We start from the raw sequence: 57,671 nt of genomic DNA, 5'->3' as shown, positions 1-57,671 counted from the left end.
ACACCATCCATTTTGAGAAAAAAATCAAATTCCGGGATTACATCGCCAAGCTGAAGGAGCCGCTCACAAGGGAGATGGTTGATCAGATCATGGCCGGTCAATACGAATGCCTCTATCAACCAGACAAGCCATTGATGATGGAGCTGTATCACGAGATGAAGCATAAGCTGATGCGGCCCAAGGTCATTGTCGATTATGTCCGGGAGCCGTATGTCTGTCCTAACGGAAATGTCCGGATTACGTTTGATAAGGAGCTTCGAACCGGCCTGCACTCCACGGATCTGTTCAATCGGAATCTGCTGCCCATCCGGGCGATCGATGAGAATCTGATCATACTGGAAGTCAAATATGACGAGTATATCCCGGATTACATCAAAATCGCGCTGCAGCTGGAAGGACTGGGCCGTCAATCGGCCTCCAAGTACGTGATGTGCCGCAAATTTCTGAAATATAACACATGGGAGGATCAATAATTCATGAACACCACATCTACATCAAGCAGTACGAGCACCACCAATTTTTCGGATATCATCAAAAACTCCGTCATGGAAAACTTCGTATCCGATATCAGCATCGCCAAAATCCTGATTACGCTGTCCGTTGCTTTCGTTATCGGGCTATTTATTTATCTGCTCTATAAAAGAGTCTTCAGCGGCGTGCTGTATTCCAAAAGCTTTAACGTGTCTCTGATCGGGATGACCATGATCACGGCCGTTGTCATCATTGCCATTAACTCAAATCTCGTGCTCTCGCTCGGTATGGTCGGCGCACTCTCCATCGTCCGTTTCCGTACGCCCATCAAGGACCCTACCGATCTGATCTTCCTGTTCTGGGCCGCGGTTGCCGGGATCGTAACCGGAGCCGGGTTCTACACGCTGGCAGCCATCGGCTCCATCGCAGTCGGTCTTATCCTGTTCTTCTTCATTAAAAAAGCAACAGTGGATACGCCTTATCTGCTCGTGATTCATTGCGATAATGAGCAGAGCGAGCAAGCCGTAAAAGAACAAATCGGTCAAGCCGTGAAGCGTTATAATCTGAAGCAAAAAACCGTGACCCCGGGCAGCATTGAACTGACGCTGGAAGTAAGACTGCGTGACGCCGAAGGCCAGTTCGTAAACAAGCTGTCCCAGCTCCCGGGTGTTCATAACGCGATTCTGATCAGTTACAGTGGCGACTATGTATCCTAAGTCAGGCGGTGGGCAGAGATGAAAAAGAAAAGAATGACGGTCCTGCTGGCCCTTGTGCTGACCATATTCCTCCTGATCTCAGGCTGCCAATGGACACCCACAGCTGACGAAACGGTGAGCAGCACGGAGAGTGATGCCCAGCAGGAGCAAATCGATTCAACGGTTTTTCCGAAGGATAAAGTCATAGATGTTAAAATCACGATGGACGAAGCGGATTTTCAGAATATGCTGGACAACGCCAGCGCCGAAGAATATAAAGAAGCAGCCGTCAATTACAACGGCATACAATTTGATCATGTCGGCATTCGTACCAAAGGCAATTTAAGCCTGCGCAGCGTGGTCAATTCGGACTCCGACCGTTACAGCTTCAAAATATCCTTTGACGAATACCTCAATCAAACCTTGAATGGAATAAGTAAAATCAATCTGAACAACAACTACAGCGACGCCTCGTATATGCGGGAATTTCTCACCTACGAGCTGGCGGATTCCATCGGGCTGCCAACACCCGGCTTCTCTTACGTCAATGTATACGTTAACGATGAATTATGGGGGTTCTACCTCGCGATTGAACAGATTGGCGACTCCTATCTGGAGCGTCATTTCGATCATTCGTACGGCGCTTTGTACAAGGCTGAGATGACCGGCGCTGGCAGCGATCTGACTTGGCTTGGCAATGACCCTGATTCCTATACCGGACTTGTCATGAAATCCAAATCATCCAACGATGATGTATTGATCGATATGCTAGATGAGCTCAATAACGGCTCCGATTATGAGAAGGTGCTGGATGTGGATAATGTACTTAAGTACGTTGCCTTAAATGTCGTTGCATCCAATATGGACAGTTATCTGGGGATGAACAAACAGAACTACTACCTGTATGAGAACAATGGCATCTTCTCTGTCCTGCCTTGGGATTATAATATGGCATTCGGAGGATTCGGCGGATCGGGCATCCTTATTGACGAGCCTACTCAGGGAGCCTTGGCGGAACGGCCCCTGATTGCCAAACTGCTCGAGGTTGACGAATATAAGGAGCGCTATCACGCTATCCTCTCGGAGATGCTGGAAGGCTACATGCAGCAGGAAACATTCAATGAACGGGTGGCGCAATTACAAGACTTAATTTCCGAACACGTAAAGAAAGACCCAAGACCCTTCTATTCCTATGAGGATTACGAGCAATCCATCCCGACATTGACCTCATTCGTGGAAGAGTCAACGGATAATATCCAGCAGCAGCTGGATGGAACGATCCCTTCCGCAGGCGATGGAAACGGCAGCGGCGGCATGGGCCCCGGGGGTGGTGGCGGCATGCGACCTGGTGGTGGCGGACTGGTACCTGGCGGGAATAACAATACGCCGCAGCCTAATTCGAATGGAGGCACCCAGGGAAACACTACTGATACTGATATTGGCACGAGCACGACACCGGGTGGAGATGGCGGCAGCGGGACGAATGGAAATGGGATGCTTCCCCCTAACGACACCCCGGCCGGAGGCACCTCTGTCGGGAAAACGCCCGCCAACAGCGATGGTGCTACGCCTGATCCTTCTGGCGACGCGTCGGGAAGTAGCGCAGACGTTAACGTTACCTCAGGCAAAGCTGGAGGGCCTGATCCTGACACCGTACCTACAGGGGATGAACCTTCCTTGTCAGTCGTATCAGCTGTCGGATCGAGCGCAAGCCCCCCTTCCGATGGAAATCAACCAATCATGCCTCAGGACCCCGGCCAGAATGGTCAAGGCCAGATGCCGGATTTCCCTCAGGGGCAGATGGGGAACGGATTCGGCGGCGAGTTTGGCGGTCAAATGCAGGGAGGTAGGGGGATGGGCCGGCCGGTCGATTGGTCAAACGGGGCTGCCGAGGAACAAGGCAGTGCCAAGGAGGCCTTGTACGCCGGAGTATCCATCGTGCTGCTTCTTCTCTCTTGTCTCTTGGTAACGCTGTATAAACGTAAAAGACTGTAATCATCAAACAAGGGGCAGTTCCAAAGGTCGATACCTTTGGAACTGCCCCTTTAAATCCCATCGTTCGAGCTTATGACCGATGAATTACACGAATTATACTATGAACCACGTGATCATGATGGGCGCTCCGATAAGGATCATGCCCAGTGCCATGACGATCCTCGTCGTATTTCTAGACAGCTTGTGCTGGGTCGCGGTTGAACGATACCAACCGCTGAACTGCAGGCGATTCCGGTAAAGCACAAGAAACAACAGTACATTCCCCACGAACAGGAACAGGAAATATAGTCCGTTCCAAGGTATCCAGGCCTTCAGTATTTCATGTTCAATGTTGCCCAGAACCGTTACAAAGATCATCATTATGATCATCATACGTATCATTTCGAGAATGGATGAGGCCAATTTGGTCATAACACTTACTCCCTTTTCAATCATGCTAGTTTGGACATTACTATTTTTCCATTATACAGCAAAAGGCGAGATCGAGATATACCAAAAGACGATATGGTCATAAAGAACCATACCGTCCGTTTTTTTCCTCAGCCATGATGCTATTCAATGGGACTCGAGCTCTGCTTGTTGATCGTGTACCGATTGTTTTCTTATAAAGTATGAATCCAGCTTCCGACTGACCCACAAGGACAGCACGATAAAGGCAAGGACACCGAACAATTTAAAAGGTTCCGCAATAAAATCGGACAGGTTGGCACCGATGTAAGAGACACAGAACACCATAATGCCCTTGCCCAAGGTTACAGCCATCAGATAGGACATCAGGTTCATTCTAGCTAGCCCGGCGGCTACGTTGACCGCTACAAACGGCCCTACGGGGAGTATGCCAAGCAGGAAAACGTAACTGAAACCGTTGCGCTGAATCCAGCGCATACCACGCTGAACTTTAGGTTTATTCGCCCAGCGTTCGATCAGTGCTGTACCGGATATTTTGCGTACGATGAGAAAGGTCGTTAAGCATCCTGCCACCATGCCGATCCAAGAGTAAAGAAACCCGGCCCACAGCCCATACACCGCCGCATTCACACCTACAATCACGATCGTGGGCATCGGTGGTATGAAGGATTTCAGAAAAGTCAGAAGGATGCCCGGCAGAGGGCCTAATGCTCTAAATTGTTCTAATAACCATTCCAGATTGCTCTCTGTAAAGTAAGACATGATGTCCAAGTAGCCAATCAATGACTTCACCCATTTCTGCTAAGTATTGCCGACTTGCTGACTTGAAGCACCTGATTCAGCTGAGCCAGATGGTGGTTGTCGTGCCAGATGAAATCCCGCATAAATTGCGCTACCTCAAAGGGATGCCCGTCCCCGTCCGTGTACCGCAGCTCATATGACGTTTCAGGCAGGGCTTCGATCGCCCGAATCAGCTTCTCCCTTGCGGTTATCGTCTGATCCACCAGCGCTTCTGTTGATAACGTTTTGGCATATTGCCTCGACTGTTCATTGAAAGTATCATAATCCATATGCCGGACGGTCAATGCATCCCCTGTAGAAATTTTGGCAATGGCTTCATTGTAAAAATACTCATCCCAGCGCATGATATGGCACACCACATCACATACGGCCCATTTCCCCTCTGCAATCGGTGTGCTCCAGAATCCCTCTTCCTGTTCCGCGAATTCTTTCACTTTGCCGATCCATGCGGAATACTCATTCAGCAGTTGCTGTTTGTCACTCATATCCATTCTCCTTGTCCTTATAAGATTTAATATAGGCGTCCAGTCGATCCTCCGGCCAGTGATACATCTTGAGCAGCTCCTCATAAGGATCGCCTGTGATATGTAACAGCTTCGCAAAGGCAGGCTCCGTCTTGTAGCCCGACCTCTTCAGCTCGATGATGCCTTGTCTTGCAGTTTCACCGAGTCGCTTCAAAAGCTTGTATTCCACAATCATATGACGGTAACCATTCTGCTTCGGCGAAGGTATTGGCTGTGCAAAAATCTCGAATTCCCACCCCTTATACTGAAAACGCGCTACCGTTCGATCCACGTTGTTGACCGTACGGGATGAGCATGTGAAATTCGAAACAAGTTGACTATAATTCTTCGTGAGCTCTCGCCCAAAACGGGCAAAATCCGTCACATGGCATATGATATCGAGATCGCTTGAAGCGATGTCAATCCCAATAGGGATCGTACCCACCAATATCGGGTTGCAGGGTTTCAAATGATCCCATAGTCTAAGCTCGTCTATAACCATGGCTGCTTGCTTCTGTTTAGCAGAGCCTAGTTGTAAGTACTCCAAATTAAGAAAATCCATATGTTCTTGCATGTCTGCCACCACCTGCATTACTGCTCTGAACTTTCAGGCTAGCGCTCGGTCCACGTCGTCCGAACATAACCCAGCTTCATGCCAATCGATTCCATATTACGATGGCTCTGCGATAAGAAGGCACATTGGGAGGCAATCAGATCGCATCCTGCAAGCTTCGCATCCTGTATTCTCCTGCGAAGCAGCTCCTGCTGCAAGCCCTGTCTACGATACTCCGGGAGTGTTGCCGCAAATGTTAGTGACGCTGTCGATTGATTTACATACATGACGCCAGCTGCAGCCGGTTCATCTTTGACATACGCGATATAGAAGCTCCATCCCGGGCGTGAATACAATACACGATTATTCGCGGCTACAGATGGAATTCCTTGATCAGGCAATCCTGTTCCACGACAATGAACTTTAGCATAATCCTCAAATTCATCTTTGTCTATTGTTCTGATCACAATTCCATTACCTTGCACCCCCTTCATCTCTTGCGGGTTCATATACATGGAATTATGAAAAGCAGATTGATAGAATCCGCGATCGGCAAGCGCAGTTAGGACTTCCTGATTCACCAGGCCGGGTACAACCTCAAACTGAAATTTTCGGTCTCTCGATCGATAAAAGTCGATGATATCGTCCAAGTTATTCAGATCCTCTGAACGCAGTCCTTTCACCGTGTTAAAAGAAAGCCAAGGCATCGTCTTGCTGTACAAGCACAGTACATGGCCGAAGCGCTTCATTTCGACCCCTTCGGGATTTCCGGACCGACCTTCGATTGCTTTCATTCGATCAAACATATAATCCGTTTCCGAATCCTGAATTCGATGGATAAGTTCCTCAGATGGAAGATGCCGCATATGGCCTCCTATGTATTATGATTAGTAATTGGAAAAATAGAGCCCGAAGATCGTTTACTGATGCTTCGGGCTCTTACTTGCTGTGTATGTTTTATTTCGCGCTGCCCGGCAAATCGCAAGATCCGTCGGCACACATGCCGTTGCTGCTGTCGGAGTCATTCACCATCACTAGCGGATTCGCTTCACGATAAGCCTTATCTAGGGCGTCCGTGAACACTTCCAGCGGCTGCGCACCGGACACGGCGTATTTGCCTCCCAGTACGAAGAATGGCACTCCCCGAATCCCCAAATTTGTTGCAGCGGATTCATCTGCCCTTACTTCCGATTGGAAATCGTCACTCTCGAGGGCAGCCACTGCCTGATCCCGCTCCAGGCCGACTTCAGCCGCCAGATCAGCCAATCGATTCTTATCACCAAGATTCTCGCCGTCTGTAAAGTGTGCACGGAACAACCGCTCCGTCATTTCTTTCATTTTACCATGCCCGGATGCAAAATGAACCAGGCGGTGAGCATCAAATGAATTGGCCGGGATGACGCGATCCATGTGATAAGTAAGCCCGACGCTTGCCGCTTGCTGGGTCACGTTGCCGTTCGCAGCCTTAGCCTGTTCGATACTCATGCCGTATTTGGATGCCAATATCTCATCCATGGAAACCCCGGTCTTATACGATGCACTGGGATCCAGCTCAAAGCTGCGGTATACCACCTCAACCTGATCTTTATTAGGGAATTGCTCCAAAGCCGATTCGAAACGGCGTTTACCAATATAACAGAACGGACACATAAAATCCGACCATATTTCAACTTTCATTCTTTACGCCTCCTAGCGAGTATGAATAGTGACTTACTTATTGTAACCCGCTTTCAGCATGACATCAACACCTCACATGAATACGGAGAGGTCTTACATGGATGTTCCAAGATACCGAGTACAAGCACGCCTGTTATCTAAGCGGGTTCCTGTTCTCCAGTAATCTGGTTAGAATCCAATCACTCACAACCTCAAAGCCTTGATTTCCCTTCAGGGAACTATTCATTACCAGATCCGCATGCCAGCGGGTAGGCTCAACATATTCATCGTGTCTGTATCTCACAAGCTGTAAATATTCCTGAAGCACACTTTCCTCGCTATGTCCCTTATCTATAAACCAGCGGTTTCTGCGAAGCATTCTTTCATCTGCAGGGCAATCTACGAACAGTTTCAAATCAAGGGTGTTCCGAAGATATTCGAATTGATACAAGAGAAATCCTTCCATGACGATTACATCGTATTTGCCGTTATGGACGGCGTGATCATAATCCTCGGTCAGACGCTCGATATCGACGGCATCCGGATGGTTAAAATCCTCGAATATTTGATTCGTGAAGGGCGCCTTGGCCAAGGGCCTAACGGACTTATAGTATTTATCCATATGGAAGATGGTCATCCTGTACTCGCTTAACCTCTCCTTGAGCTTAAGACTTAGCGTTGTCTTGCCGCTGCCCGAACCTCCGCCAATCCCGATCCTTAAAGTCTGCCTATGCTCCATATGCTTTCATCTTCCTCCGCATGTATGTCCAATGTATAGGTTCCATTATTATACAACCGATCCAAGGAAGTTGAAAGTTCCTGCGTTGCAAGAAACACATCAAACGGCGTACTCTCACACAAGGCAGACCGCGATAACGAAAAAAACAGACAGCAAACCGCCGCCTGTCACTTATATTTTTTCCAATCCATCTCGCTGTGTTCCAGTAAATACTCAAAATCATTATCGCGCCGCTTCTGTTCAGCCTTGCGCACAGCTTCCCGTTCCTGCCTTTCCTGCTCAAGCCGCTCGGCTTCATTGGCTTTCAAGGATTCGGTCGTTGCCTTCAACTTCGCCAGAACTTGAGGGTCCAGCATATCCTTTAACGTTGCGGGTTTATCGGCAGCTTCAGTTCGCGGCAATGGGGATGTTCTTTTCTTTTTTGCCATGATGTTCACCTCGATTTCCACATCATTATATCATCTTATGTACGGTCTGGCATCTATATATGTTGGGAATAACCACGAAAAAAAAGAGAGCCTATCGGCTCTCCTTCCCATTATGCATACTTTACTTTGAGGGCGATCGATGGGACTTGAACCCACGAATGCCGGAGCCACAATCCGGTGCGTTAACCCCTTCGCCACGACCGCCAAGATAATGAGTATTTCATATTCTCGAGAATACAGTTTAGCAGACATCAATCCATTTAGCAAATTGTAATTTTTTACAGTTCATTCTTGATTTCAACGGAAAGAACGTACTATACTTACTTGAACTCCAACATCTGAGAATAGAGCCCTTTTTCGATACAATATGATTTAAGCATAGGAGGTAGGACATCGATGATCTATCATATTGATTATGTCTCAGAGGGATTACATGTCAAGGGGTATCTGGGTCTGCCGCCGCAATTGCCCCGTTCAAGCACCCATGAGATGTCCGAAGCGGTCGATGCCATACCCGGCGTAACGGTAGTCGGCACGCTTGCATGCTCATTGAATAAGGACACTGTCCCGGAAGGATCCTTCGGGTCAACTGAACCTAAGCTGCCACTGGTCCTGTATTGCCGCGGCGGCATTGGACGGGTTGGGGCGGTAAAGTTAAAATGGGTCGAAGAATTCGCAGCGCAAGGATATGCGGTGTTTGCTCCAGCCTATCGTGGGAATGAAGGCAGCGAGGGCAGGGATGAATTCGGGGGTGCTGATACGATGGACGTGATCTCCGCAATCGAATGGCTATCGCGCATTTCATGGATAGATAACAAACGTATTCATCTGTTAGGCTTTTCCCGCGGGGCGATCAATGCTGCCGTGGCAGCCGCCCTGTCGTCACATGTATCCAAAATGATTCTCTGGAGCGGCGTCTCCGACCTGGCCCAAACCTACGAGGAACGAATCGATCTGCGCAGAATGATGAAACGCATCATTGGCGGTACGCCAACCAAGTTTCCGGAACGATACCTTCTCCGGTCTCCGATCCATTATGCGGACCGAATCCGATGTCCGGTCCTGATTGTCCATGGGACGCGGGACGAGCAGGTCCTGGTGGAACATAGTTACCGGATGCTGGACAAGCTTCAAGAGCAGGGACATCAGCCGGAAGCCCATCTGTACGAAGGTCTTGGGCATCATTTCCCCCCGCCGCAGCATGCAGCGGCGATCAACCGGATGTTCGACTGGTTGAAGAAATAAGTAGAAGTTGAGGAGCGCTCCTCACTTCTACTTATTCTCTCTCCAAGCGCGGGTTGATTGGCATTGCTTCCAACTAGTCGTGCCCAGCAGCCGTCTCAATCCAGTATTTACACGTTCCGTTCGCAATGGAACTTAATTCACCGTGATTCCATTCAATGATGCAACGGGAAGCCAGGTTGGATTCATCACAGGTCAGAAGGACCCGGCTTATGTTTTTGTCATAGGCTTTCTTGACCAACTCCGCCAGCAGCCGCTTGCCATATCCTTTTCCACGCTCCGACGGCCTGATGACATACCCGATATGTCCCCCTAGCTCTAGCAGATTCTCATTCAGTCGGTGTCTCAGCTTACCGTATCCTACAGGCTTGTCGTTATCGTATAACCAATATATCGTCTGAGGAACATACTCATCCGGAAGATCGATGCCTCTCGCCATTTCGTAATTGCGCTGCACCTTAGAGGCGAACTCTTCCATGCCTCCGCTATTTAGACCATTAACGAAGCCATTCCCGCCCTGGCCGATTTCCTGGACCATAAGCAGCAGGCTTTCATCCTCCTTCACCTGCAGCTCCCTTATCACTAATGCCATGCCTATTCCTCCACTTGAAAGATTGAATCTACAATGACAGGCAGCTGATCCCGTAAGGATACGGCTCCGAATACGGATCTGGCGTGAATCCCTTGATCCCCGAATACATCAAGCATCAAGTCCGAGAATCCATTCAATACCTTATGATGCTCCTCATAGTCGGTTGTCGCGTTAACGAAGCCTTGAACCTTGACCACGCGCTTCACTTTATCAAGTGATCCCAGGCCTTCTCGCAATACGGCCAGGACTTCAATTCCGGTCAGGCGAGCATATTCATAGCCCTGTTCTGTTGTGTAATGTTCGCCCAATTTGCCCCTTGGCTGTCCTGAGGGTCCTTTCCCCGAAACATACATCAATCCGTTAACAACGACATAGTTGGCATACTTCGCCGCTGGCGAGCCTGCTTTAGGTAGGTTGATGCCCAGCTCCTTCAGACGTTCCTCCGCACGAACGGTCATATGATCACTCCTACAGGAAAAATATTCAATATAAATTCCAACTATTGTATCACGGAATGACCTTTTTACAAGTAAAAAAAAGACCAACCTCACTCATCGAGGTTGGTCTTGATATGCGACATATCGGATGTTTAGAACCGGAACGAATAATAAGCATACCGTTCCGCATTATGAATGGCCTGCCATACGTCCGTCGTCTCGGCGCCCGGATACCAGTAGGCATAACCGGCAATCTGATATTTGGCGGCCATAAGATGTTTCATGGATAAAGAACGGGACTCCTCGGTCCATATGCGATGCTGAATGCCACTGCTGCTATAAGCTGCTTCATACTGTGCCACACTGGCATTCCATGTTAAAGAAGCCTTTTTCAGACGAATACGATGTCCCTGTTCAATCAAACTGATGTCCGACGAGGACACCGATGAAGCGGTTTTCCAATCCCTCGTGTACAGCGGATACGCGATGATGCTCTTCTTAGCCGGTACTTGAGTCAGCAGCTTGCGCAGCGCGGATTCACTCCAAGGGACCGAGGAAACCGAGCCTGCTATTGGCGAACCACCCCAGTGCTGGTCATAACTCATGAGCACCATATAGTCCACCTGAGTGCCAAGCGCTGCGTAGTCGAATGCAGCCGTCCAATCCGTATTCAGATCAGGTGAAACATCGATGGATAATTTAGCTCCTAGCTGCCTCATCTCTATGGATAATTGCGTAATAAAGGCCGTCAGATTCTGACGATCCTGTGGCATGACGTTCTCAAAATCAATATTGATCCCATCCAATCGATACCGGGAGACATTCGCTGTAATACTGTCAACGACAGACTTCCGGGACTGTGCGCTGCTTAAAACTTGATGAGTTCCTTCCGCATTCCCGCGGTTCCCCACCATTGCCCACACCTGCCGGCTGTTGTTATGAGCCCAATTCAACAGCTCCTTGTCGGTATGGTCCGTCAGCTTGCCGTTAGCTTCCATGTAGTACCAGCGCGGTACCAGAACATTCAATCCGGCCCGTTTGGCATAGGAGATGTATTGATTCGTTGTACCGTTATACAACCAGCCCATATGAACATTTGCAGGAGTCTGGAGGTTAATCTGGGTCAGCACATTTCCCGACTGCAGGACCCGATCCAGCAGCATAGCCGTTTCCTCACGGGTGATCGCGTCCTGCGGTCTGAACTGTCCCTTACTCCCCTGCAGCCAGCCTGTATCGGTCGCTTTGCCAACGGCATTCCAAGCCCATTCCGCGATAGAAGCAGAATCCGTGTATTGGCCGGCTGTATTTCCGTTCATATATCCATTTTCTTTCATGGCACGAATCACCATCACAGCGGCCTCTTGCCTTGTTATGGAAGCATTGGGGTAGAACCGGTAACCGTTCCCCTCAACAATGGACAAATTAAGTCCCGCGTGAACCCAGCCATAATACCATGCTGATTGGGAAACATCCCGAAACGCGGACAAATCATTCTGAACGGGCTCCAACTTGAGCATTCTGGCAACCATGGCCATGAATTCGGCCCGGGTCACCGGATTTCGCGGCAAAAAAGCTCCTGTGCCATCCCCGCTTACGATACCTCTCTTGGCCAGACGCTGGATCGCGTCTTTGGCAAAGCTTGCCGAGATATCGTGAAAATCGGTCGGGCTAGGAGCTTGAGCCGCTGATGCCTGAAAAAGGCCGAAAAACGATGTAAAGGACAGCAGCAAACAAAGTGACAGGAAATACTTCTTCAAAGGGACGCCTCGATTCTATCATCTGATACCATCAGCATATCAGATGATCATAGAATCAGGCATTATTCATTTCTTGGTAATATTCGCTTCCGGTATCGTATTAACAGGATAAAATGACCGCACCGATCCCTTCTACGACAACGGAATCCCGGGTTAGACGCCTAATATGCCCTTCGCCTAGCAGAATCTTCCATTGGCCCAGCTCAGGTAAAGCCAGAGAGGACTCTTTCCGTGCTGCATAATAGAGCACATAAATATGTTTCTCTGGATCACCGCCCGCATGATCACGAAGCGTGAAAGCAACGGCATGCCCAGGGCATGGTTCAAACCGAAGATGCTTACGAATCGACGCGGCATCCCTCATTCTGAATGCCGGGTGATTCTTGCGAAGCTGAACGAGCAGCTGTATGTATTTCACTCCATCCTGGTGCTCCGATGCCATTCCCCAGTCAAGCCGGTTCACTATGTCACTCGAGTTATAGCTGTTCTCCACACCGTTCTTGGAACGGTAATACTCTTGGCCGGCATGCAGGAAAGGGATGCCTTGACTGGTCAGAATCATGGCGGATGACAGTCGGTGCATATCGCGACGTATGGCATCATTCTCCCCTTCCGTGGACAGCATAATTTTGTCCCATAAGGTATGGTTATCATGACACTCTACGTAATTTACGCACTGATCCGGCTCGGAAGCGAATGACTTGATATCTTTGGAATACGGAATGCCGCCCACGATGCCTTGCCTCACCTTGTCTTCATATCCATCTCCGCCGCTCACAAAGCCTCTATAATCAAACTGGAAGATGTCCCCTTTGACCGCATCGCGGAATCCGTCGTTAAAATGAGCGATGCGCGGCATCACGGGTGCCTGCTGCTGATTCGCTCGCTTCTTCTCATCCAGCTCGGTATTCATAACCCAACCTTCACCGATCGTGATGATACTCGGATCAATTTGGTCCAGGCGCGCCCGGATTTCATTCATCGTCTCCACATCCAGCAAACCCATGAGATCAAAGCGAAAACCGTCGATCCGGTACTCCTTCACCCAATGCAGGACGGATTCCACAATGAATTTCCGCATCATCGGACGCTCGGATGCCGTGTCGTTTCCACACCCGGATCCGTTGGAGAATTTGCCGTCCTTCGTATAACGCAGATAATATCCGGGGACCAGCTTCGTGAAATTGATCAGATACCCGTCATATACATGGTTATACACCACATCCATGATGACCCGAAGGCCATGATCGTGGAATGTCTGAATCAACTGCTTCAATTCACGAATCCGAACCTCAGGCACATACGGATCCGTAGCATACGAGCCTTCGGGAGCATTGTAGTTCTTCGGGTCGTATCCCCAATTATACTGCGGCTCATGAAGCCTGGTTTCGTCCACGCTTTCCGTTGCAAAATCGTAAATCGGGAGCAGCTCCACATGCGTGGCCCCAAGCTCGACAATATGATCAAGCCCTGTGCGAATCCCTCCCGGACCTCGGGTACCTGTCTCCGCCAGGCCTGCAAACTTGCCTTTATGCTTCACTCCGCTGCCTTGATGAATGGTGTAATCACGAACATGCAGTTCATAGATTACGGCATCCAGAGGACTATGAAATGGCGGTTTATCTTCTGTCCAGTGCTCTGGATCGGTCGAGGCCATGTCCAAGATGTAAGCACGATCGCCATTTACGCCTACGGCAGCAGCGTAGGGGTCGACAGCTTCGTTCCATTGATCCCCGATAAGGACCTGGTAGGTGTAGAACATCCCTCGAAGATTTTCTCCTACTTTCAGCAGCCAAGTTCCCTTCACATCACGCGTCATCGCGATTCGCCGGGCTTCTACTGCCTGCCAATCCGGATAGAGCAGAACGTAGGCCTCACTAGCAGTCGGTGCCCACAGGCGAAACGCGGACTCTTGCGGTTGGTAGGTTAAACCCAGATCCGTTCCATCGTAATAAAAAAGCTTGTCAAATTCCTTATCAAAGACGGAGACTCCCCCGGTGACCGCGGGATCTCCGTAGTGAATAACAGCATTGCTTTCTTTTTGTACCGACAAGATGTCCACTCCTCATGTATGCTTCCTATTCAATTGCAGCCGTTCAACTTCTTCTTCCGTAATGGTACGTGTACCATATCGGGCTTCCTCGTAAAGCTCGATCAAGGATTGTGGAATACGATCCTTCCTTCCGTCCCATTCCTTAAGATCGCTTTCGGTTTCCCGCGGTGTTAGCGATGCTTTCCAATGATAGCCTTCCCTGATACTTCGGGAAAGTATCATCCGATACATTTGGCGAATTTTCTCATTCAGATGCTCTGATCCTTCTCCTGCTCGAAACTTTCCGCTGATACGCATACCGGACAACAGCCGTTTTAGTCGTTTGGATGCCGGGTCATGTTCAATATTCTCCACTTCATCCTCATAACCTAGTGAGGGCTGAACGTTCTGTCTGTTCATCATCCTGTTCATCCATGCAGAGAATCTTCGGTACAGCTTAGGCAGTACTTTGCCAAACCTGAACAGAACATACAAAATCCCGATCCCGATAGCGGTGAACACGCCATAGATCAGCACTTGCTCCAATACCTTCATCCATGGGCTCGGCGGCTTGGTTTCTTCATCGAGGAATGGCATTTCGGGCGGAGGCTCCGACATCGAAGGCGGCTCCGGGGCCTGCTCCGCTCCGGAGCCGAACCATCCGGAGATCCATGCAGCGATCCCCCGCGCCATATCAGAGACCCATTGCTGCAGCTGCGGAAGAAAAGCGACCACCGCAACCAGAAGCAACAATACGATGATAAACCAGCGATTGTAGCGCAGAACTCGCCGTTCCAATATGGGTTGATCATTGCCTGGCAGTGTCTCATCCAACACCAACTGTCGATTGACAATCAACAGGGTCAGTCCTAAAGCCGCTGCCCCCATCCAGGTCAGAGATGATATGCCACCCTGGAATGAATCCATGAAACTTAGCATAAAACTGCTGACCCCGTACAGAATCAAACCTATTAAGAAATAAGTCCCCGGAAACATCAAATTCCAGCTTCCCTGCTCCATTCGGCTTCCGCGATAACTGGCAATAAATATCAGAGGGATGAAATAAACAAGAGTCAAATCAACGCCTATGAAAGCGATGGATACCGTAATGGAAACCAGGCTAGCCCATAAGGTTGCCTTAAACTGACGATCCAGCTTGAACCATCGCGCACCTGTATAGCCAAGTAAGTACCCGCCTAATACTAGGACTGGCCATACCCAGTGGTACGATTCAGGCAGCAGATAGAACGCCGGAATAAAGAGAACCGGAAAATAGAGCACACATTCCACGAATCCCTGCAAGAAAGCCTTTATAAACCCAGTGCCTCGAGTCGTCATGCAGACACCTCCTTTGCAGGAGACGGCACATCATCGAGAGGAAATACCTGAATCGTGTGCCCATGGTCCCGAAATCGCTGAAAAATCTCTTCCAGCCTGGGGCTGACGTAAGTGCTAAGAATGAGGATATCTCTCGCCTCTTCATGCCGGGACAGTTCATGGGCCAGATAATCATGAAAAGAAGCCTTTCGCGTCAGCTCCAGTCTCGCCAGCATTTCGAAGATCAGCTGCTGCTGCGTCATGCCGCCTGCAACGGGGACGAATGCTTCATCGGTTGAATCCTCGCCAAGCGTTCCGTTCGTCCCCATTCCGATCTCCATTCCCTGTGACAATAGATGAGCTGTAATGCCAGCCGTCAGGCGGATGCCATACTCGATCGGCTCTGGCCGCGTCGCTTTGCTCCACATCTGCTCATGATCCTCTATATTCAGATAAATCAAGAGTCGGCTGTCAGCTGTGGTATCCCGCCTGTGGACCTGTAGGGTGCCCGTCCGAGCGGTCGCTTTCCATTGAATATCCTTCAGCGGATCGCCGTCGCGATATTCGCGCACGCCCGATATCAGGAAAGGATCCTCCAAGATCCATCTTCGGACCAGCATTTCGCCCATCCAAGTCTGGACCGGGAGGGCCATGTCCGACACATCCATCGGCATCGGATACACGATAATGCCACCGGACAACGTCTTACTCTCCACAATCGACTCCATTCCGACCAGATCCCCCGTCGTCATTGATACTGTGCCCAGCTTATACAGGCCTCTGCGCTTAGCGGTAATCCGATGTCTGCGAAGGATCTTGGTCCAAGGCAGAAGACTGAAGAAGCTCTTGTGATTCTGATTGAATTGCCCCTCACTGATATCCAGGTTCAATTGATTATCAAATGCCAGACCCGAGCGGAATTGGGATTCCACCCTTAACCAGGGTACAGGCAACGCTTTGCGGTTCTCAATGATTTCGATCAATTCCACGGAATCTCCCTCATAGCAAGTCGACACCTTGAAGGAGCGGCTGTAGTTCAACCTTTTCAAGGCCATCCGTTTGAAAAGCTTGCCCTGCACGACGACGACCACAGCGGCGATGAACAATATCCAGTAGGCTCCCATAGCTATTCGCCCCCTACGACGATATGCCTTCTTCAGTCGGTACGGAAACCTGCTGCAGCAACCGTTCGATCACTTCTTCCGCCGCTGCAGCACCGCCGCGGCTGTGGAGCGTCCCGCGAAGCTTCAACCGATGCGCCCATGTCGGGACAGCCAAATCCTTCACATCATCAGGGGTAACAAACTCCCTGCCCTTCAGGATTGCTTGTACCTGCACAGCCTTCAATAAGGCTTGGCAGCCCCTTGGACTTACCCCGGAGGCAACCGCTTCATCCCGTCTCGATTGCTCGGAAAGCGCAACGATATAGGATAACATCTCGTCACTGACATGTACTTGGCTGACGATATGTCTGGCTTGTACGATCCGCTCAGACGTTGCAACTGCCATTAATGACTCCAAGGGTTGATCCTCTTTAAATCGCTTCAGAATATTCACGCTTTCCTCCGAAGTAGGGTATCCCATATTCAGTTTGAACAGAAAGCGGTCCAGCTGTGCCTCCGGCAGCGGAAACGTTCCTTGCTGTTCCAACGGATTCTGCGTCGCGATGACCAGAAACGGTTCTTCCAACTGATGGGTTACCCCGTCAATGCTGATCTGGCGTTCCTCCATGCACTCCAATAGACTGGACTGCGTACGGGGTGTCGCCCGGTTAATTTCATCGGCTAGAAGGATATTCGTGAACAAAGGACCCGGACGGAATTCAAACGTCGTGGATTGTTGATTATAGAAGTAAATGCCGCTCAGATCCGTCGGCAGCAAATCTGGCGTAAACTGCACCCTCTTAAACGTGCAATCAATCGACTTCGAGATGGATTTGGCCAGCAATGTCTTGCCTGTACCCGGCACGTCCTCCAACAGAACATGACCTGAAGTGACCATGGCAATAAACAGTCTGTCAATCAGCTGCTCTTTACCTACCATAACTTTGGAAACGTTTGCTCGAATGTCATCGGCAAGACGGCGAACGCCATGATAATCTATAGTAATTGTAACCACTCCTTATGTAGTTTAACTTTACAACAAAGTTCGTCATGACATCCCATAATTCCTGTTATTCGGGACAAAATAAGACCGATTGCATAATAGACCGCCTTCTCCTTCTGTTACCATGAAGATATATCCCGATCCCCTGTGCTTCCGATACGCCAAGAAGCTGTCCAAGGACAGCTTCCGAGAATGCACCCTATTGACGTATGAAGTGATATTTTTAAGATCTGATTATTCTGCCGTCCTTTCTTCATGGGAAGCTGAATCCGTCCCGCTCTCAGGGATCAATAATTTAGTCAACTCCGCCTCAGCCTGCTCGCGACTATCGATCCGGATATCGATATAATGCTTAACCTCAGGCGGTCGGGTATAAAACGGCTCCAGAGAGGCATTCCATAGCTTATAGTCCGGATGCCCGCGGAAGCCGATCAGGTGATCCTTAATGCCGCTCCAGCGGACGAGGAATATATATTCATCCCGGTTCTCCACGCACTTGTTAAGCTCATGGCTTACATATCCCTTTTTCGATAACAGAACGCCGGAAGCTTCACGAAAAGCACTTTCAAACTCGCTTGCCAGCCCTGGCTTGATATAAAGTATCGCTGATTCCAGTATCATATCGCATCCCCCTCTTCGATATCCTTCCGTTCAACGGTAAACCGTAACGCTTGTATATGGCAGCGTCATACTAGGAAAACAAGTAGGTGCAGTCAAGTATATGCTGATATAATGAGAAGCATGAATATACTTATAAGGATGAGACAAACATGGCATTCGGCATCTCGAGACAGGAACTGCTGCAATGGAAGCAGAAGGTCGCACAAGGAGACATCGCTTTTTTGACCCATTATTGGTACGACAAGCGGTTCCCGGAGTTCCATACCGTAACCAAAGTAGGCTGCTCGAACATCCAGCGCCTTGAGGACTGGTGTGTATCCAACGGACTTAATCCGGAATATATCCATTATCGCCTACCTTACCCGCACTTTGATCTGATCGGTCCCAAGCAAACCGAATTACTGCAAAAGTATAGGCTTGAAGAGCATATCACCCGATTCGGTCTGTAAATGCCTATCGGCGTACTTTTTTAGGACAGACCACATAAAGCGGAACTAACCCGCCTTGATCCACGGCCATGCTCGCTACATGCCGTGCCTGATCAGGCGGGTTTTTTAGAATGCTTATCTACGGAATCGTATCGTCGTTTTCTAATGATTCGGGTCTATTTCTATAACATCAAGTAACAGCCCCGCTAGTCATCTTCTTTAGCGTCTTGTTGATCCAGATCGCGGCAGTCGCACCCTCACCCATCGCCACGGTGGTTAATTCGGAATGGACGCCCAGATCACCAGCGGCCCAGAGCAACTCGACACTCGTCATTTTGGACCTTGGATCGGTCTTGACATGACGATTGTGCTCCAGCTCTGCCCCCAACTGCTCGGCCAATTCGGAATAGATCATATTCCCGCCAAAAGATATGAACCCCCGCTCTGCGGACACAATGCTCCCATCCTCTAACATGACGGCCGATAGAATGCCGCCCTCCTCATGAATTTCCGACACCTTTTTCTCTATATATGGAATCCCGAGCTCCGCCAATTGGGACATATGCTCGGAAGAAGCTGGATCCCCCTCATGATTGATGTAGATGATATCCTTGGTCCGCTCCGATAGCAGCACGGCCATACTGGCACCGGGATCCCCCGATCCCATCACGACGGTCTTTCGATCCTGAATTTCATAACCATCGCAATCGGGGCATACAAAAACGGATGTGCCCAGCGTGGGCATCAGGCCTGGCAGCTTGGGAAAGCGGTCCATCACGCCTGTTGCGAGCAGCAAGGTCTTGGCCCTGTACTGAACTCCATCTTTACCGGTTAACACAAAATATTGAGGTTCATCACGCCCCGCCTTCCGGATATCATCGGCAGCAAACTTTACACCGACAGACTCCGCCTGCTGACGTCCGCGCCGCCTGAGCTCTTCACCAGGGACCCCATCCGGCCATCCGAGGATGTTGCGGTAGCTCTTACATATGGTGGACCGCCCCGTTCCCCGGTCGATCACCAGGACATCGTAGGCAGAATACCGCCCCAGCTGTATAGCCGCCTGCAGACCTGCAATTCCGCCGCCGATGATAATGCAATCTTTCACTTCGGTATCCGACATGTAGCTTTATCCACTCATTTCTATATCGAATTAAGAACTGGAATTCCTTGAATCAAAATATCCTTCAAGAAAAGAGGTACACCCTAAATATTTAACCAATCTGCCGTGATTTACTCCTGAAAAGTCAAATAGACCCCGGTACCACGGCCGAGGTCTAAATCAATGAATCACAGGAGTAGCTGTCCGGCTAATGCACCGGTGATTACAACCAGCCACGGAGGGCTCTTCCAGAACATCAGCATTCCGAACAGACCCGCTCCGATCACAAATTCAAGCGGACTATGAATGGAGGATGTCCATATCGGATGATACAAAGCGGCCAGCAGAATCCCGACCACTGCCGCATTCATGCCTATCAGCATGCCTTGCAGTTTAGGGTTTCTACGGATGCTGTTCCAGAACGGCATTGCCCCTACGATGAGCAGAAATCCAGGCAAAAAGATAGCGAGTGTAGCAACGACACCTCCAGGAATCCCCTGGATCAAGACCCCGAGGTAAGCGGCAAAAGTAAACAACGGACCGGGTACAGCCTGTGTCGCTCCGTAACCCGTTAGGAAATCCTCTTTAGACATCCATCCGTTCAGCACCGTCTCACTCTCCAGCAGCGGGAGAACGACGTGCCCTCCGCCGAATACAAGCGATCCAGCTCGGTAGAAGCTGTCCACAATGGCTACCCAACCATTATCGGTCAGCCCTTTAAGGATCGGCAGACCCACTAATAATACTACAAACATGCCCAAACAAAAGAGTCCGGCTCTCCGTCCGATCGGCATCTTGATCTCGGGTGCAGCCTCCTCGTTTACTTGACGTTTGAACAACCACAGTCCCGATATGCCGGCCAGCGCGATGACCGTCACTTGAGAAACGGGACTCTGCCACAGCAGAACGACTGCCATGGCTATTAACGCTATGGCCGACCGTACGGGACCTGAGGCCAGCTTTCCTGCCATCCCAAGTACCGCTTGCGCTACGATGGCCACTGCGACAATTTTCAGCCCTTGAATCCAGCCTGCCGAGCCGGGATCGAAAGTTTGCATCAAATAGGCGAAGATCATGAGCATGAGCACGGATGGTAACGTGAAGCCGAGCCAGGCGACGATACCGCCCCATAATCCCGCTCGCATCATCCCAACACCAATACCTACTTGACTGCTAGCCGGTCCGGGAAGAAATTGGGCGAGGGCCACCAGATCCGCATAGCTTTTTTCGTCAAGCCATTGTTTGCGCCGCACATAAGTCTGGTGGAAGTATCCAAGATGTGCGATCGGTCCGCCAAAAGAAGTGAGTCCCAACTGTAGAGCGGTCCACCAGGTTTCGCCGAGGGCACGCCACCTGCCAGAGGGCTGCCTATTGCCGACTTGAGTTTGTACTTGTTCTTTCTCTGTCTCCGGATTCAAAATCCATCGCTCCCCATATGCTTGATTAATGAAATGAAACGGTTAATTCGTGCATCCCAAGGTATAAAGAACATCATCAAATTTCAGATTATAACAAATACTCATTATCAATCTACCCATTTATGTAAACGCTATGTAAAATCTATATAGGATCTTGAATGCTACGATCTGAAGATCACATAACCATGTAAAAGGAGCGATCCTTGACCACATTGTCCAAGGATCGCTCTTTTCTATTTACTTATTTCCCTTCTCCCATTCATTATGGATTTATTCCTATCGTAGCTCAAACAGTGATCGTTCGACGCTCTAGCTGAGGTGGAAAGATCGAGCTTTACACCCGGCATTGCTGCCAATGAAATGGATTCGGCTTGGAGGGTGTCTCAAAAGATCTTAGATCTTGCGAGATGCCCTTTTTGCTGTTTGATCCATTATTGAGAGCACCATGTTGTGACCTCTGATATCACTCATTATGATTTTTGTTATTTATTGGAGACTAGTCTATACAGCAGGGATGTTTGATGAATATGCTCTTTATACCTAGGATTCAACAAGAGGGGTGGATTTCAATGACAATTGGAAAAATGAGGGATCAGTGGGGAATGTTACAGAATCATATCTTGCGTCCACATTTGCCTGAAACTCGATGGATGACAGGTTCAAGGATCTTACGGATGCTGAAAACATATTCATCCGTCTTCATAAAACCCAATCTCGGAAGTGGCGGCAACGGAATCATCCGTGTCAATAAATTGAGTAGGGGATATGAAGTTCGCTGCGGCCCAAGTCGGAAGATTGTTGGAGTTCACTCTGTCTTAAAAGCAATTGATTCATATCGGAATTCAAAGCGTCGGTATTTGGTGCAGAAAGGCCTGCGAATGGCGGAGTACCATGGGGAAATCTTTGATATCCGTGTATACCTGCAGAAGCCTGAGGACAAATGGATCATTTCGGGTATGGTCGCCCGTGTAGCTGCACCTCATAAATTTGTGACCAACTATCATCAAGGAGGGCATGCAGAACCATTGCAAGAGGTTCTCTTAAAGCTCTTTCAGAATAACAAAACCAAAGTGGACGCCTGTTCTCGTAAAATAAAACAACTATCCATTACCATTGCCAAGACGGTTAATAAATGGAAATCGACTCGTGAATTTGGGGTTGATCTTGCCATAGACAAGAATGGCTACATTTGGATCCTTGAAGCTAATCCATATCCCGGCCATAGGTTGTTTACTCAACTCTCCGATAACACAATGTACAGAACCATTATAGAAAACAAACGGCGCATGGCAAAAAAAATACCATGATTGCAGAAGCTTTTATTACAGATGGGGAACGTTGGAAGGAATCCCCAACCTCCCAGGAATTGAAGAGCTTCCTGAACGACAGCAGTGGTGGATTCCGCGCTTCCGCTTTCAGCAAGCCCTATTTACTCACAGGTATTCATCGTTGTCATGATGACCTCTATCGGTATTAAGCCTCAGGCTTCGCCTCGTTCGGTACGGAGAGATAACCTGGTTTCGCTGCACCAAAACCGAAGATGAACAGCACCACAACAATGGCAGACAAAACCGCCAGGGGCACCTTCCACCCTCCTGTCGCATCATGCAGGAACCCGATCAGCATCGGACCGACGGCAGCCAATAAATAACCCAGCGACTGAGCCATTCCGGATAACGCGGCAGCTTCTTGAGCCGTTTTGGTACGAAGGGTGAAGAACATCAGGGATAAACTGAAATTGGCCCCGCCTGAAATACCTACCAGCATCACCCATAGCAGATTCAATGAAGTCATGCCGGAAAATAAGCCTGCATATCCGGTCAGCATGGATAATGCAGATATCGTCACCAGCATACGCTGATTGGGATTCCGGCCAGCCAGAACAGGAATAATGAAAGAAAATGGCAAGCTGACAAATTGGAGGATCGAGAGCATCCATCCCGCAGCACTATAATCCATGCCTTGGCTTCTCAGAATCTCGGGCAGCCATGAGACGTTCACGTAGAACGTAAACGATTGAAGTCCCATAAATAAAGTAATGTACCAAGCAAGCGGTGACCTCAGCACACTCTGTTGTTTGGTAGAAGTCGAACTGACCTCAGCTGTTTTTCCGGAACTGCGGCGCTGGATGATCCACATGATCAGAGCTAAAACGGACAATGAACCCCAAATGAGCAGGGACCCTTGCCAACCAAGCCCTGCTTGGGTAGCCAGCGGAATGCTAATCCCCGATGCGATCGCGGCGAGCAGGTTCATCGAGGCAGAGTACGTGCCCGTCATCAATCCGATATGCCGCGGGAAATCCCGCTTGACCAGACTTGGAAGCAGCACGTTCCCTACGGCTATGGCCATTCCAAGAAATGCGGTACCTATTAACAGTGTATACGGTGATGATATTGAGCGTATGCCGATTCCGAATGTCAGCACCACCATACTCAGCAAAAGGGTATTCTCCAGTCCCCATTTTTTGGCCATGGCCGGTGCCATCGGCGATAATAGAGCAAAAGCCAACAGCGGCAGCGTCGTCAGCATGCCCGCCAATGTACTCGAAATTCCTATATCCTCTCGAATGATCCCGATCAGCGGACCCACCGAAGTAATCGCCGCTCTCAAGTTAATAGCAATAAGGATGATACCTGCAAAAATCATCCATGTGCGCCCTGCGGAATTTGTGTTTTGATCTATTAATGTTCTTGATGTCATGACATGGACTCCTTACTTTCATGCGATATGTAAAAATAAACTTATCCGAGTTTATCACAAACCCGGGTATTAGGCCATAGCCTCGGGAAGCTATCATGGCAGCTTTTAGGGCTATTGTGTCGCCTATCCAGCGTTGTACATTAGCCTGTAGACGCACAGATAGAGCCCTACACAAGCGGGCTCCAAGCATACACGGATAATTTTTGGACATCACGAATGAATTCATTATACCGTTTCTGTATTTCCTCGGATGCGCATTGACGGAACTGCTCGAAGATTCCCATACACCGCAGCATCCCATTATCACTTTTGATTCTGATCGAGTACTCGAGGCTGTCCAAGATATAGGATAACCCCCAATCATACTGTTTAGCATTTAAATAGTATATCCCTAGTTCGGCAAGGAGGCGAGTGTATCGGTTTAATGTGACCTGATCGCTAACCTTTCCAAGTTGATTTTGCTGCGATCTATAATGCAAATGCTCTTTAAAGCGTTCTAAAATTGCATCAACATGAAGTTGGTAACGATTGGCTGCGACCATGATATTGCATAGAGCTAGAAATATTTCATCTTTTTTTGATTCAACATAACCTACATACTGATTCAGAGCACCTGGTTGTCCACTCATTAAACAATACATATATCGATTAGCCTCAGCCCATTCGCTGAACTGATCCAAAATCAGAGCTTCCTCTTGACTCGGATTTATTACCCAATCTGGTTTATCATACAATGATACGTAGTGGAAAGCATTATCGTAATCTCCTCGTTCTTGATATAAATATGCCTGAATTAAATAGGAATATAGAATATAAAATATAAGCGGTTTTCTTGGATTTTCACTCCCCTCAAACCAGTTTCTATTTTGCTGATAATGAATTCTGGCTTGATGTTCCATTCTTTTGGCCAGAGCTTCGATTTTGTCCATACGCTGCAAAGATATATTCAGATTAATAAGCTTAACAAACGCATCCAATTGATAGATCTCATCTAACCTATCAATATAAAGCTCAAAGTATACAGCGGCTTGTAAATTTTCTTCTTGATTCTCCCCTAATCTTATTAAAAATAATCGATACTGACAAAGTGCTAACCGTTCGGAATACTGCAATTTTTCACACTCAGCAACACATTCGTATAACAAAGCTGCCGCTTCACGCTTCTCCTTGTTGAATAAGGCCTCTGCCATATCAAAAAGCATCGGTGCGTAGTTAATGTTTTCCATCGTCATTCGTGCAGCTTTATGCAGACAGTCCAATTTATCCAATTCCGCACAACGCCCCAGAAAAGGTCCTAGCCTTCGCCAATCCGGAGTCGTATGAAAAATGCTTTCCGTTATGTAAAGCTCATAGAAATGCCCCTCTTCCAGGCCCATTCCTTCGGTAATCCGGTCTAATTGGTACATGGACATGGGACGATTACCATTCAGAATATTACTAAGTGTCCCACTGTTGATGCCCGATATCCTGGCAAATCGGTTAATCGTCATACGATGAGTCTGCAAATATCCTCCTATTTCTCTGCGAATCGTGGCTGTCGTCTCCAAGTAACAACACCCCCAGATGGAAAACCAAATATTAGTATAGTAAATAATTAATTACATGCTATTATTTTACATTCGTTGAGTCAATAGTGGATAAAAATTCAAGAAATCAAATAATTTATAACAATACGAGAACGCAAAGTAATAAAAAGAAGATAGCCCATTGTTTTCTGGAACCATCTTCTTCATATATATCTTATGATATTGTATGATTGGTACTAACTTCCTATACCATGATCATGAGTAGCTCGATATGTTAAATCATTAAGATCAGCATTATTCGAAATACCTGGTACAAACAGTAACATTACAATACTAAAAGTAGCTAGTAGACAAGCCAATTTTCTTTTCATTTAAATTTTGCACCTCGCTAACTAGAATTTTATATCGTTTCTGAGCTTCAAATGATGAAAAATCGCGAAATTGCTCAAATAATCCCATGCATCTCAGCATACCTCGACTGCTATTAATTATAATAGAATAGTCTAAACTTTCCAATATGAAATGTAATCCGTTGTGGTAATTCCCTGAATTCAAATGATATATTCCCAATTCAGACAAAAGTCGAGCATGCCTTTCTGCATTAATTTGTCGACTTATCGTCCCAATATTACTTGATTGATCCTTATATACTAAATACTTCTCAAAACGTTCCAAAATATGATCTACATTCAATTGATGACGGTTGGCAGCAATCATTATATTACATAGTGCAGGGAAAATTTCATTCTCTCTTGTGGAAATATAGTCAACGTACTCAGGTAGAATCTCAACCTGCCCAGCCATAAGCTGGTATAGATACTTGTTGGCTTTTCCCCATTCTTTGAATTGTTCGATGAATCGAAGTTCATCTTCAGTCGGTTCATTAATCCAATCAGGATTTGTATATAAAGAAACATAGTACAACCCCGTCTCGTAGTTACCTTTTTCACGACAAACGTTTGCTTTTACTAGTTGTCCATAAAGAATATAAAAAATTAACGGTTTTACATCTTGATCTTTTAAATCATATAGCTTCACATCACTCTGATACTGAATTTTTGCTTTACTACCCATTTTTTCAGCTAATTCTTCAACTTTATCCCAGCGATTAAGTGATAAATTTATATTGATCAATTGTCTTAGCGCATCCAACTGATACATCTCATCCAACCGATCCACGTATGGCTCAAAATAAACGGCTGCCTGCAAATTTGCATCCTGATCATCCGTTAGTTCTAATACAAACAACCGATACTGACAAAGGGCCAATCGCTCCGAATGCTGAAATCGTTCACTCTCAGCCACGCTTTTATAGATCAAAACAGCCGCCTCATGTTTTCCCTCTTTGAAAAAAAGCTCTGCCGTTTCAAAGAGTAAGGGTGAATAAGAGATATTATCCATCGTCATCCGGACAGCCTTGTCCAGACAATCCAGCTTCCCCAGCTCCGCGCATCGGTGAAGAAACGGACCTAGCCGACGCCAATCCGGCGTAGCATGAAATATGCATTCATCGATATACAGCTCGTAAAAACAACCCTCTTCCAGACCCATACCTAACGTAATCCGGTCCAATTGCTGCATGGAAATCGGGCGGTTGCCATTCAGGATGTTGCTGAGTGTGCCGCTATTGACCCCCGATATCTCAGCAAACCGATTAATCGTCATTTCGTTCTTATGTAGAAACTCTTCCATTTGTTCGCGAATCGTGGCTGTCCTTTCCAAGCTAACACCACCCTCTAGGATCAGAACCCAAATATTAGTATATTTCTCTATACAGTAATCATATTGATTAATATTCCAGCGGTCAATACTTATTTACGTCATTTTTTTACAAAAAATAACCAATACAATTTAAAAATGCCAAATCCAATACTTTTCTTTATGATTTATATATCGTCAGTTTGATCACTACGATGAGAAAAAGCGCTCCGAAATTTTCGGAAGCGCTTTGTTGGACAACAATAAGGGCCCTGACTTCAACCAAGTCAGGGCCCTTACTTACAATATCCTCTCCTAGCTCCTTCTTGCCTGAATTAATGTGAACCAATTCGAATCCCCATTAAATACACCGTATACTGTGTATACAGGCTGATAGAAGTTTTTCGTGTCATATATGAACGATAGCTCAATTCCTGTTATATCCAGTTGGTCACCCTTTTTAATAACGAGTTGATCATCCGTTAATATTGCATTTCTTTTGATTTGTGGAAATTCACCATTTTTGATACGATCATACACCTCTGCAGGAGACAGTATATCCACTTCCTTCATAAATTGATTCTCTTGGAGCCCATTATTTATCGAATAGATACTGCCATCTTGTTTAAGACCGAGTAACAGTTCGCCAGTCCAATAACTCTCGTGTAGACCCGCTTTATCCGGGAGGGACCATTGAAATTCCCCGTCCTCCAATGCTGTAAAATCAGCGTCTTGAGGGAGTAGGCCAAGATCGGCCATTATGGTTTTGGCCTTCTGTGATAGCAGTTCTTGGTCATTGAATGAAGTTCGCTCCGGTGTATCATTGTTCTCGGTTAACGACCAGTTTCCCTCTTCGAATTGATAGAATGTATATGGTGTTCCTGATTTATCTTCCAATAGAACCTCACGATCGCCATCCCAATCCTTAACCTTCAACTCAGATAATCCTAACTTCTGCTGCAGCAGGGCCTCTACTCCATCCGGCTGAGTGATTTTCTTGTAGACGGGGGCCACTGCAGGTGCCGAGCTTAACTGAAGGGATGTTGTTACATGAACATCTTTCATATTCCATTTGGTAAACGAGTTTATGGCCAGGTTTCCGAACTCCTGCTGGATGTAGACGATATTCATGCCGACAAAAAGCAAACCCATTAGTAGGGGTATCACCAGGTTTCCCAGAAGACTTTTCATTCTGACTTTTTTGTTATGAACAATGGAAGCAGCAAGTCTGTATAACTGATATCCAAAAATACCACCGAGCGTGTTGTTCAAGATATCAGCAAGCTCAAACAGTCCTGCTCCTGAAAGCGTCTGATAGGTTTCAATAAAGAGCGTAGAACTTACAACGACCAGAAGAAGCCACTTGAATGCTTTAAATTTTCGGCTGATGAAGGGCAGCAATATTCCCATCGGGATAAACATGATGATATTAAATATACCGTTCTGAAGATCACGTAAGGAATATTTGTTCCATGCTTCAACATAATCGCTGAATGGATGGAGATTCATCTGCAAGAAATGAGAATTGCCGCGGCCCAACATCGTTAGCTCAAGTACAAATACAACATATCCGATGAACAAGGCGCCAAGAAAAAGCTTGTTCATTTGAATCCGTGGCTTTCCCTCTGATTGTTGTTTTCTATAATAAAGATAATAATATAACCCGATTAGAACGAATTCGATCCCGATAATTACGATGACCGGCAGCATTAAAAAACGTAGATTCGTATAGATTGCATCGATCCCCAAGACGAGGCCTCCCCTTATGACTTTATTATAATGATGGTTCAGAGCCGGTCACTTTTATATACTCTCCTGCTTTAACGCGTCGATAATGTCTTCCTTTTTTACTTTCGCGCTGGAATATAGCATGGCAGAACCGACAATGACAAATACGGCGGCAATGACAGACAGAATACTCATCCAGGGAAGGACGAATCCGTAACTAAATTTGTTCGCAAAGGCCATATAGAACAAATACATCACGACGAAGCTGATAGGAAGCCCGAACAGCAGTGATTTAGCCCCATAAAAAACACTTTCGTAGTTCATCATTTTCGCAAAACCTTTTGGCGTCATTCCAACGGATTTCAGCATCGCAAATTCCCGCTTTCGAAGAGCGATGCTCGTTGAGATCGTATTAAAAATATTCGCAATCGAAATCACTGAAATTAATACGATAAAGCCATAAGTAAAGACGGACATCAATAGTATCATCTGTTCTTCCTGTTTTCTGGATTGGTACACATTGTACACATACAGATTAGGCTCTTTCATTTCTTCGATTTCCTGCTGCGTTTTCAGCGGGTCCGCACTTTTCAGATAGAGAAAGGTTTGAACGAACTCCCCGCTCTTATCGTCTGCCAGTTGATTTAGGACTCGTTCCGAGACGACGATATTTAACCCGCCTGTTCCGATTGAGTTCATCCCCATCGGAGATCGATCCGTCAACGCCGCAATGTACACTTCACTTACATCCGTCACTTTTTCCGTTTCCTCATCGAACGTAGTCAAATCGAGACTTTGCCCAACATTCGCATGAATAGCCTTCGTTTGGACGTATTTTCCCGTGTCCATATCTTTATAATCGATGGTATCGATCACGATGGCGGAGAGATGTTCCGGATCCGTCAGTAACTCGTAATCTGCGCCGACTGCTTTGGCATAAGCCCGCAGGTTCGAATCGTTTAATGCATTGATTTTAATATCGTAAGGATATTTTCCGTCCTTCAGGATACTCTTATCCTTCTTGACCGCCTCCTGCAATTCATCGGCGATGGACGCTTCTTCGATCCAAGCGTTCCTGTACAACTCATGAATCACGCTGTATTCCGATACATCCGAAAGGGATGCAATGGACTGAACCAACCGATCGTCTATTCTTTTTTCATTGCCGTAAGATAGTTCAATATCATAGTTGACGCCTTCCTGCGACATGGCCAAGGATTGTTTCAGATTACCGGTAAAAAATGATACCGTTAAAAACAAAACGATGCTGATCACGAGCGAAAATACGGTGGCATGGTATCTCCGCTTGTTCCTTTTTAAGTTCTTCAATCCGATCTCCGCTTCGATTCCGAAGAGCTTTCGAATCCATTTCGGCGTTTCCACGCTTTTGCCCGAAAGCTTCACATCAGTAGTTTGACGAATCGCATCCATGGCTGAAATCCGGGATGCTTTGACGGCCGGGAGATACGTCGAAATGAAAATCGTCAACATGGAAACAGCGCAGGCAATCAAAATCGATAATGGCGTGACGATCACCGTTAGCTTTTCAGTAATTCCTAAAGCCCCTTGAATGATAGCGTTAATGAACTGAAAGGTAATACCGATCCCGGCAAGACCGCATAGGATTCCAACCGGAATGCTGATCAAGCCAATAATGACACCCTCAAAAAACACCGAATTTCTCTTCTGCCTTTTCGTAGCCCCCACGCTTGCAAGCATCCCTAAATGGCGGGAACGTTCCGAGACGGAAATTGCAAAAGCATTATAGATCAGCGAAACTGAGCCGATCATAATTACCGCCATCAGAATCACCGATAAGGAGAACATCGTGCTGTACGAGGCTTCGCTTTTGGAGACGCCATAATAATGCAGCAAATCGTGATGATATTGGACCTTTTCGATCTGGTTGTTCTCTGCCAGGTTTTCTGCATGAGCGAACAAAGACTGATTGACTTTTTGCAAGACTACCGCCGCATTGACTCGATCGTTTGCCCCGATGATGTTTTCATCGACATAGCTAATGGTCGTATACCCCGGTGCCCACGCCGATTCCCATACGGGAGGTTTGATGAAGCCTACGACCGTGTAATCCCTTGTCTTTATATGTTGCAGCGTTTCGTTCTTTTCGTTATCTACCATACGCAGCGATTCCGTTTGACCCAGCGGTTGATCGTTCCCTACCTCGAATCGTTCGCCGACGCGCAGAGTGAGACGATCCCCGATTTCATATTTCACCTTGGCGTTTGTCGCAGCGGCTTCAGAAATCACAACTTCCTTGTCGGTTTGCGGCAGACGCCCCTTGCTCAATTCAATCGGAAATTGCGCTAAACCTTGTGCATCATAAGCCTTGATGAACCAATATGGCTTATTTGGATTTTGTCCCCCTTCTAATGGGGCATAACCAAGATCGTTTGTGATCGCAAGGGTCTTGGTTGCGTCATCGTTTTTTATCGCTGCAAGCTGTTCCTTGTTTACATCTTGATATAGGACATGCCATTCCCCTTCATCCGCGATGGTTTGCCTTTTCATTAAATCCAAGTAAGAAAAACCAAGCGTTGCAACAGCCGTCACCATGGCAACTGACATGATGACACCTATGATGGTTACAAGCGTTCTTCTCTTGTTTTGCCGCAAATGTCTGACGGTGAGTTTATTGACAATATTCAAGGGCGAATCACCTCGTCTTTGGCAATCCTTCCGTCTTCAATCGAAATGACTCTGTCAGCTTGCAAAGCGATTCGTTCGTCATGCGTGATCACGATCAATGTCTGGTGATAGGTTTTATTCAACATTTGCAATAAGTCGATGATCTCGCTGCTATTCTTGCTGTCCAAATTCCCGGTCGGCTCGTCCGCCAGCATAATGGCAGGATTACTAATGAGTGCTCTGCCGATCGATACCCTTTGCTGCTGTCCGCCTGATAATTGATTAGGCAGATGGTTTAAGCGATGTTGCAGATTCAAAGTCTTCACGAGACCATCCACCTGCTTCTTATCTACCTTTTGGTTATCAAGCAAGAGTGGGAGCGTAATATTCTCTTCCACCGTCAAGACGGGAATCAGATTGAAAAACTGGTAGATCAGGCCGATTTGTCTGCGCCTGAAGATAGCCAGCTGCGTTTCGTCCAAGTTATACATGTCCGTATCCTCTACGAGGACTTTGCCGCTCGTCGGCCGATCCACACCGCCCAGCATATGCAGCAGCGTGGATTTCCCCGATCCTGACGGGCCAATGATGGCGACAAATTCACCTTTTCGAACCGAAAAGGAAACATCGTCAAGCGCCTTTACCGCCGATTCGCCCTTGCCGTATATTTTAGACAGATGATCTATCTTTAAAATTTCCATTGTCATATCTCCCTCCCTTCATGCTCAATTCCAGCTATATACCATCTCTTTATATCCAACATCCCACAGGGTTACATTTCCCTCAATGGTTATCGTAAGCTCATTGACCTGAGGGAGATAAATGGAGCTCATATCCGGCTCATGGCGTCCGGCTTCTACAGATACAGTCAGTAACTCATGTCCATCGGCGGTAACCCTAATGCTGCCTCGGGAATCCTCCTGATCGGGAATTCCATAATTCAAAAAGAGGTACACCTCCTTCTTATTGCCTAACGTGTACCTGTACGTTTCCTTGTTTTTGCCTTCAATGCTGTACATATTATATTGGGGTTCCACGTCTTGACCGCCTATCTTAAGACGGTTCGGTTTCGTTCCCGTTGATGGATTGCCGTTACTGTCCTTCCATTCGTTTATCGCCACAAAGGGGCCCATCTCTTTGGTGAACACTTGATCAACCACCCCGAAGATCCCCCACACCCCGAGCATCAAAACAACGCTGGAAATACCCGCAGCAGCAATATTTCTCCAGTCGTTTTTTGTACGAAAGCCAAGTTTGTACGCCCCGAACCCGATGGCTGCGCCCGTTGAGTTCTGTATGACGTCGTTCATGTCGAAGCTGCCGAGGAAAGTTAGTGCCTGAGTCGTCTCCAGCAGAAGGATGGATAGGATGAACAATGTCATGAAGCGAACAAAGCTAGTCCGATATAACAACGGAATCAATATGCCAAAAGGGATAAAGGCTGCGATGTTTCCGAAACCCACAAAATCCATCAATGTAGGATGTAGAAGATCTGATAGACTTGGCACCCTGAAAAAACTGTCAGGTAAAAACATAAAGGTGTACTCGGAGATTTGATCTACCTTACCTACTCTGCCGAAAGCGAAAAACAAAAAATAAAGAATAAACAGGGTGTAGAATATCGTGATAGCAAAAATAATTTTACGTTGTTGTTTCAAATGCATGGTCGTACCTCCATCGTTCATCTGTTGAATATCATTGTATCTGTCTAAAATGACTTTTCAGTGACGATGAAGGTGACAATTCAGTCACTTACGGAGTGCCGCTAAATCACGTGCTTATAAAATTTAATCCGAAACTGCGTACCCTTGTCGCTGCTGCTCGTCACATCGATCACTCCGTTCTGACTTGCAATAATGCTGTAAGCCATCGCAAGACCAATGCCGATGCTCCCCTCGCTCGCATTTTTCCCTTTATAAAAACGTTTGAAAATATAAGGTAAATCTTCTTTTGGAATTCCTTTTCCGTTATCAGCTATGATAATTTCCGTAAATAGCGCATTTTCGGAAAAAGAAATGGCTATGAGTCCGCCTTCATGCGTGTGCTCAACGCCATTTTTCAAAATATTGATAATCGCTTCGGCCGTCCATTTGAAATCACCGACAAACGAGACGCTGTCATCGCCCTTGATGGAAACCGTTTGGTCCTTGATTTCCATCGGAATCAACATCGGTTCTAATGCCTTTTGTATAAGCTTATGAACGAATACTTGATCTCTTTTGAACTGGATTGTCTTTTCCTCGATTCTCGATAGCTTTAACAAAGAAGAAACAAGCCAATCGATTCGTTCAAGCTGAATACGGATATTGCGGGTGAACTCCGTTCTTTTCGCTGGAGGCAGGTCGGGTTTGCTTAGCAAATCTGCCATCACTGTCATGGAGGTAAGCGGCGTTTTAAGCTGATGCGAGATATCGGAAATGGCATCCGTCAGCCCCGTTTTGTCTCGCTGCAGAAGCGATCGCTGCTCTGATAGCATCAGTGTCACTTTATAAATATCATTTTTTAAAATGCTAAGCTCGCCTTCTTGATTATCACGAGCGTCAAGTGAATAATTGCCTCTGCTTATTTCACGCAAATAGACGGACAGCTGTTCAAGTTCGCGGTATCTCCATTTCGTGAATAACAGACTGCTTCCAATAAGTAATATAGACATGATGAAAACGAGCGCCGCAGCTACAGACGAAATGAAAGCAGCGGCAACGCCCCCCACTAAACTGATGGAACCCATGATCAACAATAATATCTGAATCTCTCGATTTCGCAGCATTTAATCACCGACCTTATATCCTAAACCGCGTACCGTTTTGATCATCGTGGGATGCTGCGGATCATCCTCCAGCTTTTCCCTTAGCCTTTTGATGTATACCGTTAGCGTATTGTCGTTCACGAAGTCGCCTGCCACGTTCCAAATCTGCTCCAAAAGCTGGTTTCTTGACAGAACTTGTCCAATATGGTTACCAAAAATCAACAATAAGCGATACTCCAGAGCGGTCAATGAAATTTCGGCGCCGTTTTTATATACTTTTCCTTCCAGCGTATTCAAACGAACCTGGTCAATGTTAATGATCCCTTGGGTCTGAGACGACTTATGGTATCTCCGCAAGACGGACTTGATCCGCGAGAGAAGCTCGCGAATACGAAATGGTTTTGTAATATAATCATCCGCTCCCATGTCAAGCCCCATCACGACATTGACCTCATCGTCGATCGCCGTTAAGAAAATGACCGGAATATCTCGTTGCTCTTTCACCATTTTGCATAATTCATAACCGCTTCCATCCGGGAGCGATAAATCAAATAAGCATAAAGCGAATTGATCTATATCTTCAGCGAGCACTTTTTTTGCAGAAACGACATCATGGCATAGAACGGTAGAAAAGCGATCTTGCTGCAGCGAATACTCCAGCCCGGACGCAATCGTTTTATCATCTTCCACTAACAATATTTTCATCTGTAGATCTTCTTTACGAACGACCATGGAAGAATAAGCCTCCTACATTCAAATGTCCGCTAGTTTAAGACTAGCGGTCGTCAGGCATTTTTAAAGCACACTCTTGATCTTTTTCCGGATTAAAGATGTGGCTCACCCAACATTAACACGTTATCAGGAATCCATGCAAAAAGCGATGGAATTGAAAACAGTCCTATCATTAAGCGACCTCAGTAGTTAACTGGCAGGAAGAAATTAGCGTATAGAAAAACGCTAAGCCTGTCAAGATTGAAGGCTTAGCGTTATATTCATTATCATGTTTCCCGTCTCAACGCAAGATGCTTACCCAAGAACTAAACGATCGTCCGACAACTTATGGCCGCTAATCTGCTCAAATTCCCCGAGCAGCTGCGCCACCGTCAGGGATTTCTTGCGCTCTTGGTCTACATCCAGAATGATGCGTCCCTTATCCATCATAATGAGGCGATTGCCAAGACGGATGGCTTGCTCCATGTTATGCGTGACCATGAGCGTGGTAAGCTTCATGTCGCGCACGATGTCATCGGTTATTCGGGTGATCAGCTCCGCACGCGCCGGATCGAGCGCTGCCGTATGCTCATCCAGCAGCAGGATTTGCGGCTGCGTAAAGGTCGCCATCAGCAAGCTTAGTGCTTGACGCTCCCCTCCCGACAGCATCCCGACTTTGGCTCGGAGCCGATCCTCGAGTCCAATGCCAAGCCGCTCTAAGTGCTTGCGGAAGCCCGCCCGCTTGGAGGCTGTAACGCCTACGCTGAGCCTGCGGGACTGGCCCCTACGATATGCCATCGCGAGATTCTCTTCAATGGTCATATGCGGCGCAGTGCCCGCCATCGGATCCTGGAATACCCGGCCGATCCAGCGACTGCGACGAAATTCCGGCAGATGGCCGATCGAAGTGCCGTCAATGCGCACTTCGCCTGCATCCGGTCTCATTACCCCGGAAATGATATTCATCAGCGTGGATTTGCCTGCACCATTACTTCCGATAACCGTTACGAAATCCCCCGGATTCAAGTGAAGATTAACATCCATCAAGGCAATCTTCTCATCCACCGTTCCCGGATTAAACAGCTTGGACACATGGTTCATTTCCAGCATCAGAGCGCACCTCCTTTGGTCTTCCCTTGCGCAGCTAACAGTTCGGTTGAGCGCCTCCGTGCCTGTGAACGCTGCTTCATCGCCCGGTTGATGGTCGGAACCACGAGAGCGATAATGACGATGATCGCGGTGATCAATTTCAAATCTGAAGCTTCAAGCCATGGAATCTCATACGCTGCAGCAACGACAATTCGATAGATAATCGAACCGCAGACTACAGCCAGCGTCGTCCGGAATACCGAACCGGTCCCAAGCACGGCTTCGCCAATAATAACGGATGCCAAACCAATGACAATCATTCCAATACCGGAGCCGATGTCCGCAAAACTGGATTGCTGGGCAACCACTGCGCCGGATAAGGCCACCAGTCCGTTCGAGATGCTGAGTCCCAGAATGGTTGTGGTGTCCGTGTTGGCACCAAAGCTGCGGATCATCCGCTTGTTATCGCCTGTCGCGCGCAGCGCAAGACCAAGATCCGTGCGGAAGAATGCATCCAGCAGCAGCTTGCCGATAATTACGATTACCAACATAATATAGATCGGATCAATGGATCCGAAGATAATTTTTTCCTGGCTTAGTGAGATGTTAGGCTTGCCCATAATTCTCATATTGATCGAATACAGGGCAATCATCATAATAATGCCCGAGAGCAAACCGTTGATCTTGCCCTTGGTGTGCAGCAAACCTGTACAGATACCGGCTAACATACCTCCGGCAAATGCTGCCAGTGTAGCAAGCCATGGATTTACGCCGTTTGTGATCAGAATCGCTGCAATCGCTGCGCCTGTCGTAAAACTTCCATCCACTGTTAAATCCGGAAAATCCAAAATTCGGAACGTAATATATACGCCGAGTGCCATCAGCGCATACAGCAGCCCTAATTCAATCGGACCATCCAGCCTCATCACGAAATCCAGCATGTCATTGACCTCCTTAAGGATTAATAAGTAAGGCGCGGGCTGTTATCTCCGCGCCTTACAGTTACTCGATGATGTTGTTGTCCGGGTCTTTGACTTCCTGTTTCATGGCGTCGGTCACTTCAATACCATAGTCAGCCGCAACTTTCGTGTTCAGGATCAGATCCAGCTTATCCGGCTTCGTGATTTCCATGTCCCCCGGATTCTTGCCGTCCTTCAGGATCTCTACTGCCATTTGCCCCACTTGATATCCGTGATCGTAGTACTTGAATCCAACCGTTGCAAAAGCTCCCTTCTCCACCGTATCGCGGTCGCTGGAGAAGAACGGTATTTTATTTTTTTGTGCTGTCTGAATAATTGTCTCGACCCCACTTACTACAGTATTATCTAGGGTGATATAAAAGGCATCGACTTTACCGACTAGCGATTCCGCTGCTTGCTTCACTTCCGAAGTATTAGTAACGGCAGCTTTCACAAGCTCGATTCCGTGCTCCGAAAGCACCTCTTCAGCCGTCTTGGCCATAACAACCGCATTCGCTTCTCCTTCATCTAAGACCAAACCAATTCTCTTAACATTTGGAAAATGAGTACTTACAAAATTCATCAACTCTTTGGTTGCTTCCGGGTTCGTATCAGATGCCCCGGTGATGTTGCCTCCTGGTTTCTTCAAATCGCTGACCAGCTTCGCATCGAGCGGATCTGTCACCGCTGCGAACAAGACCGGCTTCTCCTTCACATTCTGTGCCACAGCCTGTGCCGAATCCGTTGCAATTGCGATCACCAGATCCGATTTCGTATCCTTCAACTTCTGTCCGATCGACAAATTGTTCGCCGGATCGCCTTGCGCATTGTTGTAATCAATTTTCAGCGTTTTGTCTTCCTCTGAGATTCCAGCGTCCTTCAGAGCTGCCAAAATGCCTTCCCGCGTTGCATCCAAGGATGGATGCTCTACGATCTGCGAAATAGCGATGCTATAGTATTTCTTCTCCGCTTCTCCGCCGCTTCCCGTTTGAGTCGTACCGCCGCCTTCCGGCTTGTCCCCGCATCCTACCGCTGTAACCAGCAGTGCGGAGAGTGTAAGTGATAACCACATTTTTCTCTTCATCATGATTCCCCTCTCATTTGTTAACCGCTTCAATAATTTTCTACATAAAGCGACAACGCTTCCCCGCTTTCACAGACGAAAGCATTAAAGTCAAAAAATAAGTCGTTCCTATTGAACAACGGTCTATTATGAACATTTTATATGTACCCAATTGTTTTCGTCAATCAAGATTTTATAAAGCATGTAATGGTTTACATAAAGAACATCCCCGGACGTTACACGCTTCCGGGGATGTCAACTAAACGAAATATTATTTATATAGTAGAAAAAATCTGGAGCGTCTACAAAATGGACCGGCCCTGCATCGTCGCTAGCCACGCTTCTGCCATGAGCGCATGACCTGCGGGGGAAGGATGAACACCGTCAGATGCCCAATAACTCATCTCAATCTTGGAGCTGGCTGCAGCAAAAATGCCGTCGAGCGGAACGTACAGCGTCTCAAATTCTCGCGATAATTCGCGAACGGCCTGAATTTTGGGATCCAGATCCTCCCGCCATTCCTTCTTCGCTTCCGTAACAGGCAGCAAGAACGGCTCCATGAGAATAAAATTCGCGCCGGTTAACTCGCGGGTTTGAATAAGCAGCTCACGATACCCCTCATAGTAGGCTTCCACGGACGTTGCTTCACCACGGTTATACTTCCTGCCGGTCTCATTAATACCGATCAGGATGGATACCCATGTCGGATCCAGATTGATGCAATCTTCCTCCCAGCGCCCCCGCAGATCGACGACCCGGTTGCCGCTGATTCCACGGTTTACAAAACGCAGCCTTTTCAAAGGCAGCTCCATACCAAGCCGGGCAGCAGCCATTAGCGCATATCCATGCCCCAAACTGTCCGACTCCTCGTAATTTCGCCCGCAATCGGTAATACTGTCGCCTTGAAACAATACGAGTGCATTTTGCTCGATATGTACCATGCTGTTCAACGCCTCCAATAATTGAAAGTGTTCTCAAGCTCACCCCTTCATCATAACCGCTTTCCTGCAATCGTGAAACCCCTTAAATTCACATATCATGGCAAACTTTCTATACATTTAAGTTGACTATGTGGAATGAATTCACTACAATTCTATAGGTAAACGTATGGCTGAATATATAAAAGAACAGGTGATTAAATCATGTCAGAGCAACAGAAGTATCAGATCCTTCTCTATTATAAATTTGTTCAAATCCCGGACCCTGAAGCGTTCAAAGACGAGCATCTGCAATACTGCAAAGATCTTGGACTCAAAGGACGTATCCTGGTTGCCTCCGAAGGCATCAATGGTACGGTATCCGGTACGATTGAACAGACTGAGCAATATATGCAGGATATGCACGCCAACCCGCTATTTGCGGACATGGTGTTTAAGATTGACCCATCCGAAGGGCACGCATTCAAGAAGATGTTTGTCCGTCACCGCGAAGAACTCGTTACCTTCCGGGTGGAGGATGAGCTCGACCCTAACGAGATCAGCGGAACCCGCTTAGCTCCTAAAGAATTCTATGAATACTTGCAGCGTGATGATGTAATCGTCATCGACGGACGGAATGACTACGAATACGATATTGGTCATTTCCGCAATGCGATACGTCCAGAGGTTCAATCCTTCCGTGAGTTTCCGGATTGGATTCGCGAGAACCTGAGCGAGCATAAGGACAAAACCATCCTGACTTACTGCACAGGGGGCATTCGCTGCGAGAAGCTGACCGGCTTCATGCTTAAGGAAGGCTTTAAGGACGTTGCCCAACTGGAGGGCGGCATTGTCACCTACGGTAAAGATCCTGAAGTAAAAGGCCGTCTGTTCGACGGGAAATGTTATGTATTTGATGAGCGTATTGCTGTACCGATCAATCAAACGGACGAAGATATCATCGTTGGTAAATGCCACCATTGCGGAAAGCCGGAAGACCGGTATATCAACTGCGATAATGACGCTTGCCACCTGCAGCATGTATGCTGCGAAGAGTGCGAGGAGCTTCATCATGGCTGTTGCTCTGCAGAGTGTGAAGAGATTGTAGCTGCAAGCCACAATGCTTCCTAATCCAACCCAGCCATAAATAGTTATAACTAAAGGAAAGGGCAAGGTGCGATTCACTCGCACCTTGCCCTTTTACTATACGATCTCATCTGCATTCAAACAATAGGAGCGACTCGCCCCTATCGTTCCATCAAGTTTTGAATTTTTTCTCTAACCAGTTACTTTAACAATTATGTTATCAAACAATTTCTCTCCAATATAAATATTGATTTTCCATATTCCCGCTGAAGGAAAATTCAATGTAGAGGGCAAAACTGCATTTCCTGCAGGAGATTTTTGTGTTCTCAATTTACTTTTAAACAATTCAATTTCTTCTTTAGTTTGCTGTTCTATTGCAGAAAATTTAACTGTGCCATTTAATTCATCCGCTTCACCCCAAAAGTACCATAGATATTTTTTAGGCTTATTCACAACAAAATTCGATACATTTTCAGTGTAGGTAAAGACAACTCGGTTTTCTTTCCCAATTACGGTACGAGTAATCGGGCTACCCTTATTATCTTTAATTGTTATAGCGAACTTTTTACTCAATTCCCAATCCTCATGTTCAGGTTGTGTAGAGGCGGGCAGTTTTTGTTGTGCACACCCCGAACAGATTAATATCATAAGGCAACAAAGATACAAAGTCACCCTCATGTTGGTTCTCCCTCCATGAATTAGAAGATTAATTGTACTATAAACAATAATCGGTACAGTTTTCACTGCACCGAAAGGATGAAATGGACTATTAGGAAAATCAAAAATAGCATTGAAGAAATACCATTAGCGAATTTGAAAAATCCATTCTTCTTCTTATACAGGCTCTTGATTTTCTCCATTTTAAGCTCTGTTCTGTTTATAGAAAAAAGTATAGTAGGTACAGCCCGGGAAAACCCATAAACTAGTCCAAAGAGCATGCCGAATGTAGGATCCTTAAAAAGACCAACATAAATGTATAATAAATAAAAAGTCATATAGGGTAAATAAGTAAAAATACCAGCACCCAGAATACTTCCCCAAACCCACATATTTCTTACTGAGGATCCGTTAACCCAAGTAGCGGGGATTTGCCATTTTCTTTGAGGGACTTTTAAATTTATAATCTTATAGTCATGCATCATATACAGTCCCACAATTATTATCATGAATACCATTTTTAAAGTATACGGCAGCCATGAGAAAACTACGAAAATCAATAAAGTATACAAGAAACCTGCTAAAGCTCCTGATAAAGAAGATGCAGTCAAATAATTTATCCAACATTTTATTCTTGTTTTGTAATTCTCCTCACCGAGGAGACTGACCTCCAGGGTCACATTTAATCCTCAGTTGGTACTTACTTTAGTTACACCCGCTACAGATGCTAGGAGTGCTAATAAAATTATCTCAACCAGCTCTAAATGCATTTTTTATATCTCCTTTTTTTCCTTTACTATCTTACTGTTACGGCACAACCACAATCATTTACATTTGCTGTGTATACATCTGGATTACTGTTTGGAGTGCAATCGCAGCAAGCAATTGCCCCCCAACTATAACCAACACACCAGCATCCGGTGGATCCCCAATATGCGTATGTTGTTTTATAACCAGTCGGGCATTTGGAAGATTGTGAGCTTTGGCATCCTGAACAGGTTTTCCTGTTTGGGAAATTACATGCTGTTTCATATTCCCAGGCCTCACACCAGGTTGAGGATCCGTCGGCAAATGCAGGTCGTGCCGAAAACGAAACAAATGATAAGAACGCAGTAGAAAGAACTGTTTTTAAGAACGTAGATCGAGTAACTCTTCTTTCTAAATTTTCAGCAATGATTTTTGTAAACCTATCCACCGACTCGAATAATTTAAGCATTTACTTCACGGTCCTTTCAAATAGATTTATTCCTTCAACTGACTCTGATTTTCCTTCAAGAGACGATATCAGCCCAATAATATGTTCCATTCCGTTACACAACCCTTTACCTTTTACCGTTCCTTTTTCATCTAAAATAAAAGCAAATGGTGTTACTCTAACTTTGCATAAGGTTAACACCGCTCTCTCCTCATCTAACAGCAATTCACCACTTAAGGATTTATTTTCCAAAACTTTAGAAAATCCATTTCTGTCACCAAGACCCACAAATAGAAAATTAATTTTTTCATTATATTTCATGAAGGCTTTATTCCATTCAGGTATTAATTCTTGACATGGTTTGCAACCCGGTGAAATAAATGTAATCAACGTTGGTTTTCCATAGAAAGATTCAATTGAAATCTGTTCATTGGAAAAGTACGATTTCCCTGAAAATTCAGGTATTTTATCACCAATTGATATGCCATCTCTGGTAATTGCTTCACGTGAACTTAAGTAGACTGAACCAAACTGCCTAAAAATAAGAAATATAGTGAACATCATAAATATAACGGCAATCCATAAAAGCAAATTAGAATAGAATAATATTTCCATATATCCTCCCGTATTATGTTTCTAAAAGCTTTATGTTTTTCCTGTATTCATTCCATATTATTTGTGAAAGCAAGTATATTAGCACAATAACCACACTAAAGATTAATGAAGTTGCAGAAAAATTAGAACTATACAAAATCGATAAAATTATTGCTAAAACATTTAATACGATTAATGCGCCAATTCTATATATACTAAAAAGATCAACTTTACTGTCTAAAAAGTTTCCGAAGCAAGAGCAAGTAATTACTCTTTTGGATTTAATGACCTTTGAAACCGCGATAAAAAAGCTTACCAGCATTAATAAAGTAAGAGCTAATCCATAGTAGGAGCTTTTATGAAAAAAAATCATGACGGATGACACTAACTCTATAAACGGCAGCGAATATCCATAGAAACGAGAGAGATTCCTTGGTACTACGTTATACTCAATGACACCATTCACAAAATTTTTCAAATTAGACAGTTTAGTTATGGATGAGATTAAGAAAATTAAGATAAGAGTTAATTTCATTACATTAGTCAAAAACTCGAGCATCAAAAGCTCCCCTTCTCTTTTCATCTTCAGTCTTCACTATCTTTTTGTTGTTTACCTGTCACCCCCTCCTTAAATTCTTTCACAGCTGATCCTAAAGACCTTCCCATCATAGGTAAATTTTTTGCTCCAAACACAATAAATGCCAACACCAATAAAATGATGATCCCTGGAACGCCTATTTGGTTAAACATGCCTGGGTCAGCCTCCTCTTAATTTTTCTGTTTTCTTCTCCATAACACCGCAAATAACCAATCCAATTTCAAAAATAGATATCAGTAAGATAATTGCAGTTATGTCGGAAATGAAATCAGGTGGTGTGAGGATAACAGCGGCTATACAAAAGATTGGATATAGAATCTTTCGCAGCTTCTTAAGTGTATTGGAGGATATAACTCCAAGTTGTGTTAACAAAACCATAAGAGCGGGAATTTCCAAAACTAATCCTGCTAATAAACAGATCATAAACACAAATTGGAAATAATCGGAGAAGTTATACATGGTATTCATACTAAGTTCTTCAGTAACTCCAAGAAAAAAAGAAAATAATAATGGTGTGAGGAAATAGTATCCTAGAATTACCCCTAATAAAAAGAGTATCGATACAACAGAGGAAAATACTAACAGTATTTTTTTGAGTTTATTATTAATCGTAGGCTTTATGAATAAATAAATTTGCATGATTAATATGGGAAATGAAATGCACACACTTTGAAGCAGCATGGTCTTTGCGTAAATGGATACAGATTCAGTAACCTTAAACACGTTTAACTCAATCTCATAATGTAAAGCGGACGATTTTAACAAATTCACAAAATAAGGAGCGGTAAAGTAAGTAACGATTAAACAAAAGATAAAAGCAACGGCAAAATAAAATATCCTTCTACGAAGTTCATAAAAATGTTCGAGAAAATTCATCGTAGTGTTGCCATCAATCGATTGCTCTTCAAACACTCTTACTTTTTCGATTTCATTTGACATCACGATCTCCTAAGTGTTTCGAGTCGAGGAAACATTATTCTAAATTGAATAATACATATTTATTTACACTACTTGGTTTTAATTACATGAGAATATAAAATAAATGAATTCTCAGTAATCTTGGTTGTCTCCCTACACTTTGAAGAAGCATAAATATGTAGGTCCTTTTGAATCCCCTCCTTATATTTAACATTAAGATAAAGTTCCCGAAATTAAGTTAATGATTCCAATTATTTACTTGGTAATATTTATTATAATTAATTAAAAAAATGTTTGGAATAGGACTTCCGACTTAATCCCGTTTCTACATAGAAGCCTGCTTTCAAAATGGCCTACGTTATGCTTATAAAACACTACATATAAAAGTTCTCAAAGCAAAAAAGCGTCGGCCATCTTCTTTTAAGGGAAGTGAACGACGAGTAATCATTGCTATCCGTTTTGTTTGTTAACATAATACTCTTCAAAATTTCATCCTTGTATGTGAATAAATGTCATTATATAATGAAGGTCTAATTGGTAATTCGGGGCTGGCTGGGGTACTGGTGTCCTTCTAGGTCTTCAAAACCTTTTGGGAGACGTCCCGCGTCTCCGGTGGGTTCGATTCCCACACAGTCTCGCCATATTCAATTCATTTTAATCACACGATCCAATGTCTTTTATCGTTCTCTCTACATGTAATTTGTAAATAATCTAGCAACTCGAGAAACATAATCAGTTTTTTTCTTGAACCCTTCAAAATGCCCTTAGCATCTTGTATACAAAATGCTTGCTTGTTTGTTTCAACATATAACAATTTGAATTCATCCTCAAAAGTTTGATGATGAATTAGATGCTTATCGTCTAATCGATATGCAAGTTTGCTGTTAACAACATAATGAGTCAATTCATTATGAAGGTGTTCGGGTACACTTGCACCTCTCAAGTATTCATTCCATTCCAAAACTTCCAACTTATCATTTTCTAAATTCTCCAACACGCTTTCAAATTTAGAATTCCACTCCTCAGGTACATGAGGTACGAACTCAGGTATATGAATAAAATGATTTCTTCTTGACAATATCCCTTCTTCTATTTCCTTGTTAATCACTATTTCACCTAACTTTTTAGGGATATTTCGTTGAAGCACTTGAATACATTCGGCTTTACTTATTCCAATACGGAGGGGGAATGATATATGGTATTTCTCTACTTCCATTTTAACCTGTGATCTAACATTATCGTAAACCATACTAGACGTAAATAGATTGGGTTCGATAACAAAAATTTGATGACTTTGAATCATTCCCTCCAATATTACATTTAATTTATCTCCGTATAATGATGTCAATTTACTTAATTCGTTTGTATTTAACATTTTATGTATTGCCAATGCGTCCAATATCCTGTCTTTCGGGTTTGCTTCTTTTTTATGTAACAGTTTTTCAATCGTTTTTTGACCATATCGATATTTTTCACTTGATGCACTAATAATCCATCCTCCACCTATCGTTTCGACAGGCGAAGGTCGTCTTACAATAAAACGATCTCCACGTTTAACAACAATCGGTTTCTTCAATAAGATTTGGCACAGAATTTCAGAGTTATCATGTAATTCATTGCGATCGAAGAAGACAATCTTTCCAGAGGTTTCATTTGTACCAGAGTAAAAATTAATAGTAGTTCGTTGTTTTACAGGATATTCAAGATCCTTTACAGTCTTAAGTGTAACATCAATCATGTTGCTAATTACAAAGTCCGTTGATGAAACGATAACATCTCCCCTTCTTATTTTTTGTTTTTGTATCCCTCCAATGTTAATAGCTGCTCTCTGACCTGCCGTAGCTTTGTTCTTAATCTTGTTATGTATTTGAACCTCCTTAGCCTTTACTGGAATATGTTGAGGAAGTATGGTAAGAGCATCCCCACTTTCTAGAGCCCCTTCATAAATCGTACCTCTTACAACTACTCCTTGACCATGAATTGTAAACACTTGATCAATAGGCATCCTCAAAATTCCATTTGAAATTCGTTGTGGGATCTTTTTTAACTTCTGAACAAGCATATACTTAAGATTATCCACTCCCTCTCCACTTATGCTCTCTACATATAAAATTTCAACACCTTCAAATAAGGATCCTTCTACTGCCGATTTTATATCTTCTTCTATTATTTCTAAAAATTCATATTCCACCCGATTTATTTTGGTCACAACAATAATTCCATGTTCTATACCCAAAAGAGTTAGAATTTCAATATGTTCTTTAGTTTGGGGCATAACGCCTTCATCTGCCGCGACAACCAAAATGACAAGATCTATACCAGCAACCCCAGCAATCATTTTCCGAATAAATTTTTCATGCCCTGGGACATCAATGATTGATGTTTCGAATCCATATAATAAGAGTGGCGCATATCCGAGTTCAATGGAAATATTCCGCTCTTTTTCAATGATCAGACGGTCAGTATCAATATTAGTTAATGCTTTTGTTAATGTAGTCTTACCGTGGTTAATATGACCAGCGATTCCAATCGTATAATACCGATGCGTCATAGTTATCACCTTTGCAGATTAATTGTTTTTATTTAAATATACGGTTTATCCCTTCCGCTACAAGTTCAATTTCGTCATTCTGTATCGTTCTAACATCTAATAAAAGAGTGTCTTTTTGAATACGGGCGATGATTGGCGGATTACAATTTCGCAACTTTCGCTCTAACCATTGCACTTCAAACTTATCAGACCTCAGTGAGATTGCAAACGATGGCAATTTTACTTCTGGCATCGTCCCACCACCAATTTCCGAATAAACTTGAATAACTTCGACATATGATTTAACTTCGTCCGTTAGTAAGCAATAAAGTTCTTCCGCCTTTATTTTAATAACCTGTGGAGAAGCTAGAATATCTCGAAGTGTTGGCAGTTCTTTTACAACCAATTCCTCATTAAGATAGAGTAAGAGAGTGGATTCTAGAGCCGACAGAGTTAATTTATCAGGTCGTAAGGCTCTAGCAAGTGGATTTTTTTTTAGTCTATTTATCAACTCATGTGATCCAATGATAATACCCGCTTGAGGGCCTCCTAAAAGTTTATCGCCACTAAAGCTAATGAGATCTACTTTTTTTTCAACAACCTCTTTAATTGAAGGTTCGTTTCCTATACCATGTTTTTTCAAATCGTATAACACGCCGCTACCAAGATCTTCATATACAGGAATATTATACTTATTCCCTAGCTTGACCAGATCCTTAGTATCTACTGACTGTGTATATCCATTAATTACAAAATTACTTTTGTGGACTTTAAGTAATAGAGCAGTATTTTCATTTATTGCTCCTTCATAGTCATGTGTATGAGTGCGGTTTGTAGTACCGACTTCGTTAAGAATTGCTCCACTTTCTTTCATTATGTCAGAAATTCGAAATGATCCACCGATTTCGATTATTTCTCCTCTGGATACAACTACCTCTCTTTTTGCAGCGAGCACTAGTAAGATTAGAAATACAGCTGAAGCATTGTTATTAACAACCATGGCCGACTCTGCACCAGTCAAAGTCTTAATAATATGTTCGACTATATCGTGTCTCGATCCACGTGTTCCGGTTTCAAGATTGTACTCTAGATTTGAATAACTTCCGGCTATTTTCATCAAATGCTTGTTTACTGCAACCGGAAGTAAAGACCGTCCTAAATTAGTATGTAGAACAATTCCCGTCGCATTAATTACTGGTATCATATTAGGATTTAAACTCTGTGAAATAAATGTTCTAAGATCCTTAATCAATTCTTCTTCCGATAAAACGTTTACACTTCCTAACACACTTTCACTTCTCAATTTCTCAAGATATTGTTTAATTAATAAAGTTACATAGTTAGTAGATACAGAGTAATCCTTTATTGTGCTCTTGATGTCAGGATTTTTTAATATATTTGTCACTGAGGGAATTGAACGAAGCTTCATGTGATTCTCCTTTACTACAGGGATAATATACTCTACATTGAATTCCCATGATATTACAGTATAAACATTATTTATTGTTCGAGCAACCTCTAGAGACGTTTAATTAAAAATTTCCTGTTTAATAGGAAGACAATAGATTCCGGAGCATCATAAATCAAAAGTCTAATATTAAAAATGTAGAAGTTCAGTTAGCACCTCGAACAAGCAGTTGAAAGCCTCGTAATTCAGGAAAGCAACTAATTGCTTTCATAAAAAATCCCTTTCAGCCAACAAGGTTACGTCCATCAAAATCAGATGTACTAAAACTCTTGCCTACCAAAAGGGAGGATATCTAAATACTATATTAGTGTCTCGTTAATTTATTCCTCTAGGAAAACAGCCAGTTCAGCTTCGATAGCAGCTTTGATCTTCTCGACGCATTCTTCCGTCGTTGCCGCGAATACACGTTTACCATTCACCAGTGCATATGGCCGCAGCTTGCACAGACCGCAAAGATTCATGCAATCGGCTCGCAGGACAGCGATTTCGGGATACAATTCCTCAAGTTGCTCAAGTTCCAAAGCACTCATCAAGTTGCTGTCGCATATTTCCACAACAACAATCCCCATCCCCATCTTTATCACCACTATTCCATTTGACAATATGTTCATTCATTATGAGGAAAATGCCCGGTTTTGTCAAATCGGTCTTCGTGGAAGATCAATGAATGAGGGATTCCGCTCCGTCGATGTAGATTTCAGTGCCGGTAATATGGGAAGCATCATCCGATGCAAGAAATGCTACAAGCTGGGCAACCTGCGAAGGTTGTCCCGGTCCATTCGCCAACGGCTGATCACCTTCCGGATATTCAATCGGGATCGTCACCTCGTCGAGCTCTGGCTTCTCGATGGTGCTCTCATCAATGTTGGTTGAAATCGCACCCGGACAAATGGCATTGACCCGAATTTTATAACGTGCGAGCTCGAGAGCCGCCATCTTCATGAAAGCAACCTGTCCGGCCTTCGTGGTGCTGTATGCTGAGAAACCAAAGCCGGTAAACACCCGGTTACCGTTGATGGAGCTGGTAATGATGATGCTGCCTCCATGCTCCTTCAAATAGGGAATGGCGTATTTTACCGTGGCAAATGTTCCTCTTAGATTGGTATTGATCGTAGCATCCCATTCATCAAGCTCCATCATCTCGATCGGAGCCTTGGTCCCATTGATCCCGGCATTGGCAAACACGATGTCCATCTTTCCCCACTTCTCGGCAGCTTGGCTGAAGCAATCCTTCAGCGATTCCGCTTTGGAAATATCACAGTTGCCGGTCAGCGCTTCGCCCCCGCCTAGTTCAATCGTTTGCTTCACCTTCTCCACGCGTTCACGATCAATATCGATCAACAGCAGTTTAGCTCCTTGCTCCGCCAAAAGAAGGGCTGCGGCCTGGCCGATTCCGGAACCAGCACCGGTAACGATGGCTACTTTACCATCCAAACGTTGTTTTGTTGACATTGCCACAACCTCCTCGTTTAAGTTTTCCTGATTATAGATAACCCAACGAGTCGGTATCTGAATCTTGGCTGTCTAAAGCTGGAATACCGCCGGTTTTACACATACCGGTTTGGATTGCGAGACGGTATATCCCGTAAAGACAAGCTTGCCGTCTTCCGGATTCACCTCAAACAATACAAGATTATTCCCGTCTCTATTGGCGACAACCAGGAACTTGCCCCCAGGCATCAGCGTAAAATGACGCGGGTGTCCGCCTTCTGTCGAAATATATTGAACCGGACTTAAGCGACCAGTATCTTCATGCACGGAGAATACAACAATGCTGTCATGTCCGCGGTTAGACCCGTATACCGTTTTGCCATCCGCAGACACGGCAATCTCGGCGCAGTAACTCTCCCCGTCAAAATCCGCAGGCAGTGTCGATATCGTTTCCAATATTTCTAAACGCCCCTCGTTCGGGATGTAACGAAGCACCGTGACACTGGAATTCAACTCGTTGATGACATAAGCGTATGCACCGCTTGGGTGGAACGCTAAATGACGGGGGCCTACGCCTGCTTCCAGCTGGGTTTCGCCATGAAAGCTTAATTCCTGGGCATTCTCATTTACCGTGTAAGCGAGAATTTTGTCCAGTCCCAAGTCCTGTACGAACACGTATTTACCATCCGGACTGTAAAACGCCGAGTGCGCTCTGGATTGCTGATCTTCCCGTACAGAAACGAGATCCGCGTGTTTCTTCTCATCCAGAAGTTCACCGGCTTGTCCATCCGTACCGATTGCATGAAGGCCTACCAAACCTCCATGATAACTCGAAACAATCAGATGCTTGCTCGCTTCATCTCGCTGGATATGGCAAGTCGAGCTGCTCACACTGCGAATACGGTTCCGTTCGGTCAGCTTGCCGGCCATAGGGTCAATCTCAAAGCTGATGACCTCGCCAGTCTTTCCGCCTTCCTCTGTAATTTCGCCAATGGCATATAAACGTCTGGCTTCCGGGTCTACGTTCAGAAAGGTCGGATTCTTAATGCCGGATACCTCATCAAGCAGCTTCAGTTCGCCGCTATCCCCGTTAAATTCATATACGCATACTCCGCTTTGATTGTTTTCCGCATACGCACCTGTAAACAGCAGCGTACGGTGTGATGGATTCGCCATAATGTCTATCTCTCCTCTCATTTATCTATACTTATCATGTTTTATGTAGTGTACTTTCAGTTACCATGTTAACTTCAACCCCAATGAAAATCAAATGACTTGACGTCGTATGCCTGTTTGTCTTTTGACATACCGGGTATGTATGTATTATATCGACTGAAGGAGGTCTTCCCATGAAACAACCGAACAGCGAGGAAGTACGCAATCAGCAGGACACGGAGAATGACTCTCAGGAACAAAGGGACAGAGTGAAAGTGAAGAAACATCAGGATGTGGAGCCTCAGGCTGAGAACTGGAACCCTCGGGATCTCCCCGATCCAAACGATAACAATAAATCAAAATCATAATCGCTTATATAAGAAGGCCGCATGGCAATGTCCATGCGGCCTTCTTATTATGAATATGTCGCAAGATGATTAACCTTCCAATAGCAGCGACTCTGGATCTTCAAGGAGCTCTTTAACCGTTACCAGGAAGCGAACCGCTTCGGAACCATCAACGATCCGATGATCATAAGACAGTGCGATGTACATCATAGGACGATTCTCCATGCGCTCTGCATCAATGGCTACCGGACGAAGCTGGATTTTGTGCATGCCGAGGATACCCACCTGAGGCGTATTCAGGATCGGCGTAGACAACAGCGAGCCGAACACGCCGCCATTCGTGATCGTAAATGTACCGCCTTGCAGCTCAGACAAGGACAGCGCATTATTACGAGCTTTCGCAGCAAGATTGCCGATTTCCTTCTCAATCTCGGCAAAGCCAAGGCGATCAGCATCGCGAACGACCGGAACGACAAGTCCTTCCTTCGCGGATACCGCAATACCGATATCATAGAATTTCTTTACAACGATGTCGTCGCCATCGATCTCGGCATTCAGATGCGGGAATCTCTTCAACGCACCCACAACCGCTTTGGTGAAGAAGGACATGAAGCCGAGGCCTACGTCATGCTTCTCTTGGAAAGCTTGTTTACGACGCTTACGTACATCCAGGATCGCTGTCATATCTACTTCATTGAAGGTAGTCAGCATCGCAGCCGTATGCTGCGCTTCGACCAAACGATTCGCAATCGTTTGACGACGGCGGGACATACGAGTGCGTTCTACTGGCTTTCCATACTCAGCAGCCGGAGCCTGTGCTGCCGGAGCAGCTGTGGCAGCAGCAGACTTGCTTGGTGCTGCAGGCTTGGCTTCATTATGATTCTTCACATCATCATGGTAAATCCGACCTATCGGGTCGCGGCCCTGTACCTGGTCCAGATCAATCCCGCGTTCACGAGCCAGTTTGCGTGCGGATGGCGATGCAGTCAGACCCGCTCCTTCCTCGTTCTGAGCCGGTACAGGAGCTTGCGGCTTCGGTGCTTCTGCCGCGGGTGCCGGAGCAGTCTCCGTTTGCGCGGATGCAGGAGCTTCAGCAGCCTTCGGTGCCGGTGCGCTTGCAACGCCTTCCTGTGGAGAAATTTGACCGAGCACTTCACCGATCGTTACATTCTCCCCTTCTTGACGAAGGATTTTTTCCACAACGCCTTCAGACTCTGCGCTAATTTCAAGATTAACCTTATCCGTTTCTAACTCGAGCAGCACATCACCGATGTTAACGCTATCCCCTTCTTTAACATGCCATTTGAATATCGTTCCTTCGGTGATGGATTCGCCCATAGCTGGTACAGTAATTTCGCTCACAGCCGCTACCTCCCCAATGAGATCTGTTGATTTATAGTTTTACGATTAAGGGCAAAAGAAATGATGGTCTGTTGCTCATAAGCATGAACATCCTGATAGCCGCTAGCAGGGCTCGAACGCTCAGGACGCCCGCTGTAACGGACCTCTGTGCCTTTAGGTGCAATTTCACGAATTCTTGGTTCCATGAAGCTCCAGCTGCCCATGTTCTGAGGTTCTTCCTGAACCCACAGAATTTCTTTCAGGTTCGGATACTTCTGCATCACACGGGAAATTTCTTCTTTCGGGAATGGATACAGCTGTTCCACACGAAGAATATGAAGCCAGGACTGATCCTGATCCTTCTGTTTATCCAGTGCGTCCTCCAAATCGATTGCAACTTTCCCCGAGCAAAGAACAAGGCGTTCCACCTTCTTCGGTGATTGGCCAAGACCCGGCTGCTCCATCACTTTCTGGAAACCGCCCTCACTGAACGCATTCACAGGCGATGCCACGCGTGGATTACGAATCAAGCTCTTCGGAGCCATGATCACCAGCGGTCTGGCATCTTCGGTTTCGGTCAAGGAAGCTTGTTTGCGCAGCAGATGGAAATACTGGGCAGCGGAAGTCAGATTCGCAACCGTCCAGTTATCTTCACCACTCAGCTGGAGGAAGCGTTCCAGTCTTGCACTGGAGTGCTCAGGCCCATTCCCTTCATAACCGTGAGGTAACAGCATAACCAAACTGGACTTCTGTCTCCACTTCGAGCGGCCGGCTGTGATGAACTGGTCAATGATAACCTGAGCACAGTTAACGAAATCGCCATACTGCGCTTCCCAGATAACCAAAGTCTCAGGAGAGTACACATTGTAGCCATATTCAAATCCAACAACGGCTGCTTCAGTCAACGGGCTGTTATGGATCGCGAACGAAGCCTTGGCTTGCGGCAACCGGTGGAGCGGACAGAAGGTCTCTCCATTAACCGCATCGTGAAGCACAAGGTTACGATGGGCAAATGTTGCACGTTCGGCATCCTGTCCCGTAATCCGGATCGGCTTGCCGTCTGCAAGAATCGTAGCGAAAGCCAGCGTTTCGGCATGGCCCCAGTCCACCTTCTCGCCTTCGTCGAGCGAATTGCTGCGGCGCTCGAGAATACGTTGAAGCTTCGGATATACCGTAAAGCCTTCCGGCCACTGCAGGAGCTCGCGATTAATCCCGCGCAGCACTTGTGCAGATACATTCGTAGCTACTTCCGACTTGGATTTACCGTCGGTCGCGTTCAGTCCAAGCAGGATCTGATCAACAGGATCCTTCGACTTCACGCTCTCGTAAGAATTCTTCAAGACCTCCAGAACGCTATTCTTCAGACTGTCCACTTGTTCTTGGGTCAGAATGTTTCCATCCACCAGTTTCTTCATATAAATCGTGCTGACGGTTGGATGGTTCTTCACCTTCTGATAAATAAGCGGCTGGGTAGTTTCCGGATCATCGGTTTCGTTATGGCCATATTTCCGGTAGCCAACAAGGTCAATCAGAATGCTCTTCTTGAACTTATTGCGATAATCACTCGCAAGACGAGCAACCGCGATACATGCCTCCGGATCATCGGCGTTCACGTGGATAATCGGAATCTCATATCCTTTCGCCAAATCACTCGCATAATGAGTCGATCTGGAATCCTTGCCTTCAGTTGTAAATCCGATACGGTTGTTCACGATAATGTGAATCGATCCGCCCGTACGGAACGCTGGCAGTTTATTAAAATTCAGGGTTTCCGGCACGATCCCTTCGCCAGGGAACGCGGAATCACCATGAATCTGAATGCTCAGCGCTTTGTTTACATCCTGCTTCGGATATCCCGCTTCACTGCGATCCTCCTGAGCAGCACGAGCAAAGCCCTCTACCACCGGATTGACATATTCCAGGTGACTCGGATTGTTCGCAAGGGTAATCCGAACCTGTCGTGCTTCATCCTTCTTCAAATAACGGTCCGCACCCAAATGATACTTCACGTCACCTGTCCAGCCGTAGTTAATGCCCATGGAGCCTTCGGATGGAACGAGATGTTTATTCGGAGAGTGCATGAACTCCGAGAAAATCTTACTGTAATCCTTGCCCAGTACATGAGCCAGGACGTTCAAGCGCCCACGGTGTGCCATCCCTACGAGGATGGAGTTGACATCCACCTCGGCCATTTGGCGAACGATTTCGTCAAGCAGTGGTACGAGTGCTTCGTTGCCCTCAACCGAGAAGCGCTTGGCACCTACGAATGTGCGGTGCAGGAACTCCTCGAATTGCTCGGCCTCAAGCAGCTTCTTCAAAAGCCCCCTGCGCTCTTCTACGCTCATGGCGGACAAATAACGTCCCGATTCGGCCTGCTCGTTGAGCCATTTGCGTTCTTCTTCATCGTGAACATGGCTAAATTCATAGGCAATGGAGCCTGTATATAATTGTAACAGCCGCTGGATTGCCTCTAAGCCATTCTTGATATCGCTAGGAGCCTCCTCCCAGACGATCTCTGCAGGCAGGGCTGCCAAATCCGCTTGGCTGAGTTGGTAGCTTTCTGGTTGAAGCAGACGTGTGTCAGCTTCGTTTCCAATTCCAATTGGATCAATGTCGGCGGCCAGATGACCATAGGTTCTAATGTTCCATACCAGTTTGCCGGCAGCTACCCCTTTTTTCAGTAATTGCGGGTCATAGCTAACACCTTGTCCCTGCGAATCCGCTTTCTTTTCATTGTTTTCCAAAGATGGAGGCGGTCCCAAGCTGGCGAACAGCTCACGGTATCCTGGCTCCACAGATTGCGGGTCTTGCAAAAACTTCTCATACTGATCTTGAATGTACCCCAAGTTCGGACCATGATATTTCTGCCAAGGTCCCTCTGTCATTCTGTCAAGGGTCTTCATCGCTGACTCCCTCCGTCAGATTATTTTGATTGCTCAAGGACGGAATTTCTAATTTTACATTCTGCATACTACATTTTACATTAAATAAACGTTTTCTTACGATTACATTATAATACACTTGGCCTCAATACCGAAAATACCCTTTATATATAATAATGATCTCAGAAACAGATGAATTTGCGTCAATTTTTTGACGATTTGTCCGTGAAGCCACCAATTCTCTGTATAGGTTTCCAATTAAAGTCATTTATCTGAAAAAACATCCACTTCCAGCCAGTCCATCTGCCGCAGCGGTTCAGGTCCGGTATCCATCCCCAGCAGCTGAAGAAGCTGTTTGGCATTGTCGGAAGCATCTCCTCCCGAATTGTTATTGAATATAATCCAGCATTGCTTCGACTTCTCAAGCAATTGCTCTATCCATACCTTCCACTGCTCCAATTCCTCTAAGCTGTAACGGTATAAATACCGCACCTCGCGCCAGTTGGGCTGACCGCTAGAGTGCCACCCTTCGGCGTTACGGCCATGCATCCGGATCATCACAGCCTCTGTACCCGAAGTCTCAAGCACGACCGGGACGGATCCAATGCCCGCTTGCGGCTCGTCGGCGATGCTGTGAATCCAGCCCTCATTTCGCATAAACTCAAGAGTCTTCTCCCGAAACTCTGGCGCATACCAGCTCTGATGCCGAAATTCCAGAGCTACAGGTACATCCTTCATCCACTCCCGCGTACGCTTCAGAATGTCCACATGTTTGCGTTCGCACCCGAACCAGGGCGGGTATTGAAACAGAACGGTCCTTAATTTGTCCGCAGCCCGCAATTCCTCAACTGACGTGAGCAAATGATCAAACATCGCTTTGACGCTTGGGTATCTGTCCTTGCCCTGGCCGCGTGCATGGCCTGTCATGCCTTGATAAGCCTTTACAATAAAACCGAAATGTTCCGGAACAGCAGCTGCCCACTTATTCATTTGTTCCGGTGACGGTATGGCATAGAATGAATTGTCCATCTCCACGATGGGAAAATGTCGGCTGTACATTTCCAGCCTGTCTGCGGCCCTCGCCCCTTCATCATACAACTTGTTATGATCTCCCCATCCGGACAGACCTACCTGAATCACATGCTCATGCTTTTCTTCCGTTAACATAACAATCCTCTCATCCACATGATTTACCATATCGGGGACTTCTATTAATTAACCCCATACGGGAAATTTCAAAAGCAGGCAACCCCTTATTGTTTTTACCAACTGCTATCATCACATTCACTTGTGATCGTAAAAAATATGATGCGCCTCCAGCATTCCGTTCACGATGTGTATCCTTCCATAGGAATACCGGGGCTGTCGTCTTTTGTCCGTGGCGGAACCGGGATTGAACAACAGCACCCCTTGCACATGTTCTTTAAACGGTATATGGGAGTGGCCAAACAAGATGCAATCCACCTCCGTGTCCGCAAAAGCTTTTCTTGCCCGGGAGGGGGTTGTTCCTCCCTGTCCGTGCCCATGCACAATACCGATGCGTTTGCCTTCGATTTCGACCAGCTTCTTGTAGCCTAACCGTTCTATGATCCGCTCGTCATCAACATTTCCGGCTACTCCTTCCACCGGAGCATATTGACTAAGCTGTTCATAGAGCTCCCAATTAGACCAGTCACCAGCATGAAGAATAAGATCCGAATGCCTCACATCTTCAAGCAGTGCGGCTGGCAGCTCTTTCGCTTTTCTTGGCATATGGGTGTCTGACAATACCGTAATCCGAAATGGAAAACTCATCTTGATCGACCCCTTCTTCGTCATATTAAATGCTGAGATACCTGCTGTCTGACACTAACCTATATCCTACCAAATAAACGAATTCAAATAAAACCGCGCAGGTGAGCTGCGCGGTTTGTTGGTCTGTTTCGGACAGAAAAAATTTCCAATCATAAGTTTTAGTTTGTTTGAGTGCTGAATAGAATGTACGAGCATGAAGGTACAAGCTTTCTTATCCATGTTCATGACGAGAGGTGGAAGTCAATGAGTATTTTTATTAGCTACATGATTCTGGGACTTTCTCTATCAGCCCCCGTAGGCCCGGTCAATGCAGCACAGCTCGATAAGGGGATTAAGAAAGGGTTTTGGCATGCATGGTTGTTCGGAATCGGTGCGGTCCTGGCAGATATCCTTTATATGATCCTGGTCTACCTGGGCGTTGTTCACTTACTGAATACGCCGTTCATGCAGACCTTTCTGTGGCTGTTCGGTGCCTTTGTTCTTATCTATTCGGGGCTTGAAAGCATCCTGAATGCCAATAAAGTGACGATCAGTCAAGAAAACAATGAAGATTCGTTATGGAAAAGCATGCTCTCCGGGTTTCTCTTG

Annotated in this window: 56 protein-coding genes and 2 tRNA genes (2 of these 58 cut by a window edge); 10 read left to right on the top strand and 48 right to left on the bottom strand. The window is 45.9% G+C overall.

Going from position 1 to position 57,671, the window contains the following annotated elements; translation table 11 throughout:
• The 3 genes in view from AB4124_RS21345 to AB4124_RS21335 are tightly spaced (at most 18 nt apart) and all read left to right on the top strand, a layout consistent with a single transcriptional unit that may run on beyond the window.
• Window positions 1-473, top strand: partial view of a polyphosphate polymerase domain-containing protein gene (locus AB4124_RS21345; protein ID WP_430104904.1) — the 3' portion only. The gene continues 241 nt to the left of window position 1, outside the view; 473 of the gene's 714 nt are visible here — the last part of the coding sequence; its start codon lies off the left edge, out of view; it ends in the stop codon at window positions 471-473.
• Window positions 474-476: 3 nt separating this feature from the next.
• On the top strand, window positions 477-1,187 hold the full coding sequence (locus tag AB4124_RS21340) for a DUF4956 domain-containing protein (RefSeq protein ID WP_441974089.1): 711 nt from the start codon (window positions 477-479) through the stop codon (window positions 1,185-1,187).
• Window positions 1,188-1,205: 18 nt separating this feature from the next.
• The gene (locus AB4124_RS21335) at window positions 1,206-3,161 is read left to right on the top strand and encodes a CotH kinase family protein (protein ID WP_441974088.1); all 1,956 of its coding nucleotides are present in this window, start codon (window positions 1,206-1,208) and stop codon (window positions 3,159-3,161) included.
• A gap of 93 nt (window positions 3,162-3,254) precedes the next feature.
• Here the strand turns inward: AB4124_RS21335 and AB4124_RS21330 are convergent, their stop codons facing one another.
• The 9 genes from AB4124_RS21330 to AB4124_RS21290 form a co-directional block, all read right to left on the bottom strand.
• Window positions 3,255-3,572, bottom strand: a complete 318-nt coding sequence (locus tag AB4124_RS21330) for a hypothetical protein (RefSeq protein ID WP_076322057.1) — start codon at window positions 3,570-3,572, stop codon at window positions 3,255-3,257.
• Window positions 3,573-3,716: 144 nt separating this feature from the next.
• Window positions 3,717-4,361 carry a TVP38/TMEM64 family protein gene (locus tag AB4124_RS21325; protein ID WP_441974087.1) on the bottom strand — a complete coding sequence of 215 codons (645 nt, stop codon included), beginning with the start codon at window positions 4,359-4,361 and terminating at the stop codon, window positions 3,717-3,719.
• Entirely contained in the window at window positions 4,358-4,855 is a 498-nt protein-coding gene (locus AB4124_RS21320) for a DinB family protein (RefSeq protein ID WP_430104910.1), read from the bottom strand. The genes AB4124_RS21325 and AB4124_RS21320 overlap by 4 nt, the downstream gene beginning before the upstream one ends.
• Window positions 4,848-5,447: a DUF4269 domain-containing protein gene (locus AB4124_RS21315; RefSeq protein WP_441974086.1), complete on the bottom strand. Its 600-nt coding sequence runs from the start codon at window positions 5,445-5,447 to the stop codon at window positions 4,848-4,850. The genes AB4124_RS21320 and AB4124_RS21315 overlap by 8 nt, the downstream gene beginning before the upstream one ends.
• A gap of 38 nt (window positions 5,448-5,485) precedes the next feature.
• On the bottom strand, window positions 5,486-6,292 hold the full coding sequence (locus AB4124_RS21310; RefSeq protein ID WP_441974085.1) for a GNAT family N-acetyltransferase: 807 nt from the start codon (window positions 6,290-6,292) through the stop codon (window positions 5,486-5,488).
• A gap of 91 nt (window positions 6,293-6,383) precedes the next feature.
• Window positions 6,384-7,103, bottom strand: a complete 720-nt coding sequence (locus AB4124_RS21305; RefSeq protein WP_430104914.1) for a DsbA family oxidoreductase — start codon at window positions 7,101-7,103, stop codon at window positions 6,384-6,386.
• A gap of 133 nt (window positions 7,104-7,236) precedes the next feature.
• On the bottom strand, window positions 7,237-7,821 hold the full coding sequence (locus AB4124_RS21300) for a uridine kinase family protein (protein WP_430104916.1): 585 nt from the start codon (window positions 7,819-7,821) through the stop codon (window positions 7,237-7,239).
• Between the two features lie 167 nt (window positions 7,822-7,988).
• Window positions 7,989-8,249, bottom strand: coding sequence for a YqkE family protein (locus AB4124_RS21295; RefSeq protein WP_076322198.1), 261 nt, complete (start codon window positions 8,247-8,249; stop codon window positions 7,989-7,991).
• A gap of 131 nt (window positions 8,250-8,380) precedes the next feature.
• Window positions 8,381-8,453 (bottom strand) — tRNA-His (locus tag AB4124_RS21290).
• 192 nt (window positions 8,454-8,645) lie between these two features.
• Between AB4124_RS21290 and AB4124_RS21285 the strand changes: the two genes are divergently transcribed.
• The gene (locus tag AB4124_RS21285; RefSeq protein WP_441974084.1) at window positions 8,646-9,494 is read left to right on the top strand and encodes an alpha/beta hydrolase family protein; all 849 of its coding nucleotides are present in this window, start codon (window positions 8,646-8,648) and stop codon (window positions 9,492-9,494) included.
• Window positions 9,495-9,567: 73 nt separating this feature from the next.
• Here AB4124_RS21285 and AB4124_RS21280 read toward each other — a convergent pair whose 3' ends face one another.
• From AB4124_RS21280 to AB4124_RS21245, 8 genes are all read right to left on the bottom strand, one after another.
• Window positions 9,568-10,083, bottom strand: a complete 516-nt coding sequence (locus AB4124_RS21280; protein ID WP_441974083.1) for a GNAT family N-acetyltransferase — start codon at window positions 10,081-10,083, stop codon at window positions 9,568-9,570.
• Window positions 10,084-10,085: 2 nt separating this feature from the next.
• Complete coding sequence (locus tag AB4124_RS21275; protein ID WP_441974082.1) at window positions 10,086-10,541, bottom strand: RidA family protein; 456 nt, start codon at window positions 10,539-10,541, stop codon at window positions 10,086-10,088.
• A gap of 131 nt (window positions 10,542-10,672) precedes the next feature.
• Complete coding sequence (locus tag AB4124_RS21270) at window positions 10,673-12,277, bottom strand: S-layer homology domain-containing protein (protein ID WP_441974081.1); 1,605 nt, start codon at window positions 12,275-12,277, stop codon at window positions 10,673-10,675.
• Window positions 12,278-12,377: 100 nt separating this feature from the next.
• Entirely contained in the window at window positions 12,378-14,330 is a 1,953-nt protein-coding gene (gene pulA, locus AB4124_RS21265; RefSeq protein ID WP_441974080.1) for a type I pullulanase, read from the bottom strand.
• A 12-nt stretch (window positions 14,331-14,342) separates the two neighbouring features.
• Window positions 14,343-15,647, bottom strand: coding sequence for a DUF4129 domain-containing protein (locus tag AB4124_RS21260; RefSeq protein ID WP_441974079.1), 1,305 nt, complete (start codon window positions 15,645-15,647; stop codon window positions 14,343-14,345).
• The gene (locus tag AB4124_RS21255) at window positions 15,644-16,750 is read right to left on the bottom strand and encodes a DUF58 domain-containing protein (RefSeq protein WP_430104927.1); all 1,107 of its coding nucleotides are present in this window, start codon (window positions 16,748-16,750) and stop codon (window positions 15,644-15,646) included. Before AB4124_RS21255 ends, AB4124_RS21260 begins: the two co-directional genes overlap by 4 nt.
• A gap of 13 nt (window positions 16,751-16,763) precedes the next feature.
• The gene (locus AB4124_RS21250) at window positions 16,764-17,744 is read right to left on the bottom strand and encodes an AAA family ATPase (protein ID WP_441974078.1); all 981 of its coding nucleotides are present in this window, start codon (window positions 17,742-17,744) and stop codon (window positions 16,764-16,766) included.
• Between the two features lie 222 nt (window positions 17,745-17,966).
• Window positions 17,967-18,353: an antibiotic biosynthesis monooxygenase family protein gene (locus AB4124_RS21245; protein ID WP_379404460.1), complete on the bottom strand. Its 387-nt coding sequence runs from the start codon at window positions 18,351-18,353 to the stop codon at window positions 17,967-17,969.
• Window positions 18,354-18,502: 149 nt separating this feature from the next.
• On the opposite strand from AB4124_RS21245, the gene AB4124_RS21240 reads away from it, so the two are divergent.
• Window positions 18,503-18,802, top strand: a complete 300-nt coding sequence (locus AB4124_RS21240; RefSeq protein ID WP_339290718.1) for a hypothetical protein — start codon at window positions 18,503-18,505, stop codon at window positions 18,800-18,802.
• Window positions 18,803-18,971: 169 nt separating this feature from the next.
• On the opposite strand, the gene AB4124_RS21235 is transcribed toward AB4124_RS21240, so the two are convergent.
• Together AB4124_RS21235 and AB4124_RS21230 are read right to left on the bottom strand one after the other, a co-directional pair.
• Window positions 18,972-19,904, bottom strand: a complete 933-nt coding sequence (locus AB4124_RS21235) for an NAD(P)/FAD-dependent oxidoreductase (protein ID WP_441974077.1) — start codon at window positions 19,902-19,904, stop codon at window positions 18,972-18,974.
• Window positions 19,905-20,071: 167 nt separating this feature from the next.
• A complete protein-coding gene (locus AB4124_RS21230; protein ID WP_441974076.1) occupies window positions 20,072-21,301 on the bottom strand; it encodes a chromate transporter in 1,230 nt (409 codons plus the stop codon).
• 569 nt (window positions 21,302-21,870) lie between these two features.
• On the opposite strand from AB4124_RS21230, the gene AB4124_RS21225 reads away from it, so the two are divergent.
• A complete protein-coding gene (locus tag AB4124_RS21225) occupies window positions 21,871-22,608 on the top strand; it encodes a YheC/YheD family protein (protein ID WP_441974075.1) in 738 nt (245 codons plus the stop codon).
• Window positions 22,609-22,774: 166 nt separating this feature from the next.
• Here AB4124_RS21225 and AB4124_RS21220 read toward each other — a convergent pair whose 3' ends face one another.
• The 13 genes from AB4124_RS21220 to AB4124_RS21160 all read right to left on the bottom strand — a co-directional run bounded on the left by AB4124_RS21220 (window position 22,775) and on the right by AB4124_RS21160 (window position 39,111).
• Window positions 22,775-24,004: a CynX/NimT family MFS transporter gene (locus AB4124_RS21220; protein WP_441974074.1), complete on the bottom strand. Its 1,230-nt coding sequence runs from the start codon at window positions 24,002-24,004 to the stop codon at window positions 22,775-22,777.
• 167 nt (window positions 24,005-24,171) lie between these two features.
• Window positions 24,172-25,551 carry a transcriptional regulator gene (locus AB4124_RS21215; protein ID WP_441974073.1) on the bottom strand — a complete coding sequence of 460 codons (1,380 nt, stop codon included), beginning with the start codon at window positions 25,549-25,551 and terminating at the stop codon, window positions 24,172-24,174.
• A 312-nt stretch (window positions 25,552-25,863) separates the two neighbouring features.
• Complete coding sequence (locus AB4124_RS21210) at window positions 25,864-27,252, bottom strand: transcriptional regulator (RefSeq protein WP_441974072.1); 1,389 nt, start codon at window positions 27,250-27,252, stop codon at window positions 25,864-25,866.
• 291 nt (window positions 27,253-27,543) lie between these two features.
• Window positions 27,544-28,977: a VanZ family protein gene (locus tag AB4124_RS21205; RefSeq protein ID WP_441974071.1), complete on the bottom strand. Its 1,434-nt coding sequence runs from the start codon at window positions 28,975-28,977 to the stop codon at window positions 27,544-27,546.
• A gap of 54 nt (window positions 28,978-29,031) precedes the next feature.
• Complete coding sequence (locus AB4124_RS21200; protein ID WP_441974070.1) at window positions 29,032-31,623, bottom strand: ABC transporter permease; 2,592 nt, start codon at window positions 31,621-31,623, stop codon at window positions 29,032-29,034.
• Window positions 31,620-32,303: an ABC transporter ATP-binding protein gene (locus tag AB4124_RS21195; protein WP_430104942.1), complete on the bottom strand. Its 684-nt coding sequence runs from the start codon at window positions 32,301-32,303 to the stop codon at window positions 31,620-31,622. Before AB4124_RS21195 ends, AB4124_RS21200 begins: the two co-directional genes overlap by 4 nt.
• 24 nt (window positions 32,304-32,327) lie before the next feature.
• Window positions 32,328-33,266, bottom strand: coding sequence for a VanZ family protein (locus AB4124_RS21190; RefSeq protein WP_441974069.1), 939 nt, complete (start codon window positions 33,264-33,266; stop codon window positions 32,328-32,330).
• A 101-nt stretch (window positions 33,267-33,367) separates the two neighbouring features.
• On the bottom strand, window positions 33,368-34,369 hold the full coding sequence (locus AB4124_RS21185; RefSeq protein WP_430104945.1) for a sensor histidine kinase: 1,002 nt from the start codon (window positions 34,367-34,369) through the stop codon (window positions 33,368-33,370).
• Window positions 34,370-35,053, bottom strand: coding sequence for a response regulator transcription factor (locus AB4124_RS21180; RefSeq protein ID WP_441974200.1), 684 nt, complete (start codon window positions 35,051-35,053; stop codon window positions 34,370-34,372). It lies immediately after the preceding gene.
• 321 nt (window positions 35,054-35,374) lie between these two features.
• Complete coding sequence (locus AB4124_RS21175) at window positions 35,375-36,169, bottom strand: ABC transporter ATP-binding protein (protein WP_430104946.1); 795 nt, start codon at window positions 36,167-36,169, stop codon at window positions 35,375-35,377.
• Window positions 36,169-37,089, bottom strand: a complete 921-nt coding sequence (locus AB4124_RS21170; RefSeq protein ID WP_430104948.1) for an ABC transporter permease — start codon at window positions 37,087-37,089, stop codon at window positions 36,169-36,171. The genes AB4124_RS21175 and AB4124_RS21170 overlap by 1 nt, the downstream gene beginning before the upstream one ends.
• A 61-nt stretch (window positions 37,090-37,150) precedes the next feature.
• On the bottom strand, window positions 37,151-38,191 hold the full coding sequence (locus tag AB4124_RS21165) for an ABC transporter substrate-binding protein (protein WP_441974199.1): 1,041 nt from the start codon (window positions 38,189-38,191) through the stop codon (window positions 37,151-37,153).
• Window positions 38,192-38,472: 281 nt separating this feature from the next.
• Complete coding sequence (locus tag AB4124_RS21160; protein ID WP_430106716.1) at window positions 38,473-39,111, bottom strand: SGNH/GDSL hydrolase family protein; 639 nt, start codon at window positions 39,109-39,111, stop codon at window positions 38,473-38,475.
• Between the two features lie 201 nt (window positions 39,112-39,312).
• Here AB4124_RS21160 and trhO point away from each other — a divergent pair, with 201 nt between their 5' ends.
• The gene (trhO, locus tag AB4124_RS21155; RefSeq protein ID WP_430104949.1) at window positions 39,313-40,218 is read left to right on the top strand and encodes an oxygen-dependent tRNA uridine(34) hydroxylase TrhO; all 906 of its coding nucleotides are present in this window, start codon (window positions 39,313-39,315) and stop codon (window positions 40,216-40,218) included.
• Between the two features lie 147 nt (window positions 40,219-40,365).
• Here trhO and AB4124_RS21150 read toward each other — a convergent pair whose 3' ends face one another.
• The 7 genes from AB4124_RS21150 to tatC form a co-directional block, all read right to left on the bottom strand.
• Window positions 40,366-40,851 carry a hypothetical protein gene (locus AB4124_RS21150; protein WP_441974068.1) on the bottom strand — a complete coding sequence of 162 codons (486 nt, stop codon included), beginning with the start codon at window positions 40,849-40,851 and terminating at the stop codon, window positions 40,366-40,368.
• A 62-nt stretch (window positions 40,852-40,913) separates the two neighbouring features.
• Window positions 40,914-41,510: a hypothetical protein gene (locus AB4124_RS21145; protein ID WP_441974067.1), complete on the bottom strand. Its 597-nt coding sequence runs from the start codon at window positions 41,508-41,510 to the stop codon at window positions 40,914-40,916.
• Between the two features lie 148 nt (window positions 41,511-41,658).
• Window positions 41,659-41,862 carry a hypothetical protein gene (locus AB4124_RS21140; protein WP_098746774.1) on the bottom strand — a complete coding sequence of 68 codons (204 nt, stop codon included), beginning with the start codon at window positions 41,860-41,862 and terminating at the stop codon, window positions 41,659-41,661.
• A gap of 184 nt (window positions 41,863-42,046) precedes the next feature.
• Window positions 42,047-42,640, bottom strand: coding sequence for a TlpA family protein disulfide reductase (locus tag AB4124_RS21135; RefSeq protein WP_379404503.1), 594 nt, complete (start codon window positions 42,638-42,640; stop codon window positions 42,047-42,049).
• Between the two features lie 13 nt (window positions 42,641-42,653).
• Window positions 42,654-43,178: a MauE/DoxX family redox-associated membrane protein gene (locus AB4124_RS21130; RefSeq protein WP_441974198.1), complete on the bottom strand. Its 525-nt coding sequence runs from the start codon at window positions 43,176-43,178 to the stop codon at window positions 42,654-42,656.
• Window positions 43,179-43,204: 26 nt separating this feature from the next.
• The gene (locus tag AB4124_RS21125; RefSeq protein ID WP_379404507.1) at window positions 43,205-43,369 is read right to left on the bottom strand and encodes a Sec-independent protein translocase subunit TatA/TatB; all 165 of its coding nucleotides are present in this window, start codon (window positions 43,367-43,369) and stop codon (window positions 43,205-43,207) included.
• Window positions 43,370-43,376: 7 nt separating this feature from the next.
• Complete coding sequence (gene tatC / locus AB4124_RS21120; RefSeq protein WP_441974066.1) at window positions 43,377-44,156, bottom strand: twin-arginine translocase subunit TatC; 780 nt, start codon at window positions 44,154-44,156, stop codon at window positions 43,377-43,379.
• A gap of 523 nt (window positions 44,157-44,679) precedes the next feature.
• Here tatC and AB4124_RS21115 point away from each other — a divergent pair.
• Window positions 44,680-44,776: transfer RNA gene (locus AB4124_RS21115), tRNA-Sec, on the top strand.
• A 17-nt stretch (window positions 44,777-44,793) separates the two neighbouring features.
• Here AB4124_RS21115 and selB read toward each other — a convergent pair.
• From selB to AB4124_RS21090, 5 genes are all read right to left on the bottom strand, one after another.
• Window positions 44,794-46,686 (bottom strand): selenocysteine-specific translation elongation factor, encoded by a 1,893-nt coding sequence (gene selB / locus AB4124_RS21110; RefSeq protein ID WP_441974065.1) that lies wholly within the window; start codon window positions 46,684-46,686, stop codon window positions 44,794-44,796.
• Between the two features lie 28 nt (window positions 46,687-46,714).
• On the bottom strand, window positions 46,715-48,094 hold the full coding sequence (selA, locus tag AB4124_RS21105) for an L-seryl-tRNA(Sec) selenium transferase (protein ID WP_441974064.1): 1,380 nt from the start codon (window positions 48,092-48,094) through the stop codon (window positions 46,715-46,717).
• Between the two features lie 359 nt (window positions 48,095-48,453).
• Window positions 48,454-48,702: a DUF1450 domain-containing protein gene (locus AB4124_RS21100; RefSeq protein ID WP_441974063.1), complete on the bottom strand. Its 249-nt coding sequence runs from the start codon at window positions 48,700-48,702 to the stop codon at window positions 48,454-48,456.
• Between the two features lie 91 nt (window positions 48,703-48,793).
• On the bottom strand, window positions 48,794-49,585 hold the full coding sequence (locus AB4124_RS21095) for an SDR family oxidoreductase (protein ID WP_441974062.1): 792 nt from the start codon (window positions 49,583-49,585) through the stop codon (window positions 48,794-48,796).
• 72 nt (window positions 49,586-49,657) lie between these two features.
• The gene (locus tag AB4124_RS21090; RefSeq protein WP_441974061.1) at window positions 49,658-50,740 is read right to left on the bottom strand and encodes a lactonase family protein; all 1,083 of its coding nucleotides are present in this window, start codon (window positions 50,738-50,740) and stop codon (window positions 49,658-49,660) included.
• A 173-nt stretch (window positions 50,741-50,913) separates the two neighbouring features.
• Between AB4124_RS21090 and AB4124_RS21085 the strand changes: the two genes are divergently transcribed.
• Window positions 50,914-51,087, top strand: coding sequence for a hypothetical protein (locus AB4124_RS21085; protein WP_441974060.1), 174 nt, complete (start codon window positions 50,914-50,916; stop codon window positions 51,085-51,087).
• Window positions 51,088-51,156: 69 nt separating this feature from the next.
• On the opposite strand, the gene odhB is transcribed toward AB4124_RS21085, so the two are convergent.
• The 4 genes from odhB to AB4124_RS21065 all read right to left on the bottom strand — a co-directional run bounded on the left by odhB (window position 51,157) and on the right by AB4124_RS21065 (window position 57,083).
• Window positions 51,157-52,428 (bottom strand): 2-oxoglutarate dehydrogenase complex dihydrolipoyllysine-residue succinyltransferase, encoded by a 1,272-nt coding sequence (gene odhB / locus AB4124_RS21080; RefSeq protein ID WP_076322088.1) that lies wholly within the window; start codon window positions 52,426-52,428, stop codon window positions 51,157-51,159.
• A gap of 5 nt (window positions 52,429-52,433) precedes the next feature.
• A complete protein-coding gene (locus tag AB4124_RS21075) occupies window positions 52,434-55,310 on the bottom strand; it encodes a 2-oxoglutarate dehydrogenase E1 component (protein WP_441974059.1) in 2,877 nt (958 codons plus the stop codon).
• 243 nt (window positions 55,311-55,553) lie between these two features.
• Window positions 55,554-56,456, bottom strand: a complete 903-nt coding sequence (locus AB4124_RS21070; RefSeq protein ID WP_256720485.1) for a DUF72 domain-containing protein — start codon at window positions 56,454-56,456, stop codon at window positions 55,554-55,556.
• A gap of 117 nt (window positions 56,457-56,573) precedes the next feature.
• Entirely contained in the window at window positions 56,574-57,083 is a 510-nt protein-coding gene (locus tag AB4124_RS21065; RefSeq protein ID WP_441974058.1) for a metallophosphoesterase family protein, read from the bottom strand.
• A gap of 243 nt (window positions 57,084-57,326) precedes the next feature.
• Between AB4124_RS21065 and AB4124_RS21060 the strand changes: the two genes are divergently transcribed.
• Window positions 57,327-57,671: the 5' portion of a LysE family transporter gene (locus tag AB4124_RS21060; RefSeq protein WP_076322091.1), read on the top strand. It continues 291 nt past the right edge of the window; 345 of the gene's 636 nt are visible here — the first part of the coding sequence; it begins with the start codon at window positions 57,327-57,329; its stop codon lies beyond the right edge, outside the window.

The sequence above is a fragment of the Paenibacillus sp. 2KB_20 genome (assembly GCF_052115765.1).
GTDB lineage: Bacteria > Bacillota > Bacilli > Paenibacillales > Paenibacillaceae > Paenibacillus_AQ.
Note: the sequence above shows the minus strand (reverse complement) of the source record. Positions and strands in the feature narration are given on the sequence as shown.

Excerpts from the sequence above, each read along its gene's own strand:
- AB4124_RS21340 (WP_441974089.1), top strand. The coding sequence starts at position 477 with ATGAACACCACATCTACATCAAGCAGTACGAGCACCACCAATTTTTCG.
- AB4124_RS21335 (WP_441974088.1), top strand. The coding sequence starts at position 1,206 with ATGAAAAAGAAAAGAATGACGGTCCTGCTGGCCCTTGTGCTGACCATA.
- AB4124_RS21330 (WP_076322057.1), bottom strand. The coding sequence starts at position 3,572 with ATGACCAAATTGGCCTCATCCATTCTCGAAATGATACGTATGATGATC.
- AB4124_RS21320 (WP_430104910.1), bottom strand. The coding sequence starts at position 4,855 with ATGAGTGACAAACAGCAACTGCTGAATGAGTATTCCGCATGGATCGGC.
- AB4124_RS21315 (WP_441974086.1), bottom strand. The coding sequence starts at position 5,447 with ATGCAAGAACATATGGATTTTCTTAATTTGGAGTACTTACAACTAGGC.
- AB4124_RS21310 (WP_441974085.1), bottom strand. The coding sequence starts at position 6,292 with ATGCGGCATCTTCCATCTGAGGAACTTATCCATCGAATTCAGGATTCG.
- AB4124_RS21305 (WP_430104914.1), bottom strand. The coding sequence starts at position 7,103 with ATGAAAGTTGAAATATGGTCGGATTTTATGTGTCCGTTCTGTTATATT.
- AB4124_RS21300 (WP_430104916.1), bottom strand. The coding sequence starts at position 7,821 with ATGGAGCATAGGCAGACTTTAAGGATCGGGATTGGCGGAGGTTCGGGC.
- AB4124_RS21295 (WP_076322198.1), bottom strand. The coding sequence starts at position 8,249 with ATGGCAAAAAAGAAAAGAACATCCCCATTGCCGCGAACTGAAGCTGCC.
- AB4124_RS21285 (WP_441974084.1), top strand. The coding sequence starts at position 8,646 with ATGATCTATCATATTGATTATGTCTCAGAGGGATTACATGTCAAGGGG.
- AB4124_RS21280 (WP_441974083.1), bottom strand. The coding sequence starts at position 10,083 with ATGGCATTAGTGATAAGGGAGCTGCAGGTGAAGGAGGATGAAAGCCTG.
- AB4124_RS21275 (WP_441974082.1), bottom strand. The coding sequence starts at position 10,541 with ATGACCGTTCGTGCGGAGGAACGTCTGAAGGAGCTGGGCATCAACCTA.
- AB4124_RS21260 (WP_441974079.1), bottom strand. The coding sequence starts at position 15,647 with ATGACGACTCGAGGCACTGGGTTTATAAAGGCTTTCTTGCAGGGATTC.
- AB4124_RS21255 (WP_430104927.1), bottom strand. The coding sequence starts at position 16,750 with ATGGGAGCCTACTGGATATTGTTCATCGCCGCTGTGGTCGTCGTCGTG.
- AB4124_RS21245 (WP_379404460.1), bottom strand. The coding sequence starts at position 18,353 with ATGATACTGGAATCAGCGATACTTTATATCAAGCCAGGGCTGGCAAGC.
- AB4124_RS21240 (WP_339290718.1), top strand. The coding sequence starts at position 18,503 with ATGGCATTCGGCATCTCGAGACAGGAACTGCTGCAATGGAAGCAGAAG.
- AB4124_RS21235 (WP_441974077.1), bottom strand. The coding sequence starts at position 19,904 with ATGTCGGATACCGAAGTGAAAGATTGCATTATCATCGGCGGCGGAATT.
- AB4124_RS21225 (WP_441974075.1), top strand. The coding sequence starts at position 21,871 with ATGACAATTGGAAAAATGAGGGATCAGTGGGGAATGTTACAGAATCAT.
- AB4124_RS21220 (WP_441974074.1), bottom strand. The coding sequence starts at position 24,004 with ATGACATCAAGAACATTAATAGATCAAAACACAAATTCCGCAGGGCGC.
- AB4124_RS21195 (WP_430104942.1), bottom strand. The coding sequence starts at position 32,303 with ATGGAAATTTTAAAGATAGATCATCTGTCTAAAATATACGGCAAGGGC.
- AB4124_RS21190 (WP_441974069.1), bottom strand. The coding sequence starts at position 33,266 with ATGCATTTGAAACAACAACGTAAAATTATTTTTGCTATCACGATATTC.
- AB4124_RS21185 (WP_430104945.1), bottom strand. The coding sequence starts at position 34,369 with ATGCTGCGAAATCGAGAGATTCAGATATTATTGTTGATCATGGGTTCC.
- AB4124_RS21180 (WP_441974200.1), bottom strand. The coding sequence starts at position 35,053 with ATGAAAATATTGTTAGTGGAAGATGATAAAACGATTGCGTCCGGGCTG.
- AB4124_RS21175 (WP_430104946.1), bottom strand. The coding sequence starts at position 36,169 with ATGCTGGAAATGAACCATGTGTCCAAGCTGTTTAATCCGGGAACGGTG.
- AB4124_RS21170 (WP_430104948.1), bottom strand. The coding sequence starts at position 37,089 with ATGCTGGATTTCGTGATGAGGCTGGATGGTCCGATTGAATTAGGGCTG.
- AB4124_RS21165 (WP_441974199.1), bottom strand. The coding sequence starts at position 38,191 with ATGAAGAGAAAAATGTGGTTATCACTTACACTCTCCGCACTGCTGGTT.
- AB4124_RS21160 (WP_430106716.1), bottom strand. The coding sequence starts at position 39,111 with ATGGTACATATCGAGCAAAATGCACTCGTATTGTTTCAAGGCGACAGT.
- trhO (WP_430104949.1), top strand. The coding sequence starts at position 39,313 with ATGTCAGAGCAACAGAAGTATCAGATCCTTCTCTATTATAAATTTGTT.
- AB4124_RS21150 (WP_441974068.1), bottom strand. The coding sequence starts at position 40,851 with ATGAGGGTGACTTTGTATCTTTGTTGCCTTATGATATTAATCTGTTCG.
- AB4124_RS21140 (WP_098746774.1), bottom strand. The coding sequence starts at position 41,862 with ATGAAACAGCATGTAATTTCCCAAACAGGAAAACCTGTTCAGGATGCC.
- AB4124_RS21135 (WP_379404503.1), bottom strand. The coding sequence starts at position 42,640 with ATGGAAATATTATTCTATTCTAATTTGCTTTTATGGATTGCCGTTATA.
- AB4124_RS21130 (WP_441974198.1), bottom strand. The coding sequence starts at position 43,178 with ATGCTCGAGTTTTTGACTAATGTAATGAAATTAACTCTTATCTTAATT.
- AB4124_RS21125 (WP_379404507.1), bottom strand. The coding sequence starts at position 43,369 with ATGTTTAACCAAATAGGCGTTCCAGGGATCATCATTTTATTGGTGTTG.
- tatC (WP_441974066.1), bottom strand. The coding sequence starts at position 44,156 with ATGTCAAATGAAATCGAAAAAGTAAGAGTGTTTGAAGAGCAATCGATT.
- selB (WP_441974065.1), bottom strand. The coding sequence starts at position 46,686 with ATGACGCATCGGTATTATACGATTGGAATCGCTGGTCATATTAACCAC.
- selA (WP_441974064.1), bottom strand. The coding sequence starts at position 48,094 with ATGAAGCTTCGTTCAATTCCCTCAGTGACAAATATATTAAAAAATCCT.
- AB4124_RS21100 (WP_441974063.1), bottom strand. The coding sequence starts at position 48,702 with ATGGGGATTGTTGTTGTGGAAATATGCGACAGCAACTTGATGAGTGCT.
- AB4124_RS21095 (WP_441974062.1), bottom strand. The coding sequence starts at position 49,585 with ATGTCAACAAAACAACGTTTGGATGGTAAAGTAGCCATCGTTACCGGT.
- AB4124_RS21090 (WP_441974061.1), bottom strand. The coding sequence starts at position 50,740 with ATGGCGAATCCATCACACCGTACGCTGCTGTTTACAGGTGCGTATGCG.
- AB4124_RS21085 (WP_441974060.1), top strand. The coding sequence starts at position 50,914 with ATGAAACAACCGAACAGCGAGGAAGTACGCAATCAGCAGGACACGGAG.
- AB4124_RS21075 (WP_441974059.1), bottom strand. The coding sequence starts at position 55,310 with ATGAAGACCCTTGACAGAATGACAGAGGGACCTTGGCAGAAATATCAT.
- AB4124_RS21070 (WP_256720485.1), bottom strand. The coding sequence starts at position 56,456 with ATGTTAACGGAAGAAAAGCATGAGCATGTGATTCAGGTAGGTCTGTCC.
- AB4124_RS21065 (WP_441974058.1), bottom strand. The coding sequence starts at position 57,083 with ATGAGTTTTCCATTTCGGATTACGGTATTGTCAGACACCCATATGCCA.